Below are 57,671 nucleotides of genomic sequence, written 5' to 3' on the forward strand. Positions count from 1 at the left end.
AGTATCTACTGAGATTTTAGTTTGTGGAAATTGTTTTAAAATTTCAGTCAAAACAGGAAGCATTCGATCAATTTCCTCTTGTTCTGAAATATGATTTGCCCCAGGTCTGGATGAATATGCTCCCAGATCAATTATATCTGCCCCGGATTCTAGCATTTTTTTAACATTTTCAATTGCAGCTGATAGACTATTGTGTTTTCCCCCATCGTAGAAGGAGTCTGGGGTAGCGTTTAAAATTCCCATGATTTGAGGCCGGTTAATATCTTCCAAATTTCCTCTAAAATTTAACGAAGTTTTTTTGCTGATTAACTTATCTTGCATGCTGATTTGAAAATAAAAATTAGACTATTTTATCGACATAAATGATGGAAAAAACCCTCAAACAATACGATTCAATAATTACACAGTGCAAAGATATTTTTTCTAAAAAGATGAAAGATTATGGAACGGCATGGCGTGTATTAAGACCAAGTTCAATTACCGATCAATTATACATCAAAGCGAAGCGAATTAGTACTATTGAAGAGGCAGGAGTATCTCGTGTAAATGAGGGAGTTGTACCAGAGTATATTGCAATTGTAAACTACTGTGTAATGGGATTGGTACAATTAGAAATTGGTCCATCGGATTCTAATGAGGATTCTGAAGAGCAGGTTTTGAATTGGTATCAGCATCATATTGATACGGCAAGGACATTAATGATCGATAAAAATTCTGATTATGGTGAAGCATGGAGAGAGATGCGAGTTAGTTCAATAACTGATCTGATTTTGATGAAGATTCACCGCACTAAGCAAATTGAAGACAACAAAGGAGCTACATTGATTTCAGAGGGTATCGATGCAAACTATCATGACATGATTAATTATGCCATTTTTGCGATGATCCAGTTGGAAGAAATAAGCGAAACATCTAAATAAAATCGATATGCAATTTAATAAAGTTACAATTTCCCGGTTGCTGGTAGGTTCGTTATTTATTATTTCTGGATTAATCAAAGCTAACGACCCACTTGGATTCTCATATAAATTAGAAGAATACTTCGCTTTTGACGTGTTAAACTGGACATGGTTTCAAGGAACTGAGGTGTTTCTGGCTGCATTTATTTCTATTGGAGAAATTGTTTTGGGAGCAGCTTTAATTGCAGGTGAGAAAATCAAGTTATCGGCCTGGTTATTGTTGATCATGATGATATTCTTCACTTTCTTAACAGGTTATACCGCAATAGGTAATTGGTTCTTTGAACACCCTGAAAGAGATTTTACCATTTTTATGGAAGGATTATTTGGCTTTACAGCAAGAGAAATCCATTATTTTAAAGATTGTGGATGTTTTGGTGATGCGATTCCATTTACGCCATGGGATTCTTTTGTGAAGGATTTGGTTCTATTTGTATTTACCATTATCATTTTTAGAGGAAAAGATGCTGTTGTACCCAATACGCAAAAAGAAGATACATTCTATTATGCCATTTCTTTCATCTTGATTTCAGGATTTGCTCTTATGGTGACTCATTGGGTTTTCCCTGTGGTATTTGTGGCGATTCTATTTGGAGGCATGTTAGCCGTTAAATATATGGGTAAAGATTATTCAGGTTGGCTAATGGGAGGAGTTGCATTTGTGATTACTGCTTTATTCCCTGTATATACTTTGGCATATTTACCGATTAAAGACTTCAGACCATTTGCAATCGGGGAGAATATTCAAAGAAATATGGAACTCCAGGAAGGAGAAGAGCCGCCATTGTATACTGTGGACTATACAATGAAAAGTATTTCTACTGGTGAGGAGTCAGTAGTTTCAGCTATCCAATACATGGAACAGGAGGTATGGAAAAATACAGACTTAGAGATTGTGGCTACAGGTGAACAGTATCTGTTTAAAGATGGAGTTGTACCTCCAATTCATGACTTTGTATTAGAATCAATGACAGATGGTGAGGATTACACGTACTCCATTTTGTCAGAGCAAAATGCATTATTATGGATCATGTATGATTTGAGTCAGGCAAATGCGGACGCTCAAAAAATGGTCAAAGAAATTACAGATGCAGCTGTTGAAAATGGAGTACCGGTTTTTGTTTTAACCGCAAGCAACTTCGAGGAAGCAGAGAACTTTAAGCAAATGCATGATTTAAATATCGGGATGTATACATGTGATGCAACCACTTTAAAAACAGTGATTAGATCTAACCCCGGGTTAGTGATTATAAATGAAGGAACAGTAACGAATAAATATCCATTTAGAAGTTTGAATGGATTTAATGATATTAAAAAAGATTTAAAATAGTTAGGAAATGCGAAACAAGATTGTTGCGGGAAACTGGAAAATGAATACGACCCTTGAGGAAGGGAAAACTTTAGTTGCCGAGGTTTTAGAGAAGATTGAAAATGTTGATTTGACCAATAAAAAAGTGGTTTTTGGGATCCCCTTTGTAAGTATTCATTCTGTTGCACAAATTGTGAATGGCAAAGAAAGAGTTTATACCGCAGCTCAAAATATTTCATCTTACGACTCTGGTGCATATACCGGAGAGGTAAGTGCGAAAATGTTGACAGCATGTGGCGCGGAGATGGTGATTATTGGACATTCTGAAAGAAGAGCTTATTTCGGAGAGACCAATCAGATTTTAGTAGAAAAAATTGATCAGGCGTTAAATAATAATTTGGTGCCAATTTATTGTTGCGGTGAAGTTTTAGAAGATCGTAAAAATGCATCTTACAAAGATGTGATTCATGCACAGATTGAAGAGGCATTATTTCACTTGTCTAATGACCAAATTAAAAATGTTGTAGTAGCATATGAACCTGTTTGGGCGATTGGAACAGGAGAAACTGCATCTCCGGAGCAAGCGCAAGAAGTACATAATTTTATACGAGGACTTATCGCAAATAAGTATGGTGCTGAGATCGCGGATAATATGAGTATTTTATACGGAGGATCAATGAAGCCAGGAAATGCCAAAGATTTAATGTCTATGGAGGATATTGATGGTGGTTTGATTGGAGGAGCTTCATTGAAATCTGATGATTTTGTGGAGATTATTTTAGCAATGTAATCATATCTGATGCAGTATACAGAGGTTAAGTTTTCGATTGAACCATATGAGCCCTGGGCAGATGTTTTATCTGCCGAGTTAGGGGAGATTGGTTTTGAGTCTTTTATTGAAGAAGATGGTTTTTTGCTTGCTTATGTTGATGAATCATTATTTTCAGAAGATGCCCTGAAAAATGTGGATACAATGAAGATGGATGATGTGGAAGTATCCTATTCCACAAAAGTTTTAGAGCAACAAAATTGGAATAAAGAGTGGGAATCAAATTTTGACCCCGTATATGTAGATGATCAAATATGTGTCAGAGCGACCTTTCATCAACCCGAACCGCAATATCCTTATGAAATTATTATAGATCCTAAAATGTCTTTTGGAACGGGGCACCATGCAACGACTCATTTGATGTTGTCACAAATGCAATCTGTTGATTTTAAGGGGGAGTCTGTTTTGGATATGGGATCAGGGACAGGAGTTTTGGCCATCTTTGCAGCGATGAGGGGGGCAAACCCGGTCTATGCTATAGATATTGATGAATGGTGTAGTATTAATGCGCGTGAAAATGCAGAAAGAAATGGAGTAGAGTTCATTGAGATTATGCATGGAGGAAAGGAAAAAATTCCGGGAATGAAAGTAGATGTGATTTTAGCCAATATAAATCGAAATATTCTGTTAGATCAGCTGGAATTATATGCGACAGCATTAAATGATCATGGAATTTTACATATGAGTGGATTTTATCAGGAAGATGTGGAATCTTTGCTAAATGAAGCAATTAAGTACGGTTTAAAATTTATAAGTCAAAAATCCAGAGGATATTGGACCACAATAAACCTGGTTAAAGAATAAAAATGAAAAAAATATTACTACTCTTAAGCGTCTTGTTGCATCTGACCGCTTTTTCTCAAAAAAAGTCGGGGCAAACGTTTTCATTGGACTTTGAGAAATTTCCAAAGAATGTTGAGAGCTTTTTACAGAGATCTAATAAAACGCAAAGTGTAGAAATAAGTAAAGCATTTACTAAAGTTTGGGAGTCTGGATTTTATTCTCCGGACGAACAAAAGCGAATTATTGATGAAGCCAATAATTTGGCGGATATTAAGGTTAGAACATTTCCTGATTTTGCTTCATATATTCAGATGGTAATAGGATATCCTGAATCAGGTATGGATAAAGTCCTCTTTGATGAATGGTTTGATATTCTGGAAGGATATAGTAAGAGCCCTTCTCAAAAGAAGAAAGTTGGACGTTTGTTGAACTTTTCTAAGGGTTTTTTTGATACAAAATCGTTATTCAAAACACAATCTAAATCTGTTGATTGGCAGGTAGACAATTATGGTTTCGTATTTGAAGCAACCAAGAAATCCATTAAGTTGGTATTTAATCAGGTGAATTTAAAATGTCAGGCAAAAGGTTCTGAAATTGTCCTTGAAAATACCAGAGGCGTTTATGATGTATTTCAGAATTACTGGACTGGAGAAGGTGGTAAAGTAACCTTTGAAAGAGCAGGAGCAGACCCTAGTAATGTTTGGGTGGATGTGATCAAGTATAACATCAAGATGAAGTACTCAAATTATCAGGCGGATTCTGTGATATACCACAATAAAACCTTCTTAAAAGAGCCGTTATCCGGAGTGTTAATTGACAAGGTTTTAGCGAAACAGTCTAGTGGACGAACTAGTTACCCTCGATTCCAATCATATAATGTACATATTCCGATTAAGAATCTGGTAAAAGAGGTAGATTATATGGGTGGGTTTGCGCAACAGGGTGCAAGAATTATTGGTACAGGTACGGATGAAACGCCTGCGGTTTTAAATTTCGAAAGAGAGGGGAAACCTTTTATGAAGGTTACATCGAAACGATTTTTAATGAATGTAAATGTAGCAGCTCAGGATAGTATCGAAGAAGATAGTAAGGACCAGAGAAAGAAACGTTCAGCCCGTAATAGTGTAGTGTCTTCAGATGCGCGTGTGGTAATTTATTTGGATGGAGATTCTATTTTGCATCCGGGATTAAAGTTGAATTTTTATACGGATGAGCGCCTTGTAAACTTAATCCGTGTGCGTGGTGAAATGTCTGAAACCCCATATTTTAATTCATACCATAAAGTGGAGATGAGGTTTGAGCTGTTAAACTGGGATATGGATTATCCGTTAATGGATTTTACTTCATTTGATATGAATTCAGAAAAGACCGCAACTTTTGAGTCAGAAGGATTCTTTAGAAAGAAAAAATATGAGAATCTAATGATGACCAGTGACTGGCATCCTTTAGGACGTATGCGTAATTGTGCGCAGCGGTATGATACCAATGTGCTAAGCCTCCAGGAAATCACAGGGTGTTTACAAATTCCGGTTACAGGAGTGGAGCCAATGTTACTAAGATATACCGTTATGGGGTATTTGTCTTATGATGCAGATGTAAAGGAAGTAACGCTATACCCTAAATTATTTCATCAGGTAAATTCATATGGTGGTAAAGAAGATTACGATGTGTTATTGGTTTATTCTAATGGTAATGCTTCACCCTCAAGAAAGAATGCAACATTGAATTTGATGAACAACGATTTAACCATTAAAGGAGTGAATAGCGTTGTTTTGAGTTCAAACCATAATGTGAAAGTATTACCGGACAGTGGGACGATTGTCATGAAAAGAAATCGAGATTTTGATTTTAATGGGATTATTAGTTCAGGTAAGGTAGATTTTTATGGGCATGGCTTTTCGTTTAATTACGATGACTTTAAACTAGATATGCCAGTTCTGGATTCCATGCAGATATGGGCGACAACCAAAGAGGTAGATAAACAAGGATATGCATTAGAAGCGAGAGTAAGAACGGTGGTAGAGCAGTTGACCGGGGACTTAAAAATTGATCATCCTGATAATAAATCAGGTAAGGAAGATTTACCTGAATATCCAATTTTTAGATCCAAAGAAAAGTCATATGCATATTATGACAAGAAATCTATTTTTAATAAAGTGTATAACAGGAATGATTTCTATTTTGAGTTAGAACCATTTGAAATTGATTCATTGGATAAGTTTAAAAATGAGGGGATTGCTTTTGATGGGACATTATACTCAGCAGGTATTTTCCCGGATATTGAAGAGTCATTAACGCTTCAAGAAGATTATTCGCTAGGATTTAAGCGAATTGCACCACCAGGTGGATATCCTTTATATGGAAATAAAGGTAAATTTAAAAATGAAGTACATCTGTCTAATCAGGGTTTAAAAGGAGATGGATTTATTACGTATTTAACTTCCACTGCGGCTTCAGAAGATTTTTATTTCTTTCCGAAAGAAGTGCAGGGGGTAACCAAAATGGTAGAAATTGAGGAACAGATGGCTGCTGTAGAGTATCCAAATGTAACTGCAGATACGACAAAGCTAAGGTGGATTCCATATCAGGATGAGTACTTTTTATCTACAATGCCTAAAAAATCACCAATTAATATGTTTGGTGGAAAAGTGAAACATACCGGAAGATTAAAGTATACTCCTTCTAATATGACGGGTAGAGGAGTGAGTGCTTTTGAAGGGGCAAAACTGTATTCAGATTCAATGTTGTATTCTTTCTATAAAATCCACGCAGATACATCCAATTTTGAGTTAGGGTTAAAGTCTTTACAGACATTGGATTTCTCCTCGGAAAACGTAAAAGCCGATGTAGACTTTAATGAGCGTAAAGGTGAGTTTGTATCTAACACTGGGGCTAGTTTGACCAAGTTTGATAAAGTAATGTATCAGGCATATTTGGATAGATTTACCTGGTTTATGGATCAGGAGGAGTTAGAATTATCAGCAGCTGGTGGTAAGGTCAATCGAGGTGCCAATGAAGTCCAGGTAGAAGGAGCGGAATTTATATCGATTAATCCGAAACAGGATTCGTTACGATTCTATGCGAAGACGGCACGGTATAGTTTAAGGAATATTAAACTGGAAGCTAGAGAAGTAGATTTGATTAATGTAGCAGATGCAGAGGTTGTTCCAAATAAAGGTTTAGTAACCATTTTCGAAAATGCAAAAATGCAAAGGCTTGATTCGTCTATAATCATTGCGAATACGGAGTTAAGATATCATAAGATTTATGATGCAAGTACGCAAATTACAGGACGCTGGAAGTTTAAATCATTCGGAAAATATGATTATGTCGATGAGAACGGGTTAAAGCAGGTACTGGAATTTACTGATGTTGGAGTGGATACAACGCGACAGACCTATGCGAAAGGTATTATTCTAGGCGAAGACGATTTTACATTGAGTCCAATGTATTCCTATAAAGGAGATGTGAGATTACAAGCTAACAGAAAGAATTTGACATTTGATGGTTATGGTCGTATGGTGCATGATTGTAAAGAAATTCCAGCTATCTGGTTCTCTTTTGAAGGAGAGGTAGATCCAAATGAAATTGTAATTCAGATCGATGAAAATGTCGTGAATCAAGATAACAATGCATTGTTTGCTTCTTTGATTATGCCAAGAGATTCTAATATTATGTATGGAGCTTTTGTAAATCAGAAGCATCATTACAGAGATGTTCCTGTGAGTTTGGCTACCGGGTATTTGGAATTTGATCCATCTGGAAGGAAATATCGAATTTCTAATCTTCAGAAGTTAAATGAGTCTTCTTTCCCTGGGAATTATGTAGCATTAGATATCAAGAATTGTACTTTGGAAGGTGAAGGTAAGTTGCAGTTAACACAAAAAACCGGACGTGTTGAGGTAGCAGCCGTTGGTAATTACGATTTTAATAGTATTAATCATAAAGCCACATTTGATGCGACAATGACTATAGACTTCTTGTTTGATGATGGTTTGTTAAACTTAATTGTGGAAGATGCTAAAAAGTCAGAGTTAGAACCAACAGAAGAAAATCCAAATTATGAGTTGACATTGAGAGAGCTTTTGAAGAAAGAAGATGCGGATGAAATGATTAGTAAGATTGGAATGGCAAAAAATGTCAAAATTCCTGAGGAACTAAGAAAGACCATCTTTTTCTCTAAGTTGAACTTGATTTGGAATGAGGAAACGTCATCTTATATTTCAAAAGGTCAAATAGGTATTGGTAATATGGGTAAGATACCTGTCAACATGATGTTTGATGGGGGAGTGGAGTTAGTTCAAAAAAGAGGAGGAACAGATATTACGATCTATTTGGAAATCTCGCCTAGTAAGTGGTATATATTTAGTTACAGATCATCAACAGGTATAATGTCGGTATTCACTTCGAATAAGGAGTTTATTGAGAAAATGCGTGAGATTAAGCCCGATAAGAAAAGGATTAAACGTGAAGGTGAGTTAAAACAGTATCAATATATGCCTGGCTCTAAACGTTTAAGATCACAATTCTTATTGAGATTAGAAGATGCCAATAGCAAATAAAATTAACACTTGTAAGTGTCAGTTTCTGAGTGAAATATAAATGTAATAAACATTTTTTTGTTTATATCCTGTTTATAACTTGTTCATAACTTATCATTTTACCTATATTTGGCCTCTCATGAACGTAACTGAACTCATACTTGTTGCTTTTTTGGTGTGGCAAATTAGTGCGATGCCAATTCCTTCCTGGATTGCATCTGCATTCTTTGGAGTGGATAGCGAGGAATTCAATTCTGCTGTGGATTGGTCTGAAAATAAGTTCTCTAAGGTGAGTGGGTATTGGAGTTATTTGGTATTTACGTTAGAATTTCTAAAAGGTTTCTTAGCCATTTCGTTGCTGGGCTTTGTGAATCAAGAACCAATATTCATTATGGGAATTCCATATGAATATCTATTAGGTTTAGTAATCATTCTAGGTCATACATTTCCTATTTATAATGAGTTCAATCGTACCAGAAGTCTGGGTGCGTATTTTGGCGTGTTTGCAGGTCTATGGTTGGTTCCAGCGATAATAGCAACAGCGCTATTTGTTTTACTTTGGATATTCATCAAAAAAGTAAAGCTAAGCTCATTGTTTATTTCGTTAGGTATTTTGTTAATTATTACCTTTATGCAATTGGATGTGAGCACATTTGCAATTGCAGCGATCTTATCACTTTCTTTAGTGGTCAGTAATTTTCAATACAAAGTTGAGGCTGTTAAGGCTTAAGTGCTTTTCTTTGTAGCATTAACATTGACCGATTTCCGTATGTCTCAAGTTTACCGAGAATATCATCACAAACTATTGATTATAATATTTTTATTGTTGTCCATTCCAGTAATTGGACAAGATAAAGATGTGGAGGATGTGAAGAAAAGAGCGAGTGAATTTTTTGAGCAGGAAGATTATTCTCAGGCAAAAGAATTATACTCACAATTAGTTTCATTATACCCTAAAGATGAAAACTTCAATTACCGATTTGGTGCTTGTTTGTTATTTGTAGATGAGGACAAAACCTACCCACTTAAGTTTTTGGAATATGCAGTAAGTCGCCCGAATGTAGATGACGAAGCTTTTTATTTTTTAGGTAAAGGATATCATTACAACTACAGGTTTGATGAGGCCATTCGATATTTTGAAAAATATAAAAGCAAAACAGCAGACCTAAAGGAAAAAAAATATGATGTAGATAGTCAAATTCGTTTTTGTCAGAATGGAAAAAAACTCATGCGTGATGTGAACAGCCCCAGAGTAATTTCAAAAAAGAGAGTGGGGAGGAATGAGTTCTTTACATCTTTTAAAATGTCCGAGATTGGAGGACGTACGCTATTTGCGCCTAAAGAGCTGCAGTCATCTGTAGATAAGAAAAAGGGCTATACACCGGTCATGTACCGAAACAGTAATAGTGATATCATTTTTTTTACCAGTTATGGGCCGAATGAAAAGAATGGGATTGATATTTATAGTGTTACGGTACAGGTAACAGGTGAATTATCTAAACCGGTTAGATTACCTGAAACGATTAATACTGAATATGATGAAGGGTTTCCGTTTTTTACAGAAGAACAGGATGTGTTCTACTTTTCATCAAAAGGACATAATAGTATGGGAGGGTATGATTTGTTTAAAGCGGATTACAATGCATCCTCTCAGTATTTTGGAAATGTGGTAAATCTGGATTATGCGATTAACACACCAGATGATGATTTGATGTATGCAGATTTAGGAGGTGAAGGGATTGCATATTTTGCGTCTAACCGAAATTGTGGAAAAGGAGAAGTATATGTGTATCAGATTAATTCAAGTTTGGAAAGATTTGAAATTGCTGCGTTATCAGGTATTTTCTCATCTCCGTCTACAAAATCATGTAAGATCACCGTAGAAGATCTGGATGATCATATGATTATTGGAGCATTCAATACGGATAAGAATTCAGGGGAATATCTTATGCGTTTAAAAAATGGCGGACGTTATAAGTTTTTAGTGGAACCATATGGTAGTAATGTGGCATATCAGGGAAGAGTAGAATTACCTGATTTGGCAGAAATGAAACTATTGAAGCAAGAGATTGAGATTGTTGTAGATGGTGAAAATGAAAAATTGATCATTCGTAATTTATTTGAAGAAAGCCCTACCGAGGAAGATGCCAAGTTATTAGCACAGGTTTTAATTGAGGAAGCGGATATTGAAGAAGAAAAAGCTCCTGAAATCACGATTTCTGGAGCGGAAATGTCTGATATTGTAAAGACGGATAAAGAAAAATTAGAATCTTATTTAGGAGATCTTAGAGCCAAAAGTCAGGTAAGTTATCACCTGGCCAATCAAAAAAGAGAGTTGGCGCAAAAAGATCTGGAGATGGCGGAGCAGCTAGAATCTCAAGTGAGCTTGAACGATAACTCAGAAGAAAATCTTCAGAAGCAGGAAGAGTTAACTCAGCTTATGAAAGACGCAAAGACACATTCGTTGGAAGCGGAAGCTGCGTTTAACATTGGAAAGAATTTAGAAGCGCAGGCAGGTGATGTTGAGAAGCAATTAAATAAGTATGATGGTTACATTGTACGTATCGATAATGCCAATGATGAAGGATTGAGTGATAAAGTAGAAGAATTGTTTCAGCAATATAAGGTGGATGAAGAGATGCAAATTCCGGATGGACCTGATGCAGAACTCAGGGAGTCGCTGGAAAATGAAAGAGAGCAGGTAAGTTCATACATTAAAAAAGCAGAGAATATTACCGTTCAACAAAATGATATTCGAGAGGATATATCTTTCGCTAAGGCAGAATTGAAAGCCACTAAGAAGAAAAAGGAAAAGGAAATCATCCAACAAAAAATAGATGGATTATACGAAGAGTTAGCCCCTTTGGAAAATCAAAAGGAAGAATTATATGAGAAGTCCAGAGCACATGAAATGTTGGCTTTGAAATATGAAAATGAATTGGATGCGATGTCTGAAGTGGCTAAAAGTCATGAAATGAACCCTGAAGTAGATAAAGCCTCGGAGGAGCAAAAGGATGCGCTGATTAATTCAATTGTAGCAACTAATGAAGAAATTATTGCTTTAGAAAGTAGTACCTCTGATAAGATTAAAAATGAAGGGGGGATAACTCCTGATACAGATAGTGAAGAGGGTGAATCGACCGCTGAAAATAATGAAAGTGAGACAGCTGAAGGGAATACCGGAGAAACGGAAGTCGGATTAACAGCAGAGAATAATGAAGGAGAGAATTCAACAGAAAGTGAAGAAGTGAATGTTGAAGGAACTGCGTCATCGGAAGTGGCTGCCGTGGATGGGCAGGATTTGATTGATGAATTACCAGAGGATTCAGCTTCGGTTGAAGAAAACGCAATTGCAAATGAAGAGCATACGGAATTAGCGGAAAACAACTCTGAATCTAACGTTGAAGAAGCAAATTCTGAAAATACAAGTGAAGAATCGGGTTCAGCAAATTCAGAATCCGAATCGTCTCCTTTAAGCGATAATGATGTTTTTGAATATACAGCAGAATATGAATCGCCTAGTGATAATGTTGTTGAAGTAGGTGGTACAGTTATTCCGCTAGATATTACTTCGAATACTGGGAAACGAGAGTATAAAGTCGAAGAGTTAAAAGATGCAGAAGTTGTTCTGGATGAGTCATCATATAACGAAGATTTTAAGAATGACTATGAAGAAGTGAAGCAAATTGAAGATTCTTATGAAAAAGCAAAACAAACCCAGAGTATCAATTATGATTGGGTTGTTGCAATTGAGAAGGAAGTTGCGGAGTTAAGTTATGCAAAAACTCAAACCGATAACGAAATTTATAAATCCAGAATTAATGATAAAATCCAGGATTTAAACAGTCAAGCTGCACAGAAACGTAATTTCATGGCATTGAATGCACGTATTATTAAGCAGCTTGAAAGTCAAAGTCAGGAAACTGCTGAGAATGCGAATGAAGATAATCAGGGAGGGGAGTCAGAGAATACTGCGGGAAATACAGAAGTAGTTGAAGAAACTGAAACCGAAAATGGTAATGTTGGAACGGAAGAGATTGTAGAAAATTCTGGTGGAGTAAATGTTGGCGTTGTAGTACCTGTAGGAGGTGCAGGTGAATCTGAAGGTGGATCAACTACTAATACCATTGAAGAAGGAGAAAAATCAAATTCAGAAAATATTGCAGAAAATAATCTAGAGACGGAAAATTCTGAAGTTGGGGGAAATAATTCAGAAGAAAATGAATTAGCTGAAAACAATGAGAATACTGAAACGGAGGAATCTGCTTCTACGGAAAACAATACTGAAAGTAATAGTGGCGCAGTGGAATCCGAAAACTCTGAAAATGTAGAAGGGTCATCTGAAAATATCACTGAAAATCAAGAAACGAGTGCATCAGAGGAATCTGAGTTAGCTGGTGAGGAATCCACTGAAGAGGAGAATATTGTTGAAAATACTGAAGAGGGAAGAGTTGAAACCACTAATGAGGAGAGTAGTGCAGAAACATCACCTGCGGTATCTATTTCAAACGAAGAAATAGTTCCGATTACAATTGCGAGTATTGATGAAAGAAACTCAAACATTGAAGAGGAGGAAGCAAGTGTTGAAGTCATAGAGAAGGTAGAAGCTGAAAAAGTGGATCAAACGAATGTGGTTGCGGAAAAGGAATCCACTGTGGATAATTTGAATACCGAATTAGAATTAACCAAAAAGAAGAAAGACAGGAGAGCTCTTGAACAAAGACTGTTAGTTGCGCAAGCGGAAGTGGAATATGAGCAGAAGAAAATGCAAATGATAGAAATGAAAACTTCTGAAATTCAAACAGCAGAAGAATCTATCAAAGCAAACCCACTAAGCGAACGACCTTCAGAGGCAAAATATCAGGAAGCAAGATCATACGAATTAAAAGCAGATAATCTTCAAATGGAGTTGGATGAACTGGAAGAAAAGTTGAATCAAACGAAAAAGAAGAAGCATAGAAGAGTTATTGAAGCGGAAATTCAAGATGTAAGAAAAGAATTGAAGTTAAGTCAAATCAGTGCTGAAGTGGCGAAAGAAACCGCTATGGAAATGGAAGAGGTGGAGATTTTGACACTGAAGAAACATACGGCTTATGGTAAAGAGGAGATGGTGAAGCTACCTGAAATAGAAAGAGAGCTAACCGAAGAAGAGGAAGAAAGTGTAAAACAAATGGATGCCTATGTAACCTACAAAGAAGCCAAAGACGATTTCGATAAGCAAATCGCTGAAGCGGATGTTTTATATCAATCTGGGGTAAAGAAGAATGAGGAAGCTATTGCTTTAAACAATGAGATTAAATTGTTGAATGAAGGGTTGGATTTATTGCCTAGAGAAGAGCAGGATTCTTTAAGAATGCTGATTGTAGATAAAAAACAAACTCAGAAAAAGTTGATTGCAGAGGCGGATGTATTCTATCAACAATCTAAGAAAATTAAAAATGAAGCATATTTTAATTTGAATGAAGCCAATTCGGAGTTATTGACCATAGATGATAATCAGGAAAAAACTCAAATTTTAGCACTACTTTCAGGTAAAGTAAAAGAAGAAGTACCAACATATGATTCAACGGATATTGATGCAATACCAACGAATTTGGTACAAGATATTTTTGTGGATTCAGATACTACATTCTATAGCGAGACGAAACCAATTCCTGTGGATGTACAATTGCCTAAAGGAGTTATTTTAAAAGTACAAATAGGAGCATTTAGAAATCCAATTAGACAAGAAACCTTTAAAGGCTTTGCTCCTATTGTTGGAGAAAGAACGTCATCTGGCTTGACCAGATATACAGCGGGTTTATTTAAGGATTTCGAATCTGTAAATGCAGCTAAAGACGGAATTCGCGCAAAAGGCTATAGTGATGCATTTGTGGTGGCTTATTTAAATGGACAGCGTATTTCGATCGCAGAGGCTAGAAGACTATTGGCAGGTGAGATTTCAGAAGATCAGGTAGCAACAACGCAAACTGTTCCGGTACAACAAGTGCCTCAATCGGATGTAAGTGTTCCTGTACAAACTGTTCAAAGTACTTTTATCAATGTTGAAGAACAAGATGTTCAAGTATCTGATGTCAACGAAAGAGGAGAGTTGTATTTCACTGTTCAGGTAGGGGTGTATTCTGTGAATGTTTCGCCAAGAACGGTTTTAAGTCTGTCCCCTTTAAATCAGGAAAGAATCCCGAACAATTTGGTGAGATATTCCAGTGGAGTATATGGTAGTTTATCTCAGGCTATAGTTGCAAGGAATCTAATCGTTCAAAATGGCATTAGTGATGCATTCGTTACCGCATACTACCAGGGGGAAAGAATTACAATTACCAGGGCGAAAGAATTAGCAGGTTCAGGTGTGACGTCAACACCATCGAACAATACAAATTCAAGTACTCCAATAACGCAGCCGCAACCAACGCAAACACAATCTCAAAATACAAATACAACATCAGATGTATCTTATTTTGTTCAGGTAGGTCCATATACGGGGTCAATTCCTGTGGATCAGGCTAGAATAATTTTAGGATTAAGCTCATATGGGGTGATTGTTGAAAAAAATAATGATGCTACTTTATATAAAATTGGTAATTTTACGAGCCGCAGTGAAGCAGATGCTTTACGTGAGGATTTAGTTTCTAAAGGGTTAGTTGATCCAATTGTAGTAGAAAGTGAATAGGAGTAAGTATATAATTAGAGATGTTTTTGTGAATGAAAATTCACCCTTAGAGTTACCAGAAGTAGAATCAGATATATTAGTCGATGACGGGAAAATTCTGATTTTACATAATGATGACTACAATACATTTGACCATGTGATTAAGTGTTTGGTTGAGATTTGTGACCATTCTGGAATTCAGGCAGAACAATGTGCCTATATTGTACATTACAATGGGAAATGTGATGTAATGCATGGAGAAATGTCCAAGTTAGAAATGTGTTGTAGATTGTTGAGATTAAAAGGACTTAGCGCAACAGTAGAATGAGAAAGTACTTCAAATATTTTACGCTCTTAATCCTTACCAGTTGTGCAGCAGTTCCTGTAACCCATAGAAAGCAATTGAGTCTGGTTCCAGAATCAGAATTGATTAAGTCGAGTGAAGTAGCTTATCAGACCTTTTTAGATGAGAATACGGTGCTTTCTAACAATAATCCCAATACTATAATGGTAAAACGTGTAGGGGAAAAACTTTCCCAGGCGTGTGAAGCATTTTTAAGAGATCATAGTGATATTTCAAGAATAGAAGGATTTAATTGGGAATTTAATTTGGTTCAGGATCCTCAAAAGAACGCCTGGTGTATGCCTGGAGGTAAAGTGGTCGTGTATGATGGGATATTGTCAACCACGCAAGATGAAACTGGTTTAGCGGTAGTTTTGAGCCATGAAATAGCGCATGCCATTGCCAGACATGGTAATGAACGGGTAAGTCAACAGATGTTGTCACAATATGGTGCAGCTGCAGTACAATTGTTCATGGGATCATCAGAAGCTGGAGGTGTGGATTTATCAGGATTGTTGTTAGATGCTTATGCCACAGGGGCGCAATTGGGAATGTTGAAATTTTCAAGAGATCAGGAAACTGAAGCAGATAAAATGGGATTGGTATTTATGGAATATGCAGGGTATGATTCACAACAGGCAATAGAGTTCTGGAAAAGAATGTCGGCAGGTGGTGGAGCTGATATACCAGCTTTAATGAGTACACATCCAACTGACGAAAAACGAATAGCGGATATAGAGGCTTATATTCCGGTAGCTAAATCATATGTAAAATAATGGATATTTGGATTGCAGTAGTCTTGGTGGTATTTGGAATAATATTCCTATTACTTGAAATTTTTGTTTTTCCTGGAATTGGAGTTACAGGTATCGTTGGGACTATATCTCTGATTGCCGGAGTAGTTATCGCATTTAATCAGGGAACAGAAATGGGGATGTATACCCTGGGAGGTGTGATGTTGAGTGTTGGAGTGCTCATTTATATATCCGTTAAAACCGATACAATGTCCAAAATGGCCTTATTGAAGAATATAGATTCGAAAGTAGAGATGAATGAAATGAACAAACTCAAAGTGGGTGAAGAAGGTATTACGGTTTCCAGATTGGCTCCAATGGGTAAAGCCAGATTTGGTAATGTTTATACTGAAGTTTCATCCTGGGAAGGGTTTGTAGATGAAAACACTCCCATTCGAATAGAGAAGTTTATTGATAATACTATTTTTGTTTCACCCATAATTTAAACGACTATGCAATTTTCACTCTTATTATTAGATATTAATGCAGCAATGATCATCACCCTGGTATTTGGTTTATTAGGATTGATCATGTTTCTGTACTATGTGCCACTAGGTTTGTGGTTCCAGGCTTATGTAACCAATGTAAAAATATCCATTATCCAGTTATTCTTTATGAGAATTCGAAAAGTTCCCCCGGGAACGATTATCGCAGGAATGATTGAAGGGACAAAAGCTGGTGTACCATTAAATGCTGGCGCATTAGAAGCACATTATTTGGCTGGAGGAGATGTGATTCGTGTGGTGCATGCTTTGGTTTCGGCATCTAAAGCGAATATTGAATTACCTTTTGAAAGAGCTGCGGCTATTGATTTAGCAGGTAGAGATGTTTTTGCAGCGGTCCAAATGTCGGTGAATCCAAAAGTGATTGAAACTCCTAGAGTAGCTGCGGTTGCGAAAGATGGAATTCAGCTGATTGCGATTGCTCGTGTTACTGTAAGAGCTAACATCAAACAATTGGTTGGTGGAGCCGGAGAAGATACGATCCTGGCACGTGTAGGTGAAGGTGTGGTTTCTTCCATTGGTTCTTCAGGATCACATAAGGAAGTATTAGAAAATCCGGATGTAATATCAAAAACGGTATTATCAAAAGGACTAGATAGTGGTACAGCATTTACCATATTATCCATTGATATTGCAGATGTGGATATAGGTAAAAATATTGGTGCGGTATTACAAACTGATCAGGCAGAAGCTGATAAGAATATTGCGCAGGCAAAAGCAGAGGAAAGAAGAGCCATGGCGATTGCAGTTGAACAAGAAATGAAAGCGAAAGCGCAAGAGGCAAAAGCAAAAGTAATTGAAGCGGAAGCAGAGGTTCCGTTGGCTATGGCTGAAGCATTCAGAACCGGAAATTTAGGTATCATGGATTATTACAAAATGGAAAACATTAAATCTGATACCGAAATGAGAGGTAGTATTGCAAAACCTAAAGGAGATAAGCCTAAGGAATAAAATTGGCTTTCAAAATATTTATAAATAAAAAAGCTTCTGGTGGTGATCAGAAGCTTTTTTATTTGCTATGAGAAAAAATGGTGGTGTGGTGAAAACAAAACCGGCACCGAGGTGGTCGCCACCGGTTTTGTTATAATATCTTACCCTTGCGGATAAGGAGGTAGTTAGTGTTTACTAGCAGGTGATTAGCTAGTTCTTAGTAGGTGTTGTCTTTCGACATAGCAAAGATGTAACCTCCTAATCGTTTATTTTTAAGTTATTTGGTCAATCATTATCATATTTTGATAATAATGTTTTGTAATGTTCAAATTGTTTAAATATTACGTAATATAATACTGTGTATTTGAATTATTGACCGAATAAAATCTAGTTTATTGTGTGATAATCCCAGGAAGTGCCTGATCAAATGGAATGAATTTGATAGAAACGGAGTTGACACAATGACGTGTGTTTTTATCTGTAAACTGCTCACCAATAAAAACATGGCCCAGATGACCGTGACAATTATGACAGGTGATTTCAGTTCTTCTACCATCAGCATCAACTGTTCTATCTACTGATCCGGGAATTTCATCATCAAAACTTGGCCATCCACAATGAGATTCAAATTTTGAGTTAGATCGGTATAATGGAGCATTACACTGACGACAAACGTAAGTGCCGTTTTCAAAATGGTTCCAAAACTCTCCGGTAAAGGCACGTTCTGTTCCTTTATTGACAATTACATATTCTTCAAATGAATTGAGTTCGTTGTATTTTGTTTTTGTGCTATCTGATTCTTGTGCCATGGTACATGATATATTTGTGAAAATTACGAAGGTAAATGCTCCAAGTATTTTCAACCAGTTAATATTTGTTTTCATAACGTTTATTTTTGATCACTACAAAACTCCAATAAAGTTATCACGAAAATGTGTCATTTGTGTAAAATTAATATCTATTGGTGTGTAGTAAGGTTGTCAAGGAGGGCTATGGAGTAAAAACCTAAAAGTGAAATTGAAATGAAGAAGAGTTACATTATATGGATTGGCATATGGTTATTCAGTTTGGGGCTTAATGCTCAAAACAAAATGAGCGCCCAGCTGTTAAACGATTTACAGAATTCGCCAAAACAATGGCAACAAGTATTGGTGGTGGGGTCAGAGCGTGTGGATGGATTTGCTTATTCTCAAACTGAAAGAGCAAAATATACAAGTAATGATGAATTTGTAAAATCGTTTTTAAAGGAGTTAAGAGATGTAGCTGATAAAAATCAAAACTGGTTAGAAGAAGTTCCTGCAAAAGAATTTAAAGTGATTTATAAATTTTGGAGTGTGAATATGGTGGCATTAGAAGCATCACCCAAAGCGCTACAATATTTAAATCATCATCCGGATATTTATTGGATGGAAGAATTATCAGAAAGACCTGTGATATGGGATAAACCGGTGGAGATGAATCCTGCAACGCAAAGATCAATAGGAGGGATAGAAAATGGAATTTCTGTGGTAAAAGCAGATCAAATGTGGAGTATGGGATACACGGGATTAGGAAGTAAGCTGCTTACATTTGATACAGGAGTATGGCCGGATCATCCAACTTTTAGAGATCAGTTCTTAGGATATCATGTTCCGTTAAAAGAAGCCTGGTTTGGTTACGATACCTATTTCCCTGGAGATAAGCCTGGATCTCATGGAACACATGTTACTGGAACTTGCTTGGGGTTAGCTCCGCAAAATGATGATACGATTGGAGTGGCTTACAATGCCTATTTTATGGCTACTGATCCGATTGTTGAAGATTTAGCAGATATTAAAACAGCATTTGAGTTAATGCGTGCATATGAATGGGCTTTAAATCCGGATGGAGATTTAAATACCGTTGAGGATATGCCAGATGTCATTAACAATTCCTGGGGACGTCCGTATACTCCAGATGATTCAGCAGTATGCGATGGATGGGTAAATGATTTATTTGTGAATATGGAAGTAGCTAATATCATTTCTATTCATAGTGCCGGGAATTCTGGACCAAATATGCAAACTATTGGATATCCGGCAGTATCAAATGCATCCGTAGTAAATAACTTCTCCGTAGGTGCGGTTAACGGACATATATCCTCATATCCGATAGCTGGTTTTTCATCTCGAGGACCATCGGTATGTGGAGATACCGGATCATTGTTAATCAAACCGGAAGTTGTAGGTCCAGGAGTAAATGTAAGATCTGGGGTTCGAAACACTAATGGAACCTACGACTATTCTAATTTTCAGGGAACCTCTATGTCAGCGCCACATGTATCTGGAGTCTCCTTGTTACTGAGAGAGGCCTTTCCAAATGCCAATGCAACTGAAATCAAGGAAGCTTTATACTATACAGCGATTGATTTAGGAGTTGTTGGAGAAGATAATACCTATGGAAATGGACTTATCGATGCAGTTGCCGCATTTAATTATTTATCTAATATCCATACTCCCGCTGTTCCCGTATTTACCAACCTGGATATTCATTTGACTGATTTTAGTGTTAAAGAACAAAATCGATATTGTAATCCAGGCGAAATAAAAGCGTATTTCAATAATACGGTTGATGTACCATATGGTACCGTTCAATTTCAATATGGAGTTGTAGGACAGAGCAGTCAATTTAAAAATATAACCTCGGGAACATTTAAAACTGATGATAGCGTAACCTTTGATGTTTCTATGATGCTTCAACCTGGGTGGAATGAGTTTTTTGTTAGAACGAGTTATTTTGGACAATTATCAGAGACAGATACCATTAATAACACCAGATATGTAAGGTTTTGGAACGCTGGACAGATGGAGCTGCCATATCAGGAGAAATTTGATTCGAACCATGTTTTTGAAAGTTCGATGTTTGTTCAAAACCCTGATGAAAGATTAACGTGGGATACCGCTTTGGTGCAGGGAAAGTCTCAATTATCTCATGCAGCTTTGATGAAGTTATCAGATTATGACCCACGATTGTATCAACATGATTATTTAGAAACGCCATTAATTAAAACACCAGTTTCTTCTTCATTGACTATGACATTTGATTTAAGTTATCAGCTTAGGTTTAATGGGTTTAAAGATTCCGTATTTGTAGATGTTTCTACAGATTGCGGACAATCCTGGGTGAATAGTGGATATGTAAAAGGACCTGATAGTTTGAATACCACCACAAAACCGGTTACCGGAGATTGGGTACCTCAAGATGATACAGATTGGAGAACGGAAACAGTGGATTTGAGTTCGTTTTTAAACACTTCAAGTTTTATGGTACGTATTGGAGTATCAAATGGAAAAGGGAATTATTTGTATATCGATAATGTAAATGTTTTTGATGATCAGGGACCTCTTTCGGTCAAGAATCCGGAACAGGAAAACTGGATGATGTATCCTAACCCGAATCAACTGAAAACATTACATTTTAATGCTGAATTTTCGGGTGAAATCTATACCATTACTGGCGTAAAGATTCATACATTCGTAAACAGAAATCAATTAGATATTTCGAATTTAAATTCTGGAATATACATTGTATATAACAGGGATTTGGAGGCGTATAAAAAACTAATTGTACGATAACCATAACCAGAAATAAACGCGTTCTGTTTTATGAATAAGATTAGAAAAGAATTACACACCATAGTATTTGGAACAGAAACCCGTTTAGGTCGTCTATTTGATCTGGTTTTGTTATGGGTGATTTTATTCAGTATTCTGGTGGTGATGTTGGAGAGTGTCCCACAGTTGAACCAAGAATACAAAGAGATATTTTTCTGGATTGAGTGGATTCTAACCGTAGTATTTACGCTGGAATACATTCTTCGGATATGGATTTCCGAAAGGAAAACTAAGTACATTTTTAGTTTCTGGGGGATTATTGACCTGCTTTCGATTTTACCAACCTATTTAAGTATTCTTTTAACCGGATATCACTATTTGATTATTGTACGAATATTTAGATTGCTCAGAGTATTCAGGATCTTGAAATTGGTGAGATTTAACAATGAAGCGCAATCGCTTATCAATGCATTGAAATCCAGTATGTATAAGATTGGTGTATTTCTCGTAGCGGTTCTGGCTATTGTTACTTTTATGGGGGCTTTGATGTACGTGGTAGAGAGTAATGATGAAGGATTTACCAGTATCCCACAAAGTATTTACTGGGCTATTGTTACAGTTACGACTGTAGGGTATGGAGATATGGTGCCTGAATCTGTTTTGGGAAAAATTATTTCATCCTTTGCGATGATTATTGGTTATGCCATCATTGCGGTTCCCACAGGGATTGTAACTGTTGGAATTTCAAAAGCTTCCAATGTAACCAAAACATGCCCGAATTGTGAGCATTCTAATCCGGAAGAAGCAAAATTTTGTAATGAGTGTGGGCAGTCTTTATTGGAATCCCAGCAAGTGTAAATATCCCTTTTTTACGTGGATTAGATTTGATTCGTAAATAGATGTTCTAAACGTCCTGATTCCCCTTATAAATTTGTACTTTTGCGCCCTTGAAAAAACGCAATAAGTATGACTAAAACAGAGGTGTATAAGCCAGAAAATAAGGTGAGAATTGTAACTGCCGCGTCATTGTTTGATGGACACGATGCTGCAATCAATGTAATGCGTAGAATTATTCAATCTACAGGTTGTGAGGTTATTCACCTTGGTCACGACAGAAGTGTAGAGGATGTTGTGAATTGTGCCATACAGGAAGACGTTCAGGCTATCGCAATGACATCTTATCAGGGAGGACATACAGAGTATTTGAAATATATGTATGATCTACTAAAAGAAAATGGTGCAGGTCATATTAAAATATTTGCTGGTGGTGGTGGAACAATTTTACCATCAGAGATCAAAGAATTAGAAGCTTACGGAATAGAGAGAATCTATCATCCCGATGATGGTCGTGAAATGGGACTACAAGGGATGATTAATGATTTGGTTCAACGTTCTGATTTCCCAGTAGGAAAAGGGCTGACCAATGAATTATCAAAAATCAAATCTAAAGATAAAGTAGCCATTGCAAAGCTGATTAGTGGAGCGGAGAATTATTCTGAGGAGTATACAGAAATCTGGAAAGAATTAGCGCCTTTAACTGAGGCTTCCAAAACTCCGGTATTAGGAATTACAGGAACAGGTGGAGCAGGAAAGTCATCTTTAGTAGATGAGTTGGTAAGAAGATTCTTAATTGATTTTGAGTATAAAAATATAGCGATTGTATCTGTAGATCCATCAAAGAGAAAAACGGGAGGTGCGTTATTAGGTGATAGAATTCGTATGAATGCGATCAATAATAATCGTGTATATATGCGTTCGTTAGCGACTCGTCAAAGTAACCTCGCATTATCTAAACATGTTGCAAAATCTTTAGAGATTTTAAAAGCAGCAGAGTTTGATTTGATCATACTGGAAACATCAGGAATTGGTCAGTCGGATACCGAGATTATGGATCACTCAGATGTTTCGTTATACGTAATGACCCCTGAGTTTGGTGCAGCTACACAATTGGAAAAAATCGATATGTTAGATTTCGCAGATTTAGTGGCAATCAACAAATTCGATAAAAGAGGAGCTTTAGATGCTATCCGTGATGTGAAAAAGCAATATATGCGTAACCATAATCTTTGGGATGCAGATATGGATAGTTTACCCGTATTTGGAACAATTGCTTCGCAGTTCAATGACCCGGGAATGAATTCATTGTACAAAAGTATAATGGATAAAATTCATGAAACCTCTGGTGTTGATATGAAATCGGGATTTGAAATTACAAAAGAGATGTCTGAAAAGGTATTTGTAATACCTCCATCAAGAGTTAGATATTTATCTGAGATTTCAGAAAATAACAGAGCATACGATAAAGATGTTACCAAGCAAGCGGATATTGCGCAGAAGCTTTATGGCATTTATAAGACGATGCAAACCGTTTCCGGAGCAGATTTAATTCTGGATAAATCTGGAGTAAGTATCGAAGAAGGTGTTTTATCGGAAGACAATAAAATACTTTTTGAACTTTTACAAAAAGAGTTTGATCGCGTAAAAATGGATTTAAACCCACATCATTGGGAAACGATTATTTCCTGGAATGATAAGGTGAAAAAATACAAAGACCCTGTATTTAAGTTTAAAGTAAGAGATAAAGAATTATCAATTAAAACACATACAGAGTCATTATCTCATAGCCAAATCCCAAAGATTTCTTTACCAAAGTATACTGCGTGGGGAGATTTATTAAAATGGAGTTTACAAGAGAACGTTCCCGGAGAATATCCATATACCGCAGGTTTGTTCCCATTCAAACGTGAAGGGGAAGACCCGACAAGAATGTTTGCCGGAGAAGGTGGTCCTGAAAGAACCAACAGAAGATTCCATTATGTAAGTCAGGGAATGCCGGCAAAGCGTTTATCTACGGCATTTGATTCTGTAACACTTTATGGTAATGATCCAGATACACGTCCGGATATTTATGGTAAGATTGGTAATTCTGGTGTGTCTATTTGCTGTTTGGATGATGCCAAGAAGTTGTATTCCGGTTTTGATTTATCACATCCATTAACGTCAGTTTCAATGACCATTAATGGACCTGCGCCAATGTTATTAGGGTTCTTTATGAATGCGGCTATTGATCAAAACTGTGAGAAGTACATTGTTGAAAATGGACTAGAGAAAGAAGTAGAGGCTAAAATCAAAGCTATTTACGATAAAAAAGGAGTGATACGTCCAAGCTATCAGGGTGATTTGCCTAATGGAAACGATGGTCTGGGATTGATGTTATTAGGTGTAACCGGTGATCAGGTGCTTCCGGCTGATGTTTATGCAAAGATTAAAGCAGAGACGTTAACCAAAGTAAGAGGTACTGTACAAGCGGATATCTTAAAAGAAGATCAAGCACAGAATACATGTATTTTCTCTACTGAGTTTGCGTTGAAATTGATGGGTGATGTACAAGAATATTTCATCAACAATGGGGTGCGTAATTTCTATTCCGTATCGATTTCGGGGTATCATATTGCCGAAGCAGGGGCAAATCCAATTACGCAATTGGCTTTAACCTTGGCAAATGGATTTACTTATGTAGAATATTACATGAGTAGAGGAATGGATATCAATAAATTCGGACCGAACTTATCATTCTTCTTTTCAAACGGAATTGATCCTGAATATGCGGTAATTGGTAGAGTGGCACGTAGAATTTGGAGTAAAGCATTAAAACATAAATATGGTGCGAATGCACGTGCGCAAATGTTGAAATATCATATTCAAACAAGTGGTCGTTCGTTACACGCTCAGGAGATTGACTTCAATGATATTCGCACTACGTTGCAGGCACTTTATGCGATAAATGATAACTGTAACTCTTTGCATACCAATGCATATGATGAGGCAATTACAACTCCAACGGAGGAATCTGTTAGAAGAGCAATGGCTATTCAGTTGATCATTAACCGCGAGTTGGGATTATCTAAAAACGAAAACCCAATTCAAGGTGCATTTATCATTGAAGAGCTAACTGATTTAGTGGAAGAAGCGGTATTGAGAGAATTCGATAGAATTACCGAGAGAGGTGGGGTGCTTGGAGCAATGGAGACCATGTATCAAAGAAGTAAGATCCAGGAGGAATCTTTACATTATGAAACGTTAAAACATACCGGAGAATTCCCTATTATTGGTGTGAATACTTATTTGAGTTCTGAAGGGTCTCCAACAGTTCAGCCGAAAGAAGTGATTCGAGCAACTGAAGAGGAGAAGCAATATCAAATTGAAATGTTATCTGAATTGCATAAAGGAAATGAGGAGAGAGTGAATGAGGAATTGGAGAAAGTGAGAAACGCAGCTATTCAGAATGAAAATATTTTTGATCAATTAATGGAAGCTTCTAAGTATTGTTCTTTGGGACAAATTACGAATTCTTTATTTTTGGTTGGAGGACAGTATAGAAGAAATATGTAATATAAGATACTAAACACGTTATGTGTAAGGTGAGAAGCAAAAAGAGGGTGATAATTTGTCATCCTCTTTTTGTTTTTAAACATTTGGAGTTTGTGTTACATCCTTGACCGGTAAGACTTAACAACACATTGGGTACAACTTCTATATTTGTATGTGATAAACTAAATGTGAAAACATAAGTTTGTTCATAGGAAATTATAAATCTCAACATGTGAAGAATATTATTTACACCTTATGTATTGCAGTCTTTGCCCTCTCATGTTCAAAATCACCTGGAGTTGGAGGAAAAGCGACTATTAAAGGAAAAGTAGAAGCGGTATATGTGAAAGAAGGGAGTTTTGATACTCTTGAAATAAGTGCGGTTCCAGATCATAGAGTGTATATTGTATATGGTGGAGGAGCTTCTCAGGACGATGATTATCGAACAAGTCCGGATGGGAGCTATAAATTTGAGTTTTTGAACCCGGGAGATTACAAAATCTACACGTATTCTGATAGTAAATTAAATGTTTCTGGACTACAGGAAGTAGCGCGAAGCATTCAGGTTGGGAAAAAAGAAACGGAGGTAGTAGTACCTACGATTCAAATTATTCAATACGTGAAATGATTCGGGAAATTACCCATATCCTATCTGAGATTCCAACTGTATCATTATTGGATTTGGAACAAGTTGAATTTGAATCTAGAATTGATACCAAGTATGTCTTTCATCAGGATTTGCTCGTCTCTTTTTTGGATGACATCAAAGATGAACTGCAAGTTCTGGAAATATCCGGAGAAAGAATTTTTGGATATGAAAATGTATATTTTGATGATCCAAATTATACATTTTTCAAAAAACACCATTCCGGATTTGCGAATCGAAGCAAAGTGAGAATCCGTAAATATTCAGATAAGGGGCCATTCTTTTTTGAGATAAAATCTAAGACGAATAAAGGGAAAACCGAGAAATACAGGGTGCCATTGCAGTATTTTGGTTTAGATAATGATGTCGAGATTTCTAATTATTTGAGAAGTCGAATTGGTTATAAGATGAATGAGTTGAATAGAAAAACAAATATCAACTATCAACGTATTACCTTTACCAATAAAGATTTATCTGAAAAATATACCATAGATTTTCACATGAATACCTCCAATAAGAATGGTTCATACGATTTTAAGAATTTAACGATTGTAGAGGTGAAGCAGAAGAAGTTCTCCGGTTTAAGCCCGTTTTTGAGAGCTCTTAGAAAGATAAACGTAGCACCGACACGATTTTCTAAATATTGTACCTCTGTGATACGGTTAGACCATTCCGTAAAACATAATAGGTTTAAACCCATTTTGCGAAAAGTGGATAAAATAATTAGCGCATAACTTTCGAATATGATACTAGAAATAAATCCAACACATTTTTTTGAATCTAACCTTACCGAAGTAGCAACTTTGGAGTTCGGAGTGAGATTCTTGATGAATACCATAGCGTTGGCAATTATAATCTTAAAAATTTATCAGCCTACTCGAAGAGATCAGGAGTACATGTTTACTTATTTGATCTTTGGGCCGATTGTATTTTTCATGGTGAGCTTGTTTGCGCAAACGCAATTGGGTGTTGGATTTGCCTTTGGACTATTTGCGGTGTTTTCTATTTTAAGGTATAGAACCACTACGATTCCTGTAAAGGAAATGACCTATATGTTTACGGTAATCTCTATATCCGTAATCAATGCCATTACGACTGAAATGATGGTATGGAGCAATTTGTTGATCATTAACCTGATTATTGTATTGATCGTTTATTTAACAGAGAAAGCATTCTATAAAAAGGGAATTGAAACTCAGATTATTCTATACGAGAAAATCGAGAATATCCATCCCGATCGTTCTGCTGAGTTGATCAAAGATTTGGAAGAACGTACTGGAAATCAAGTGGAGAAATTTGATGTTTTGGAATCTGATTATTTAAGAGATTCTGTAAGACTTAGAATCTATTATCGTCCAGCGAATTAATGTATCTAAAAAGATCCATATTAGTTTTTATATGTATGCTCGCGATGCATGGTACCTATGCACAGAATCAAGATTTTGGAATTTGGGCTGGAGTTAAAGTGAGTAAAAAATGGAACAAGAAGTGGAGTGCTTTCGGAGAAGTGCAAACGCGATTGTTTCAAAATGTCACTTCCATCCGATCAGCTTATTTTCAGGGAGGAGTCAATTATAAGTTTGCCAAATGGTATAAACTGGGAGTGGTGTACCGATATACAGATTTTGGCGAGATAGAAACCAATAGGTTTGATATTGATAATGAATTTAGGCACAAGGTAAAGAAAAATACTTTTGAGATCAGATTGAAGTATCAAAAGACCATTGTAGCTAACGATTTAAGAGGAAATAGATATAGAATTCGATTTAAGTATAGCTACAAAATCAATAAAAAGTTGAAACCATATGTAAAAGCACAGTATTTTTACACACAAGCCTACGATTTTAATGGATGGCATCAACAACGCTATACTTTAGGTACGTTGATTCGAATTCGTAAAAGAAATTACATTGACCTCTTTTACAATTACGATTTTGAATTTAATGTGAGACGTCCTGATGAGCGATTTATTGTTGGGATAAAATATAAACTGGAACTGAAATAATGCAGAATCTGAAGTATTACATAATTACCGTTTTACTGAGCATATCTTCAATTTTGAATTCTCAAGACTTAAGAATTAATGAATTGATGCCCAATAACGGAATCACTGTATTTGATAGTTTTGATGAAAATTCAGATTGGATTGAAATTTATAACAATACCAATAACCCGATTCAGATTTCAGATTATTATATCTCCAATGATTTTAATGATAAGCTTAAGTGGCAATTACCTAATAAGAATCTTCAACCGCATAAATGGGTGATCATTTTTTGTTCAGACCTGGATCTATATACCCCGGATTATCATGCCAATTTTAAATTAAAAAACGAATCGGATACGGTAGGAATATTTTTTAAAGATGGTTCTACTATCGATGTATTCGCATATGATTCTTTGCCAGTAGATGTATCTTTTGGCAGAGAAACGGATGGAAGTAATACCCTGGTATATTTTGATAATCCAACGCCTAAAAAAACAAATAATACTTCTACCGGGTTTAACTGTATTTTAGAGATACCTAATGTTAACTTTAACTCGGGTTTTTATCCAAGTCCATTAAATGTTTTGGTAAATCATCCTACTAACGGTGTTGAATTAAGGTATTCAGTAGATGGAGATGATCCCACATCTTCTGATCCATTATATAGCGGAAGTTTGCAGTTATCTACAGATTATTCTCCAAATAAGTTTTGTGAAATACCTACAAACCCTGCTTTAAATGCTCCTGTCGCTACTTATTCAGTGATACGTTCTAATAATAGAGGTTGGTTGGCTCCAAATGGAGATCAACAAAATGTGAATGTTTTGAAAGTTAAAGCGTTTAAGTCGGGATGTATCAGCAGTGATATTGTATCCAGAACCTATTTTTTGGATGATGGAAATGTAACTTTCCCTGATTTGCCAATCATTTCAATACAAGCCGATAGTACTGGTTTTTTTAGTGATGAAACAGGAATTTATGTGTACGGTAATGCGTATAATGGAAATTACAATAAGAGAGGAAATGATTGGGAAAGACCAATTTATTTAGAGTATTTCGATGAAAATGGGATTCAATTAATAGGACAAAAAATTGGGGGAGAGCTTCATGGTAATGGATCTCGTCATTCTACACAAAAGAATATTCGTGTTTCTGCAAAAAGTATGTATGGTAAAAAACGAATAGAGGCACCTTTATTCGATGATTATGACATTGAAGAATTTAAGTATTTAATTGTGCGTTCTCCCGGACATAGACCTGATTGTATGCCAAGAGATGAGTTGGCAACTTCGATTGTAGCAAAATTAGGTTTTGATATCCAACAGTATAAAACCGGAGTAATGTATTTGAATGGTGAGTTTTGGGGAATACATACGATTAAGGAAAGATTTAATGAAGATTATATCTCCATAAAATATGATATGGATGATGATCATATCGTGTTAATAGAATCAGATGGAGAAGTAGAACATGGTTACCCAGAAGATACTGTGCACTATTTTAATATGCTGGATTTTGTGGCGAATAATAGTTTGGATATTCCGGAAAATATGGAATACTTAAATACGCAAATGGATATTCAAAACTATCTGGATTTTATGGCATCGGAGATTTACATCGGAAATGGGGATTGGCCAACCAACAATATGCGTTATTGGAGAAAAAGAGTAGACTATAATGATTATGCCAGCCTGGGGCATGATGGTAGATGGAGATGGATGTTTTTTGATTTAGATGGCGGATTTGGAGGAACCTGTGAAGATGTATTTTATACAATTAACACCTTAGAACGTGCATTAACTGATACCGGACATTTCATAGAATATACGCAGTTTTTTAGAGATTTAACGCAATATCAAAGTTTTAGAGAATTATATATTAATAATTCATGTGATAAGTTAAACTCTTCATTTTTAAGTCAGGTCGCTCAGCCCAAATTAAATACCATTGTAAACGATTTAAATCTGGTGATGACTGATCATGTCAACAGATGGGGGTACCCTTCAGTTAGTACAACTTTGGCAGACCGGATGAATGAAACACCAAGCCTTACCAAGTGGAATTATCTGGTAACCAGATTTGATACTTTTATTACCAAAAGGGCCTTTTATGTGAGAAGGCATATGCAGGAAAAATGGAGTTTATCCGACACTTCGGTAGTTACTATTGATGTCAATAATCCAACGATGGGGTATGTGCAACTGAATACTCTACATATCAATTCTGATTTGGAAGGTGTTAGTCCGTCAGTATACCCATGGAATGGTCAATACTTCAATAATATTGATATCCCTATTCATGCACATGCGTATCCTGGGTATCGATTTGTAGAGTGGTTAGGTACCCCAATGACATCAGCAGATACCTCCATTAATATAACAGGAGATTCAACTTTTACAGCGATTTTTGAAGTCGATCCGAATTATGTGCCACCATTACCAATTACGATTAATGAGATTCAGGCCTGGAATACTGCCACCGTTTTTGATGAAGATTTTAAATATGCAGATTGGATAGAGTTGTATAATCCAAATGATGAAGATATTGATATCACCAATTATTATTTAACAGATAATAAAGATAAGCTAAGAAAATATTGGATTGGTCCGAATAAAACTGTGATCAAAGCCAAAGAATTTATGGTGTTCTGGGCGGATGGAAATACTGGTAAAGGACAAAACCATACTAATTTTAAATTGAGTAAAGATGGTGAAATGGTAGCCCTGGTTGCTCCGAACGGAGTTACTGTAGTTGACTCTATCAGCTTTGGAGTACAAAAGGAAAACTATTCGTTCGGTAGGTTATCAGATGGCAACGATCCGTGGGTGGAGTTTGAATATCCAACACCGTTTTATAGTAACTTAAAAACAGACGTATCTGATTTTCCTCAACCTGTGGAATGGAAGGTATACCCAAATCCGGTAAATGGATCAACTGTATATTTCAATTCACGTACATCCGGTGAATTGTACAATATATCTGGAGTTCTGATTAGACATTTTGAAAATAGTAATTCTTTAAATCTTGATTACATTATTCCAGGAGTCTATATTCTTAGAAATTCTGTTACCGGAGAAAGTATAAAGTTGATTGTGCAGTAAGTCAGTTACAGTATTTGTCCTAAACCAAATGTTATGGCATAAAGCAATGTACTTAACGCTTGAATTTTAAGTAAAGGATCCAACTCTTTAGGTTCTTGAGCTTTATATGTTTTTATAACAACAATGGATAATGGGAGAACACTAATCCAAAACAATTGTTGCCACATTCCTGTTCCAAAAGCCAGTGTGTACCAAAGAGAAGTAAATAAAGTCAATAGAAATAGTACCATTTGATATTTACGTGCATTTTGATACCCCAATTTTACAGCAAGAGTATATTTCCCCGAGTTTTTATCATTTACAATATCTCGGGTATTGTTGAGGTTAAGTACACCAGCACTTAAAATTCCTAATGCACTGGCAGGTAAAAATACTGGAAGATCAATACTTTGAACTTGCAGAAAATAAACTCCTATAACAGAAACCCAGCCGAAGAATAGAAAAACAAAAACATCACCCAGTCCTTGATAACCGTAAGCTGACTTTCCAACGGTATATTTAATGGCTGCCCAAATGGCACTTAATCCAATCAGTAAAAACAACATAGCATATCCTAGTTTATGCGTACCGAAGCTCAACCACAATAGGATGATTCCTGAAATCAGGGATAGTATGCTAAATAAGATCAAAGCTGATTTCATCTGCGATTTAGAGATTTTTCCACTTTGTAATGCGCGTTCCGGGCCAACTCTTTCATCATTATCCGTTCCTTTGGAAAAGTCACCATAATCATTCGCCAGATTAGATAGAATCTGCAACAAGATTGCTGTAAGGATCGCAAATAATGTAATATTTAAATTGAAGGAGTCGTTACTTTTAGCAAGTAATGAACCAAGTATAATACCAGCAACAGCAAGTGGTAATGTTCTTAGGCGAAATGCTCCAATCCAGGCTTTAAAATTTGACATCTGGCAAAAGTAAACTTATACCAAAAAGCGTTTCCATTAATAGTTAAATTTTATTAGACTTGTATATCAAACTATTCCTATGATAAAATCATCAGTATTCACCATCCTATTTTTTACCAGTCTTATTTCGTTTTCTCAGATTCTGCCAAGTGGTGTAGAGCTAAAGAAAGGAACCCCACAATCCCTTAGGACGGGAAATCAAATTGATAGATTTGTTTACAGTGACGAGAATGTTTCCATTGCTCTGGATCGTACCGGGAGTAAATTGGCTTTTTATTCTTTTGATGACAATTTGAACAGTAAGTCTACTCGTGAAGAATGGTTGAGGTTAGATAATAAGGAGCTTAGATATGAGAAGTTAATTGTGATGGATGAGAATATCTATGTGTTTAGTAGTCTGTATGATGAAGAGAATTTTATCACAACATTATATAAGCAAGAGCTCGATAAAGAGATGCTGAAGTTATCCGAACCTGAAGTTTTTTATAAGAATGAAACAGATGAAGAAATAGGAAAAACAAATTATCACATAGCTACATCTGAGAATGCGCAGTGGTTTTTGTTAGATGTTGCAGTAAAGATTGAGCAAGAGAAGGGAGAAAAGGAGTTTGAAGTTTTTGATATTATCGTATATGATCATGAGTTTGAAGAAAGCTGGAAACTGGAAGAAATGCAGATTTCAGATGAAGAAACGAAGATGAGGAGATATAATTACCAAATTTCAGATAATGGTACAGTAGCGATGTTGGCTTCTGCAAGTAGCTTTGGTGATGTGGATATTTCAGCAACTACGATTACAGTAAATAATATCACTGAATTGATGAGTATGTTGGATGCAGCTCAAAGATTTATAGTTACAATCTCAAAAGATAAAGAGCCTGTATTGTATGAGTTGAAATTAGAAGAGTATAAATTACTTTCGGTAAAATATGCATTTACTCAGGAAGATAAGATTAGTTTGATTGGAGTATATAAAGCAAAAGAAGGAAAGGAAAGAGGTTTTTATTACGCACAGGTGAACTTGAGTGATGGAGATTTTGATTTTGAAAATATGATGGTCTTTGGAGATATGAATGGCGTGATTACTCCAAATAGTCATGCAATGGATCCTCAGGTTGCTGAAGCGTTAAGATTAACAAGAACTGTGAGACCAGGCTTTAGAATGTATGGTTTAATTCCAGATGAAAATGGAGTTACCATGGTTGGGGAATCAACTTTTTCTGACTTCTCAAATTCAACAACTTATTTTTATGGGATTGCATTGGTTAGATTCAACTATGAAGGAGAAATAGAGTGGAGACAGGGGGTGCCAAAAATCCAATATGGTGCTTATAAGATGAGCAGATATAATTCATTTGGAATGGTGAAATCCGGAAGTAAATTTTCATTCATATTTAACTTTCTTCCTTATGATAAATCAGGAGGAAATGTTGAAGGTAAATCGTGGTTAGCTAAAAAATCCAGTGATGTTTATTTAGCGCAAGTGGACGATGGAGGAGAAGTGACTATTGATCTATTAATGGAAGGGACCAAAAAACCATATTGGCTTCCAAGAAGATTTTATCAAACGGCAGACGGGGAAGTGATATTTATTGGAGGTGACGGAAAATCAACCTCCCTGACAAAAGTTAAAGTTTCTGGTGAATAGTAAAAGGGTCTATTCCAATCTATGTACGGAACTTACTCCTTTAATCGCTTTGATTTTCTCTTTAACCGATTTTAGATGAGAGGTATCATTTACAAAAACTGTAATGGTACCTTCGAAAAGACCATTTTCAGTAGAGAAACTAATAGATTGAATGTTCACCAACATGTCATTTGAAATAATCTTGGTGATCTCGTTTACAATTCCTTTTCTATCAAAACCCATCAACTTCATTCCGGTTAAGAACGAAATTGTTTCGTTGGTATCCCATTTGGCTTTTACTACTCGATAACTATAGTTAGAGAGCATTTTTACGGTATTATTACAACTTACACGGTGAATTTCCATATCACCTTTTTTAGTAATAAACCCTACGACATCATCACCAGGAATAGGGTGACAGCATGTTGCCAATCCATAGTTAAATGAAGTTTGCTTACCCAGGACCAGTTCTGATTTCTTACCTCTGGTTTCAGATACAATTTTATCCAAACTGTTTATTTTCTTTAACCTTGGTTTAGAAGTAATCGTTCCGTCTTCGACTTTGAGTCGACTCAATCTATTGAGGTGAATGCTCTCCACACCAATTTTGTAGAACATATCTTCTACATGTATCACTCCATAAAAAGTAGATAGAATCTGGAAGTTCTTTTTACTACGGGTAATACCATATTTTTTCATAGCTTTACCCAAAGTAGTTCTACCTTTAGATTCGATCTTTTTTCTTTCTTCTTTTAAATACGCTTTAACCGCAGCTTTGGCTTTAGAAGTTGATAAAAATTCAAGCCATTCTGCTTTTGGTCTTTGGGCCTTGGATGTAATGATCTCTACCTGATCTCCACTGGATAGTACATGTCCTAATGAAACCATTTTTTGGCTCACTTTAGCGCCAATACAGGAATTCCCAATTTCCGAATGAATTTCGTAGGCAAAATCCAATACTGTAGAATCATGCGGCATAGAACGAATATCTCCCTTTGGAGTAAACACAAAAATCTCTTTAGCAAATAGGTTAAGCTTAAAATCATCGACAAATTCAATTGGGTTAGATGATGAATTTTCTAGTACATCACGAACTCTTTGCATCCATGTATCGAATGCATCACTTTTCTTGTCCTTGTATTTCCAGTGAGCGGCTAAACCTCGTTCTGCAACTGCATCCATTCTCTCTGTACGAATTTGGACTTCAACCCATTTCCCTCCTGGGCTCATTACGGTTGTATGTAACGATTCATATCCGTTTGCTCTAGGAGTTGAGATCCAATCTCGAAGTCTGTCCGGGTTTGGTTTATAGAAATCAGTTACCATAGAGTAGACCTTCCAGCATTCTGCTTTTTCGTCAACTTCATTTTCTACATTAAGAATAATTCTTACTGCAAAAATGTCGTAGATCTGTTCAAAAGCTACTTTCTGCTCTCTCATTTTAGTATAGATCGAGAAAATAGACTTAGGTCTACCCTGGATTCTAAACTTAATATTGGCTTTCTTTAAACTGGTACGAATAGGGAGTGTGACCTGTTTGATAAATCTATCCCTAACGTCTTTTGTTTTTTGAAGCTTTTGTGTGATTTCATTATAAACCTGAGGTGCTTTATATTTTAAAGCAAGATCCTCTAGTTCTGATTTTAGCGCATGTAGACCAAGTCTGTGTGCTAATGGAGCATAAATATAAAGCGTTTCCGAAGCAATTTTTAATTGCTTGTCTTTACGCATAGAATCCAGGGTACGCATATTATGCAAGCGATCAGCTAACTTAATAAGCACCACCCGGATATCATCTGCTAATGTGAGAATGATTTTTCTAAAATTAACGGCTTGAATAGAGTGTTCTCTTTCAAATACTTGTTCAATTTTAGTTAAACCATCAATAATTCTGGCTTCAGTTGGTCCAAAATAACTTTCGATATCATCAATAGTTAGATTAGTATCTTCAACGACATCATGCAATAAGGCACACACAATTGTTGTAGTACCTAAACCTATTTCTTCAGCAACAATTTGAGCTACTTCCAGTGGATGGAAAATATATGCTTCACCCGATTTTCTTCGAACCCCTTTATGTGATTCGTTTGCGATATCAAAAGCCTTACGAATTTTACGGACATCATCCTCAGTTTGAGAAAATCGTGCGCTCTTTAAGAGGTTTTGATATACTCTGGTGATTTCTTGTTCTTCCTCAGAAATTTTAGCAGATGTTTTTTTTGCCATGAATTATCTATTCATTTAAACTGTTAAAAGCTTTATTTAATTGGATCAGCTGGAAGTAATTTAGCAGCTACTTCTCCAAAACCAATTCTAATATTTCCGTTATCACAGTGTCCACGCATGATTACAGTATCCATATCCTGGATGAATTTACGTTCAGAACCATCATTAAGTGTAACTGGTTTTGTTCCTTTCCATGCAATTTCCAACATCGAACCGTATGAATCAGGAGTAGGTCCGGAAATTGTTCCAGATCCCATCATATCACCTGCTTTAATATTACATCCGTTGATGGTATGATGCGCGAGTTGTTGACTCATATTCCAGTACATATACTTGAAATTAGATTTACTCACTCTGGTTTCCTCTCCATTTTCTGGTTGAATAAACACATCTAAATGGATATCATAGTTCTTTTGACCTTCGTATTTTAAGTAATCAAAAACTTCTGGATCTTGAACCGGACCTTCCATTTTGTATGGTTGTAAGGCATCTAATGTTACGATCCATGGAGAAATGTGTGAAGCAAAGTTTTTAGCTAAGAAAGGTCCAAGAGGAACATACTCCCATTTTTGAATATCTCTTGCTGACCAGTCGTTGAATAAACACATTCCGAATATGTAATCTTCAGCTTCATCAGTAGAAATTCGATCTCCAAGTTTATTTCCATCGAAAGTGATGAACCCCATTTCCAATTCGAAATCAACAAGCTTTGAAGCTCCGAAAACTGGAGGTTCATTTTCATTCGGTCTGGTCTGCCCATAAGGTCTTTTAATATCTGTACCGGATACTACAATAGAGGAGGAGCGACCATGATATCCAACAGGAATATGCAGCCAGTTGGGTAACAATGCATTATTTGGATCTCTAAACATGGTACCCACGTTAGTTGCGTGTTCTCTACTGGAATAAAAATCAGTATAATCACCAATTTCTACAGGTAGATGCATGGTCACAGAATCTTTGTTTATCAGAATTTCATTTTTATGTGCATCATTATCTCTCAATTCAGGATTGTCATCTCTGAAAATTTCTGAGATACGATTTCTCAGTGAACGAATCCCCTCTTTATGAGAATCCATCAACACATTAAGAGAATCGGACTCATAAGACCAGGTATCAATATCAAGACCTTTCAAATAACCTAATTCCTCTAAGGCTGCAACATCAATAATTGTGTTCCCAATAATGCTTCCAACTCTTTGTGCTTTTTCTTTTGTAGAAAAAATACCAAAAGGAATGTTTTGAATAGGAAAATCACTGTTTTTATCAACAGATATCCAAGATTTTAACTCTGGATTATTTGCAGGAATATTCATAACTTTTATTTATGTAATGGGCGGTGGCCCATTAATGCATTTACTTTAGATTTTACTTCAGATTTATTATCTGCGTTTTCAGGATCCATCATCACACGATCCATCAAGTCCACGATTTCAGGAATTTCATTTTCTGTAATTCCTCTACTTGTAATAGCCGCTGTACCTACTCGAATACCCGATGTCACGAATGGAGATTTATCATCAAACGGAACCATATTTTTATTTACGGTAATATCCGCTTCAACCAGAGAGTTTTCAGCCAATTTACCAGTAATATCTTTTGATCTTAAGTCAATTAACATACTGTGGTTGTCTGTTCCACCTGAAATAACCTGGTACCCACGATCTACAAATTCTGATGCCATTACCTTCGCGTTTTTAGTTACCTGAACCATGTAGTGTAAGTAATCATCAGATAAAGCTTCTTCGAATGCGACAGCTTTAGCGGCAATCACATGTTCTAAAGGACCACCTTGAGATCCCGGGAACACTGCAGAATCAAATAATGCGCTCATCGGTTTGATTACACCTTTTGGAGTTTTTACACCTAGCGGATTTTCAAAATCTTTCCCCATCATGATGATACCACCACGAGGTCCTCTAAGTGTTTTATGTGTGGTACTGGTCACTACATGTACATGAGGTAGTGGATCATTTAATAATCCTTTGGCAATAAGTCCGGCAGGATGCGCAATGTCAGCCATCACAAAAGCTCCAACTTCATCAGCAATAGCTCTGATTCTTTCGTAATCCCAATCTCTGGAATATGCGGAAGCACCACAAATGATTACTTTTGGTTTTTCTTTGCGCGCTTGACTTTCTAACATGTCATAATCTACACGTCCTGTGTCTTTATGAACACCATAAAAAACAGGTTTGTACATTTTTCCCGAAAAATTTACATGAGAACCATGAGTTAAATGTCCTCCATGGGATAAATCAAACCCCAATACTGTATCTCCTGGTTGAATCATGGCCATTAAAGCTGCGTAATTAGCTTGCGAACCACTATGCGGTTGAACGTTTGCCCATTCCGCATTAAATAGTGTCTTTAATCTATCAATGGCTAGTTCTTCAATTTGATCTACAATTTGACATCCACCATAATACCTTTTATGCGGGTAGCCTTCTGCGTATTTGTTTGTTAAAATAGAGCCCATTGCATCTAAAACTTCTTGACTTACAAAGTTTTCGGAAGCAATAAGTTCAATACCTTCAAGTTGACGTTTTTTTTCTTGATCGATTAAATCAAAAACCAATTGATCTTTATGCATGACGTAAAAATTTTATCAGAATAATAAGCTCACGAATGTAAGAAATTACCCCTGTTGGATTGATACTTCTTTACATTAAAATTGAATAGGGTTATGAACAAAAATTACTTTATTTATTACGTCTTGACCTTCTAGTTTTTCCGTAGAATTCTTGACGTCTAGGAAGTTTATGTCTTTTCCTGCCAGAACGAATACGCTTACTATAGTAGATCATCGTGGTAAAATATCCATCGTTTGAATTTGGATTTCCACGTACTTTCCCTTCTGGATAATAATTAGGATCGCTTGGATTATCCAAACCTCGATATGAAGCGTCAATGGCTTGTTGATCTCCATCAAAAACGGAAAGCTCTGGATAGACCGTGCTTACATCATCAAGATAATCTGTAAATGTTAGTCTGTAGGTGAAATTAATGCCTACTCTATGAACTCTATATCCTGAATATTTACCCTTAAAGGATACAAAAAAACCAGTTGAGAGAGGAATAACCGCTTGTAATGGAGAATACGTGTTTGAAGGACCTTCGGTCTTAAGTGGACGAAGTTTAACATTAGTTGATCCAAATTTACCAGACGGGTCATGATACAAAATACCTAGTCCTGTTGCTAAAACCACGTGTAAATCAGCAACATACCTTCTTTTTCCTCCAAGGTCGTTTAATACGAAAGGATGATATTCTGCCATGGCCAAACCTTCAAACAAATTGTTTGTGAAGTTTAAATTTCTTGTCGTTCTACTTGTATTAGGAGATAACTGATCATCTCCTGCAATGTGGATGTAACTAATTGAGAAGTTTAAGAAAAAACGATAGTCCATCATTCTTCTTGCAAATGCTGAAATATTAAATCGTGTTGATGCAAAAACAATATCAGATGGGCCTTTTTTCGAAGCATAGCTTAAACCGCCAATATCACCAAAATAATTTGATGTACCCAAACCGCCACCAACTTCCCAAGTGTAATTTTGTGCGGTAGTACTATATGAAACGAATAAAAATACTAATACGTAAAATAGTTTCATAGGATTAACTCATTCCTATATTATATAAATGCTTGAAGCATTTATAGTTAATAAAATCCCCAAAAAGTAACGCAAGTTTCTCAGGCTTACGTTTGCAAACGTGGCTCATAAATGAGTTACATTTGCGAGACGAAAGTAATGACAATGAATAGAATTACAAAACTATTTGCAATTGAAAAACCAATTATTCAGGCAGGAATGATTTGGTGTTCACCTTGGCAGTTAGCAGCTGCTGTCAGTAACCACGGGGGACTGGGAGTGATTGGTGCAGGGTCAATGTATCCTCATATTTTAGAAGAACATGTTGTGAAATGTAAAAATGCAACAGACAGGCCTTTTGCGGTAAATTTACCATTACTTTATCCTGATATTGAGTCGCATATAGAAACAATTATTAAATATAAAGTTCCTGTTGTGATTACTTCTGCAGGGAATCCAAAGACCTGGACGTCCAAATTAAAAGCTGAAGGAATTAAAGTGATCCATGTTGTATCTAGTGCGAAGTTTGCTATGAAATCGGAACAAGCGGGAGTAGATGCAATTGTTGCAGAGGGTTTCGAGGCTGGAGGACATAATGGTAGAGAAGAAACAACCACATTAACGCTGATCCAAAAAGTAGTTGATTCCGTAAGTATTCCTGTCATTGCTGCAGGAGGAATAGGTACGGGTAAGTCTATGTTGGCTGCAATGGTTTTAGGTGCTGATGCGGTTCAAATTGGATCAAGGTTCGTTGCTGCAGAGGAGTCTTCAGCGCATCCAAATTTTAAGAAGCAGGTTGTTGAGGCAGGTGAAGGCGATACCAAATTAACATTAAAGGAGTTAACACCTGTTCGATTGATCAAGAATAAATTTTTTGATCAAATTGAAGAAGCATATGAAAAAAATGCATCTTCTGATGAATTAAGAGAATTACTTGGTAGAGGCAGAGCAAAAAAAGGAATGTTTGAAGGTGATTTAGAAGATGGTGAACTGGAAATTGGTCAGGTCGCAACATATATAGACCGTATTCAACCGGCATCAGAAATCATGGATGAAATTCTTAAAGATTTTTTTGAAGCCAAGCAACAACTTCAGGGAGATAAGTTCGTCTTCTAAAGTGAAATATCCACACAAAAAAAACGTTATTCGGTACAAATGAATCGAAATACTCTAAAACACCAATTATTCATTGGTTTGATTTTACAGTTTCTACTGCTGTTAAATATCAACACGCTAATAGGTGCGGTAAATGCACCTGAGTTGAAGTGTGTGGCTGTTAATCAAAATGGAGAAGCAACTTTAACCTGGGTACCCCCATCAGATCCAAATAATGAATTTCAATTTTACAATGTGTATGTGGCCACGAATATAAATGGCCCATATACTGCGAATGTTGTAAATACTTTAGCTGCAACGCAATTCCAGGATTTGATTAACAATGCGAATTTGGGTTCAGTTTATTTTTACGTAGAAACGATTTATGATGATGGTTCTGGCCAAACACCTTCTGGTCCTTCTGATACAGCACAATCGATTTTACCTTTTTTTACGTCTGTTACCGATTCTACCAATGTGATGCAATGGAATCCGGTTTTTTCCCCGAATATTCCTTCAAGTTCTGGTGTCTATAATATTTTTAGAAAAATTGGAGTGGGTGGAATTTATACGCAGATTGGAACAACGAATTATGGAACGGAGTTATTTAATGATAGTTTCAAAGTTTGCTCAGATTCTATTTATTACAGAATAGAAATTGCAGATCAAACAGGATGTACATCTGTATCTGCTGTTTTGAAGGATTTGTTTCAGGATAATACCCCTCCGGCAACACCAATATATGATTCAATTACTGTAGATGGAGCAGGGCAACAGGTAAGTATGGGATGGGAACCATCTTCATCTCCCGATACGGATGGATATATTATTTTGTATTATCAAACAACACCACCAGTAGGTTACATTACTTTGGATACGGTTTGGGGACGTTTTAATACAACATATCTGGAGACTTTACCAACAATTGATCCTAAGATTAAATTTCAGCAGTATACTATTGCTGCATTCGATAGCTGTTATAAACCTAATGCCAATACATCAGCAGCAGCCATTGATCAAAGAACGATTCATTTAAAAGTTGTTCCGAATAATTGTGAAAATACCGTATCCTTAATTTGGAACTCCTATATTGGATGGACTGATTTGGATAGTTATGAAATTTTAGTTTCGGTAAATAATGGACCGTATCAATTGGCCGTTACCGTTCCAGGAACAGATACCTCTTACACACATCAAAAATCAAATGATTTGGATTTGTATTGCTATAAAGTTCGAGCAGTTAGTACCAATAGAACAAGGACCAGTACCTCAAATATAAAATGTGCTTTGGCTAATTCTTTGGTGATACCGTCTCAACAGTATTTTAAGAAAATTACCGTTGAAAATAATAGTTCAATTCATATTGAATCTTTAACAGATACTTCATTACCTGCAACTGCCTATGTGCTTTATAGAAGTTTAGAACGACATAATAACTTTTTTGAAGTTACGAGAATACCTTCTCAAAATACGCCTGTTTTTTCTATGGATGATTATGAATCAAGTGTAGATGAAACTTCATATTTTTTTAGAATTGGCATTGTGGATACTTGTGGAAGTATAATGTTTATTTCCAGACCTGGGAATTCAATGTATCTGGAAGGAGATATGGATAATGATTCGTTAGATATAACCTTACAATGGAACGATTATATTGGATGGGATTCTGTAGGGTCCGGAGTTAAGGATTATGGAATATACAGGATTATCGATAATCAGAGAGATTTGGTAGGAACGGTCGATGTGGGGACTACGAGATTTAATTATCCGTTAAAAGATGATATAGAATTAGGTGCGAATTTCTGTTTTGAAATTGAAGCGCGCGAAGATTTGGGGAATGCTTTTGGGATGCAAGACTCGGCATTATCCAATCGCATATGTTTTACAAGAAATTTAAATGTTTTTGTACCCAATGCATTTAGACCTGGGGGTGCCAACCCTATATTTAAACCAGTGGTGAGCTTTGGAGAGTTGGCTTCATTTCAAATGATCGTTTATGACAGATGGGGAAAGACGGTATACGAAACCAACGATATTAATCAAGGATGGAATGGTGAAATCAATGGAAAACTGGCAGAATTAGGGGCTTACGTATATTGGATTCAAGTTTCAAATTTTACTGGTGCTTCCTACCAAAAAAGAGGTTCATTTGTATTGTTGAGATAAGTTGAAAAATGCCTTAAAATCATAACCTGTGTGAACTCAAAACTTACTACTTTTGTGAAATTTTATTTTCGACAATTAGCATAGTTATGGATACATTATCAGCACGCGTTATAGGAGAAGGTCTTACTTACGATGACGTATTATTAATTCCTGCATATTCAGAGGTATTACCAAGGGATGTAAATATATCTTCGAAGTTCTCTAGAAATATTGATATCAATATTCCAATTGTATCTGCCGCTATGGATACAGTAACCGAATCTAAGTTAGCGATCGCTATTGCACAAGAGGGAGGAATTGGTGTGTTACATAAAAACATGACCATTGAAGAGCAGGCTTATGAAGTAAGAAAAGTAAAGCGATATGAAAGTGGGATGATTCTGGATCCAATTACTATTTTGGTAAGTAATACTGTTGGTGATGCATTGGCTTTAATGCAAGAACATTCTATTGGTGGTATTCCTGTCGTTGATGATGATATGACGCTTATCGGGATTGTAACAAATCGTGATTTACGATTTGAGAAAAACTTATCCAGACCAATTACCGAAGTGATGACATCAGAAAACCTGATCACTATCAAATCAGGTTCGGATATCAGTGCTGCGGAAAGTGTATTGCAAAGACATAAAATTGAAAAGTTACCGGTAGTTGATGAAGAGAATAAACTAACCGGACTTTTAACTTTTAAGGATATCGTTAAAGCGAGATTAAAACCAAATGCATGTAAAGATTCGTTTGGTAGGTTAAGAGTTGCTGGTGCGGTTGGTGTAACTCCGGATACTTTAGATAGAGTGGATGCATTAGTGAAAGCAGGCGTGGATGCTGTGGTTGTTGATACAGCTCACGGACATTCTCGTGGGGTGATCGAAATGGTAAAAACGGTAAAAGAAAATTATAAAAGTATTGATGTTGTAGCAGGTAATATTGCAACGGTATCTGCGGCCAAAGCTTTAATTGAAGCAGGTGTGGATGCAGTGAAAGTTGGTATTGGTCCGGGTTCTATCTGTACAACACGTGTAATCGCTGGTGTTGGGGTTCCTCAATTTACTGCGGTAATGATGGTTGCAGAAGCATTAAAAGGTACTGGTGTTCCGGTGATTGCTGATGGTGGAATTCGTTATACTGGTGATATTGTTAAAGCATTAGCAGCTGGTGCCGCTTCTATTATGGCAGGGTCTATGTTTGCTGGAGTGGAGGAATCACCAGGTGAAACTATCCTGTATCAAGGAAGAAAGTTCAAATCATACCGTGGAATGGGATCTATTGAAGCGATGCAAAAAGGATCGAAAGATAGATACTTTCAAGATGCTGAAGATGATATTAGTAAACTAGTACCAGAAGGAATTTCTGGTCGAGTGGCTTACAAAGGTGGTATTGCAGAGGTATTGTACCAACAAATTGGAGGTATTCGTTCTGGTATGGGCTATTGTGGTGCAGCAACATTAAAAGAGTTAGCAGAAGCTGAATTTGTGAAGATTACATCGGCAGGGGTAGTAGAAAGTCACCCTCATGATGTATCTATTACAAGAGAGGCTCCAAATTACTCAAGAAAAGGATAACCTTATTTTATTATAATCTTATGAATTTAAAACATGTATTAACTGGAGTGGCATTGATCGCTTCAAGTTTTGTGGTAGCACAAAACGAAGATGATGTGCTTTTGACAATCGAAGGAAATGATATCACCGTTTCTGAATTCATGGCTATTTACAACAAAAACAATGTTGAAATAGAATCAGCGGACAAAAAGAGTGTAGAAGACTATTTAGATCTATACTTAAATTTTAAGCTGAAAGTTCATGAAGCAGAAGTTCAAGGATATGATACCGTACCCGCTTTCCAAAATGAACTGGGCGGATATGTAAATCAATTGGCAGCTCCATATTTGGTAGATAATCAATTTACCGAGGATTTAATTAAAGAGGCTTATGAGCGTTCCAAATGGGAAATCAAGGCAAGCCATATCATGATTAAAATTCCGGAAAACCCGACACCAAAAGATACCGCTAATGCATGGATTAAAATTAATCAGATTTATAAGGAAGCATTGACAGATTCTAATTTTGCTGATTTAGCTGTAAAATATTCTGATGATCCATCAGTGACAAAAAATGGAGGTGATCTAGGTTATTTCTCTGCTTTTAGAATGGTTTATCCGTTTGAATCTGCTGCGTATAAAACTGAAGTAGGAAGTGTTTCTAAACCGATTCGTACTTCATATGGGTACCATGTAATTAAAGTAGAAGATAAACGTCCGGCAAGTGGTGAAATCAAGGCGGCTCACATCATGGTGATTTCTAATGATAAATCTACACCGGAAGAGGCAGCTAAGGCTAAGAAAAAGATTACGGAAATCTATCAAAAACTTCAGGCTGGAGAACCGTTTACCAGATTAGCGAATACTTATTCTGATGATAGAGGGTCTGCGCAGAAAGGTGGTGATTTGGGTTGGTTTGGTGCCGGTAGAATGGTTCCTGATTTTGAAGCTCAAGCATTTGCTTTAAAAAATAATGGTGATTACTCTGAGCCTTTTTTAACTCAGTTTGGATGGCATATTGTGATGCGTGAAGACAAAAGAAATATTGGATCGTATGAAGAAGAATATGATGAGCTGGAAAAAAAGGTAAAGAAAGATAGAAGAAGTCTGGGGTCAGAACATGCTTTGGTAACGAAGTTGATGAAAGAATACAAAGTCAAAATCAAAACCAAATCTAAAGATGCATTTTATACCGTTATAGATTCATCATATTTTGAAGGAAAATGGGAATTGGCAAAAGCGGAAGGGCTGGATGCCGCTATGATGACGATTAATGATAAGAAGTATGGTAAGAAAAAGGTAACTTATACTCAAGCTGATTTTGCTAAATATTTATCTGATAAAATGAGAAACCGTAAAGCTGAGTCGGTACCATTATTTATTGATAAAGAATTTGACAAATTTGTTGATCTTAAGATGATTGCTTATGAAAAATCAATTTTAAGCTATAAGTATCCAGAGTATAAAGCACTTTTAACTGAGTATCATGATGGTATATTGTTGTTTGAAATCATGGAGAAAGAAGTGTGGAAAAAAGCGATGCAAGATTCTACTGGACTGGAAGCTTATTACGACAAACATAAGTCGGAATACATGTGGAATGAGCGTTTAAATGCGAAACAGTATATCTGTGATAATAAAGAAATCGCTGATATGGTAGCGTTAATGATTAAGGAGAATAAATCGGATTCTACCATTATGGCGATGATGAACAAAAATTCAGAATTGGCTGTAAATATTCGTGAAGGCAAATACGAAATTGATGAGGAACCATACTTTGCTGAAGTAGAGCGTAAACCAGGAGTGAGTATTGTTGACAATAAAGACAATGTTATCGTAGTAGAAGTTATGGAAGTTCTTCCTTCTCAGGAAAAGCAATTGGATGAGGTGCGTGGATTGATCACATCGGCTTATCAGGATCAACTGGATAAAGAATGGATCGAAGCATTACGCGTAAAGTACTCTTATACGATCAATAAAGAAGTTCTTAGTACATTAAACTAATGATTCGGAAACTTGGCTATATAATCTTATTCAGCACTCTTTTTATAGCATGTGTACAGAAAGAGAACGATAATGATGATAAAGTTCCTGTAGCTAAGGTGTATGATAAATACTTATACGAGGATGAAGTACTCAAACAGATTCCTTTCGAAGCATCTATTGAGGATAGCGTAAGTATAAGGAACAGTTATGTGAATTCCTGGATTGATCGTCAATTAATGGTGCATCAGGCAGAGTTAAACCTATCTGAAGAGGATCAGGATGTAACGCAAAAGCTTGAGAAATATCGAACTGACCTGTTGATATACTCATATCAAAATCAATTACTTCTAGAAAAACTGGATACCAATGTTTCAATGGAAGAAATTGAAGCGTATTATAAAGATCATGAAGAGATGTTTGGTTTAGCAGATTATATTGTTAAGGCCAGATATGTGATGTTGGATTCAGGGAGCTTAAAGAATAAGCAGGTTAAGAAATGGTTGATGTCGTCTGATGATGAAGATTTTAAAAAACTGGAGGAGTTCTGTTATATGCACGCTGCGAAGTTTTATTTAGATGATAATTGGCAGTATTTATATGAGTTATTAAACGAGGTTCCGATTGTATCTTATAACAAGGAAAAACTGTTAAAAAACAAGAAACTGATTGAGCTATACGATAACGGATATCTATATTTGGTCAGATTAGTCGATTACAAGTTGAAAGACGGTGTTTCACCTCTTTCAATGGAGGAAGAGAATATAAAAAGGATTATCCTGAATAACAGGAAGCTAGAGTTACTCGAAAGTTTGAGGACTGATATATATCAAAAAGCAAAAAACATACAAGAAATTGAGATCTTCGTACCTTAAGAATACGATCATAACTGGATTATTGAGTTTGGTCACATTTGGGTTGTTAGCCCAATCGGAAACAAAAAATCAACCGGTTGTTGATAAAGTAATTGCGGTTATAGCTGATCAAATTGTATTACAATCCGAATTAGAAGGTTCGATTATTCAATATGCAAGATCAGGTCAACCTATTGAAGAAAACACCAGATGTGTCATATTTGAAGATTTAATGTTCAAAAAACTCTTATTGAATCAGGCCGCTATTGATAGTTTGGAAGTTTCAGAAGATCAGATTAATGGAGAAATTTCTAGAAGAATTCAGTATTTTGTTCAACAAATTGGATCTGAAGAGAAATTGGAAGAGTTTTATGGTAAATCCATTCCGGAGATTAAAGACGAATTCCACGACCTTATTAAGGAGCAAATGTTGACCCAACAAATGCAAGGTTCGATTACAGGTAATGTAGATATCTCTCCAAAAGAAGTCAAAGCGTTCTTTAATAAAATCCCTGAAGATAGTTTACCATTTGTAAACTCTGAGGTAGTGGTAGAACATATTGTGATTGATCCCGTGATTAGTGATGCTGAAAAAGAAGCCACACGTCAAAAACTAGAAGGAATTAGAAATAGAATTTTAAAAGGTGAAGATTTTGGGACATTGGCTTTTTTGTATTCTCAAGACCCAGGATCGGCTAAGAAAAATGGTGAATTAGGTTTTATGGAAAGAGGCCAGTTGGTTAAGGAGTTTGCGGCTGTGGCATTTACAATTCAACCAGGACAGGTCTCTGAGATTTTTGAAACGGAATATGGTTTTCATATTGTTCAATTGATCGAAAGAAGAGGACAACAAGCGAATGTGAGACATATTCTTTTAAAACCTCAATTTGCGCAGGCGGATTTATTTACAGCAAAGAGCAAGCTTGATTCTTTAAGAAAACAAATTCTTGAAGTAGATTCTATTAAGTTTGAAACTGAAGCAGCTAGATTTTCAGATGATAAATCGACCAGAATGAATGGAGGTAAATTGATTAATCCACAGACCGGAAGTACGACTTTTGAAATCGATGAAGTGAGTAAAGTAGATCCGAGTTTGTTTTTTATTCTAGATAAAATGAAACCTGGAGAGATTTCGCAACCGGTAATTTACCAGAAATATGATGGATCGCAATCGTATAGAATCGTAAAACTGGTTTCTGTAACTGAACCACACCGTGCGAACTTGGAAGATGATTACCTGAAGATTCAAACTGCTGCCAAAGCAGAAAAAGAAAAAGAAGCTCTAGATAAATGGATCCAGGGGAAAATTAAATTGAATTATATTCGAATTGATGAATCGTTACAAGATTGTCAATTTCAACATAGCTGGTTTTAATATATGGCAGGAACACAATTTAAATCCGATGTAGAAGCTGTAGAAGCTTTTAGAAATAAATATACCCAATTAACTCAGGAAGTTCAAAAAGTAATTATTGGACAAGAAGACGTTTTAAAAGAAGTTTTAATTGCTATTTTCAGTGGCGGACACGTACTTTTGGTAGGTGTGCCCGGATTGGCGAAAACGCTTTTAGTGAACAGTATTTCTAACGCGTTGGGATTGAATCATAACCGTATTCAGTTTACTCCTGACTTAATGCCATCGGATATTATTGGTTCGGAAATTCTAAATGAATCGAGACAATTTCAGTTTGTTAAAGGGCCGATTTTTGCAAATGTCATCCTGGCTGATGAGATTAACCGTACCCCTCCTAAAACACAATCTGCATTATTAGAAGCAATGCAGGAAAAATCCGTGACAGCGGCAGGTCAAACTTTTAAATTAGATCAGCCATTTTTTGTTTTAGCTACGCAAAATCCAATTGAGCAGGAAGGAACGTATCCGTTGCCTGAAGCGCAGTTGGATAGATTTATGTTTAATATCTGGGTGGATTATCCATCGTTTGAAGAAGAGCTGGAAGTTGTGAAAACAACGACAAATGATGAAACACCAACCATTGATTCGGTTTTAAGTGCTGAGGAAATCACGTATTTCCAACATTTGGTAAAAAGAGTACCTGTAGCGGATAATGTTTTAAGATATGCAGTGACGCTTACAGCGAAGACCAGACCTCAAGGAGAGCATGCAACTGATGTGGTAAACCAATATGTTTCCTGGGGAGCAGGACCGAGAGCATCACAATATTTAATTTTAGGTGCAAAAACACATGCTTTGATTAACGGTAAATTTGCTCCGGATATTGAAGATGTACAAGCTGTTGCATTACCAATTCTAAGACATAGAATCGTACCAAACTATAAAGCGGAGGCTGAAGGTTACAACGTGACCAGGATTATCAAATCGTTATTATAATTTAACGAAAATACCCTATAAAGTCATTTTCTATATGACTTATAAGGTATAATTTTAGGGACAAATAATACCATTAAACTTATTTGTTATGAAACGTATTTTGTTCCCTACCGATTTTTCTGATGCAGCAAATAATGCTCTAAATATTGCGATGAAGTTGTCTAAGACACTTCAGGCAGAACTTCATGTATTACATTCATTAAACAGCGTTCAACAATACGTTGATATTAGCTTAACCACTGCTGGAGATATTACCATGCCAGGTATGCAACCCGAAGTGGTTTTAGAAGCTATCCAACAAGAAACAGATAGAGTGAACGCCAAGATGGATGAGCTTGAAAAAGAAATTAAAGCTGTAGGAATTAATGTAGAAACCAAAGTCATTCAACAAGCTCTGGATTTTGAGATCAATGATATTATTCAGGAAAATAATATCGATTTTGTTGTTATGGGAACACATGGATCTTCAGGAATAAAAGAAGCGTTTATTGGTTCTACAGCACAAAAAATTGTTAGAATCGCAACGGTGCCAGTATTGACTGTGAATACGGCTTCCGATGAATTCAATATTCGTAGAATTGTGTGTTGTTCTGATTTTACGGAAGAGAAAATTAATGAGCAATTGCCTAGAGTAAAAAGATTTGCAGACATATTCGAAGCGGAATTGGATTTGGTATATGTAAATACACCAACGTATTTTGAGGAAACTAAAACTGTTTTAGATCGTATGGAGCAGGTGAAGTTTGATTACGGTTTGAAAAATTGTGATTCTCATATATATAATGCATTTGATATTGATGAAGGAGTCATTAATTTCTCTGAACAACAAAATGCGGATGTAATTGCAATGATCACGCATGGATATCGAGGGGTTAAGAAGCTCTTTAACGATAATATCACTGAGTCCGTGGTGAATCATAGTGAGATACCTGTTTTAACGTTGCATATCCATTAGTTGGATTGTTTTAAAAGCGAAAACAAACAAAAGATTTAACCCGTTGTGATTTATTTAGAAAAATTGTGAAGTAAAAGAAAATATTTCTGTTGTTTTTCGTTTAAATGAATCGCAAATTCGCGTGCATTATTTCGGAGTTAAATGAGATACGTATCTATGAGATTTATAGTTTCATTATTGATCATGGTTCCTCTTTTAGGAACTTCCTTTTCAGTTTTAGCGCAAGACGATTGCCCATTATCGGAGAATAAGAAAGCGGTGAAAGCTTATGAAAAAGCTATCGACAAGAAAAAGTATAGTTATAAAGAAAGAATGATGTTCTTTAGAGAGGCTTTAACTCTGGATGAGGATTTTACAATGGCGATTTGGGAAAAGACTTTTGCACAGATTAAGCATGCCAGAAGTAAACAAAAACCATATCAAAAGACTGAAGAAGATCTTAAAAGAGTCGTAGAAGCTTGTCCGGAAATTCATTCTGCAGCATATTATTTTCTGGGAGAAATCAATATGAATAAAGATGATTATGAGGCTGCTGCAAAATACTATGATGCTTTTATAAGATTCTCGAGTGATGATGACTCTAAATATGAAAGAAGGTATGATGAGCAAATGGAAATGGCTAAAGAAAACTTAAAATTAGCCCAATTCTTGGCTTATCAATACGCCAATCCACATCCATTTAATGCGGAGAAGATTGTTCCATTGTCACAAGATGAAAGTGATGAGTATTTACCTGCGATTTCACCTGATAATGAAGTGATGCTGTTTACCAGAAGAGTAGAGGTAAAACAAAACATGAAAGAGAGCTACATTAAAAGCGATCGAATTGTTAAAGTGGAGAGGTTTTCGGTTTCAAATTATACCAACGGGGAATTTGTAAAAGGACAGGCATTTGGACCTCCTTTTAATATGAATACGGAAGCTAATTATGGAGGTTCTGCAATTTCTGCGAATAATCGAGAGATTTATTATACTGTTTGTGAGCCATATCAAGGAAAAATGAACTGCGATATCTATTATTCCAAGTATGAATTTTCACCTAAAACCGAAGGTGGTAATTCAGAATGGCATTGGACAAAACCTAAAAATTTAGGTCCAAATATTAATACGAATGAAGGATGGGAATCACAACCTACGATTTCAAAAGACGGAAAATGGATGATGTATGCCGTATATCGTGAGGGAACTCGTGGTATTGACATTTTCCAATCTAAGAGGCAAGCAGATGGAACCTGGGGAAAAGGTCAAAGTATGGGAGAGCCTATTAATACCGCGGGAAATGAGAAAAGTCCATTCTTTCATTCAGATGATAAAACCTTGTATTTCGCATCGAAAAACGGACATATGGGAATGGGAGGATATGATGTATTTGTGAGTCGATTCGAAGATGGAAAATGGACTGTTCCATTGAATTTAGGCTATCCTTTGAATACTCCGGAAGACGAGCATGGTTACGTGGTGAGTTTAGATGGCAAGACGGCATATTTTGGTTCTGCATCTCCATTTAACGGTGGCAAGGGAAAAAGTCTGGATATCTATAGCGTGGCATTACCTAAAAAGATTCGACCCGAAAAAGTGATGTTGGTGAAAGGAACAGTGAAAACGATTAAAGGAGAAGCCCCAAAAAATGCGAAGATAGAATTGAGAAACACAAAAACGCAAGAGGTAGAATCTGTTGAAGTAGATACGATTAGTGGTTCATTTACAGCTATTGTCAATGTCGAAGACTCTGCAGATTATGTGGTTACCGCTAAAGGAGAAGATTTAGCTTTTAACAATAAACTGATTAAAGCACCAAAAGAAGGAGAACCTATAAAAACTAAGGTGGATGTCAAAGTGGAGAAAAGTAGAATGGGACAACATATTACCATTGAAAATATCCATTTTGCTACAAACTCTGCAGATTTAAGTGCAGATTCCAGAGCGAGTTTAGATGCTTTAATTGCCTATATGAAAGAACATCCAACGTTTAAAGTATCCATTGAAGGACATACTGATAATGTGGGGGATGCACGTGCCAATCTGGCTTTATCAACGGATAGAGCCTACTCAGTAATGGCCTATTTACAAGAAAACGGTGTTTCTCATAAAAACTTAAAATTTAAGGGGTGGGGATCTGCAAAGCCAATTACTTCCAATAGCACTGCTCAAGGTAGAGCAAAAAACAGAAGGATTGAGATCGTAGTTTTATCTATGTAGTATTACCCCACTTTGAATTCACTGGTAGTATGGAATTCAATATCCGGGTAATCTGATTTTGCCATATTTAATAGGAATGGCGAATCAGCCATAAATACCCAGTTATCATCTTTATCCTGAACTACGTTTCTGGATTTAATTCTAACAAAATCGTCCAATTGTTTTTGATTGGTTGTGGTTAACCATGTTGCTTTATGATGAGGTAATCCTCTAAACGAACAGGAAGCGCCATATTCATGCTTTAAACGGTATTGGATAACTTCGAATTGTAGCTCACCAACAGTACCTAGAATTTTCTTATTACCAGGTTGCTGTGTAAACAACTGCGCGACACCTTCATCAGATAGCTGTTTCAATCCTTTTTCTAATTGTTTAGTTTTCATAGGGTCAGTATTAACTACCTCTCTAAACAACTCAGGAGAGAAACTCGGCATACCTTTAAACATGAATTTATCACCTTGTGTTAACGTGTCTCCGATTTTGAAATTCCCCGTATCATATAATCCAATTACATCACCAGGGAAAGCTTCATCTACAACTTCTTTACTTTGAGCCATAAACGAATATGGATTGGAGAATTTTAATTTTTTATTGAGTCTTACATGCTCAAAGAATTTATTACGCTCAAATTTTCCGGAACATACACGTAAGAAAGCAATTCTATCTCTATGTCTAGGATCTAAGTTAGCGTGAATTTTAAAAATAAAACCACTGAATTTAGAAGCTTCCGGATCGATTGGTCCTGCATCAGAAACGCGAGGTAGCGGATTTGGTGCAATTTCCACGAATGTGTTGAGCATTTCACGAATTCCGAAGTTATTTAGTGCAGACCCAAAGAATACCGGTGCAGTTTTAGCCGATAGATATTCGTTAATATCAAAAGCATCATAAACACCTTCAACCAATTCCAGATCATCTCTTAATTCTGCAGCCTGATCCCCCAGGTTTTCGTCTAATTTGGGATCATTTACGTCAGATATAGAAACGATGTCATCTTCAATACTGGTTTTGTTCGGATTGAATAAGTTGATTTCGTTTTCATAGATGTTATAAACACCTCTAAAGTCTTGCCCGATTCCAATTGGCCAGGTTAACGGACGCACTTTAATTCCTAATTCTTCTTCCAACTCATCCAATAAATCAAAAGCGTCCTTTCCTTCACGATCCATCTTATTGACAAATACAATAACCGGAGTATCTCGCATTCTACACACCTCCATGAGTCTTCTGGTTTGTGGCTCAACACCATTGGCCGCATCAATTACCAAAATAACGCTATCAACAGCAGTCAATGTACGATAAGTATCTTCGGCAAAATCTTTGTGACCAGGAGTATCCAGAATATTAATAAGCTTATCCTTATAGAAGAACGTCATCACGGAAGTCGCTACCGAAATCCCTCTTTGCTTTTCGATCTCCATAAAGTCTGAAGTCGCAGTCTTTTTAATCTTATTGTTCTTAACCGCTCCGGCAACTTGAATGGCACCTCCAAATAGCAATAACTTTTCAGTCAGTGTTGTTTTTCCCGCATCAGGATGCGAGATAATACCAAATGTTTTTCTTTTATCTATTTGCTCTTGAAGACTCATGCGCTTTGTTTTATCGGGCGGCAAAAATAAAGAAGAGCATGAGATTCTTATAGCATGAATTTAGAATTCTTAATTGGATTTGATTTTGAATCTGGTGCTTCGTTTATATTTGATCATTATTCGAGAATTTATGAAAAGAGAATTTAACCTCGGGATATTTGTTGGAGTCATTGTGATCATTGGATTAACCTCTAATGGATGGTCTCAGGAAGTGTTTAAGGATTTTACTTTAAATTATTCTATTTCAGAATTTAAATGGAATTCCGATAGGTATGTGCCTTCAAAAAAGAGATATAGAGTTGCAACGGAATCTATGGTAACCAATAGACCCGGAGTTTCTGAATCCTCTAAGGCGGTGTATAAAGGAGGTTTCCAAATTGAGACCGGGTTTCAATTTGCAGATGTAAATAGGAATCATAATTCTCAAGTTCCAAATTTAGGATTATTGTATGGTGTTTCAAATCGGGTAGAAGTGAGATTGTTTACAACACTAAACGTGAATCAGCTGAATCTTAATAATCTGGATACGTACATTGGTGTTAAGGTAAATGTGGTTGAACAAGGAGACTATATCCCCGAATTGGCATTGGTATTTAATCAGGAAGTTCCGAGAGTGTTTTTAAATAGCGGAAATAATATCAATCCAATTTGGAAGTCTAATTTTTTAGCGGCCTGGAGTTATGCATTTCCAAAGAAGTTTAGCATTGCAGGAAATTTGAAATATGCATTTAGAACTGAATCTAAAAATGAGGGTATTGATGTTCAAAATCAATTTGGATATACTTTAAATTGTGGGTATGAAATCCAGAAAAATATTGGTGTTTTTGCGGAAATCTATGGAGATAAGATTATCGTAAAAAACATTGGTTGGGTGCATAATATGGATGGAGGTGTATGGTATCGATTTAGTCCATTGTTTCAGGTTGATGCACAATTCGGATATGGATTAAATGAGGAATACAATTTCTTTATGCTTGGATTTAGTAAGCTAATTCTATAACATGGGATATTTAATTCTTGCAGTTTTAACTCTGGTATTAATTTTCGTTTTATACCGTTTATGGTTCAAACAGAAATGGAAAACTCCGTCCAAGCCTTTTCCTAAAGCATGGCAAAAAATCCTGTTAAGAGAGGTCGGTTTTTATGCAGGGTTATCTACTGAAGGAAAACGACATTTTGAATTTAAGATCCAGGAATTTCTTTTGAACATAAGAATCACTGGAATTGATACAGCTGTAGACATAGATGATGAATTATTAATCGCTGCCAGTGCGGTAATTCCCATTTTTGAATTCCCCAAATGGAAATACACGAATCTGTTTGAAGTGTTATTATATTCTTCATCATTTAACGAAAAGTTTCAAACCAAAGGTGCGGAACGAAATATTCTGGGGATGGTAGGAACAGGATATATGAATGGGAAAATGATTTTGTCCAAACAAGCACTGCATCATGGGTTTCAAAATGAAACGGATAAAAAGAATACGGCTATTCATGAATTTGTTCATTTGATTGATAAATCCGATGGGGTAATTGACGGAATTCCTGAAAGTTTATTGAACAAGCAATATGTGATTCCCTGGATAGATTTGATGAATCAGGAAATGAATGCTATTTATGATAAAAGCTCAGACATTAATCCGTACGGAGGAACGAATAAATCTGAGTTTTTTGCTGTGGCCAGTGAATACTTTTTTGAAAGACCTAAATTGATGGCTCAGAAACATCCGGAATTGTATCAAGTTTTAGAAGGAATGTTCAATAGTAACATGGACGAAAGAGAATTAAATAGAACTCAAAACAGTATTAGAAGAAATGACCCTTGTCCTTGCGGAAGTGGTGGAAAATTCAAAAACTGTTGTGGAAGATTTCATTATTAAAAAAACAAAATGGGAATTTTTTCAAGATTACTAGAACGCGATGCAGAAAACCTTTCAATTAATAAGATAAAAGGTTTTGAAAGGGAAATAATAGCTAGTAAAGAATCATCTAAACTAAGCATTGAGTACTCGGAATTAATGGGGTATCATTACTTAAGATTTTATCTAATAAGCCCTATTGATATTAATACTTTTAAGGGATGTCGAATAGGATTTAAAAATCAAGAACAAGAAATTATAGTTGATTCAGATAGTTCTGAAATCATTACTTTTTTTTCTAATAAATTGAATTTAGGACTTTCCGAGTTTGAAGTAGAAATTGAAGATTCTATTTGTACCATGATAAAAGAGAAGAAAATAGATCAAATAGTGGTTTTCTATAAAAACGATATATTAGAATTGGAGGTAATTGAAAAAGAGTATTTACGATCAATAATGTTTGATTAGTGTTGCTTACAACTTTTATTCTAGACTTTACGTCTACTATGTGAGAATGCGGGTATGTTTAATCTTTAATAAATACTCATGAATTATTTAAAAACCGTTTTGTTAACCTTAATTTGTCTGATTTTCATAAAATTAGTTTCAGCCCAAAAGTTTTATGTTGGTATATCTTCCGGCTATGCTATTGGTATTGCCAATCAAAGAGGTGATATGGTGAATTCCTATGTGGATTATTCTAAAGTCGTCACAGAATATAGGTTTGAGAATGTACCGTATTCTCTGGGGAGGGGATGGAATATTGGTGGTCAATTTGGATATAGGTTCCATAAAAATATTGCTTTTGAAACGCAAATAAACTATCATCAAAGTGCTGATGTTGATCAGAATGACATTGAAATAACATCTAATTTTGGAATAGGAAAATCTGAACTCCATGAGCGTAAAACTATAAGTGCCAAGATGTATCGAATTACCCCTTCTATAGTTCTTCATATGGGAAATGAAAAGATCAATCCTTATATGAAGCTCGGTGCTGTAATTGGTTTTGGTCGTATCATTACAGATGGAGCATCGGTATTCAATTCAGTTGGAAATACGAATAGTAGTTCCTATAAAAAAATAGATGAAGGAGGAGTCTCATTTGGAGCTAAAGGAGCTTTTGGATTGGATTATATACTATCATCCAAATGGTCGGTTTTTTCTGAATTAAGTTTTATCACCATGTCATATGCTCCTGAATATGGGAATCTTGAAACATCCGATGGGACGAAAAGAAATTATAACTACGATGATTCATTTTCAGAGAGTGAAAAATTCATAATTCTTTTTGATATGCCCGAGACGCTAAAAAGGTCTTACAATTTTAACAGTTGCGGTTTAGATTTAGGTGTGAGGTTTAGTTTTTAGTTAGAATTAGTATTGATTTAAACAACCCGTTTGGTGGAT

General features: G+C 36.1%; 41 protein-coding genes (1 of these 41 only partly in view). 33 read left to right on the top strand and 8 right to left on the bottom strand.

What is annotated here, in order from left to right; translation table 11 throughout:
- Positions 1–321, bottom strand: partial view of a dihydropteroate synthase gene (gene folP / locus KFE94_14940; protein UTW65935.1) — the beginning only. The gene continues 531 nt to the left of window position 1, outside the view; only the first 321 of its 852 coding nucleotides appear in the window; the start codon lies at positions 319–321; its stop codon lies off the left edge, out of view.
- Between the two features lie 44 nt (positions 322–365).
- On the opposite strand from folP, the gene KFE94_14945 reads away from it, so the two are divergent.
- From KFE94_14945 to floA, 11 genes are all read left to right on the top strand, one after another.
- Entirely contained in the window at positions 366–920 is a 555-nt protein-coding gene (locus tag KFE94_14945; protein ID UTW65936.1) for a DUF1599 domain-containing protein, read from the top strand.
- Positions 921–927: 7 nt separating this feature from the next.
- Positions 928–2,289 (top strand): DoxX family protein, encoded by a 1,362-nt coding sequence (locus KFE94_14950; GenBank protein UTW65937.1) that lies wholly within the window; start codon positions 928–930, stop codon positions 2,287–2,289.
- A gap of 7 nt (positions 2,290–2,296) precedes the next feature.
- Positions 2,297–3,058, top strand: coding sequence for a triose-phosphate isomerase (tpiA, locus tag KFE94_14955; protein ID UTW65938.1), 762 nt, complete (start codon positions 2,297–2,299; stop codon positions 3,056–3,058).
- A 9-nt stretch (positions 3,059–3,067) separates the two neighbouring features.
- Complete coding sequence (gene prmA / locus KFE94_14960; GenBank protein ID UTW65939.1) at positions 3,068–3,901, top strand: 50S ribosomal protein L11 methyltransferase; 834 nt, start codon at positions 3,068–3,070, stop codon at positions 3,899–3,901.
- A 2-nt stretch (positions 3,902–3,903) separates the two neighbouring features.
- Positions 3,904–8,442 (top strand): hypothetical protein, encoded by a 4,539-nt coding sequence (locus KFE94_14965; GenBank protein UTW65940.1) that lies wholly within the window; start codon positions 3,904–3,906, stop codon positions 8,440–8,442.
- A gap of 118 nt (positions 8,443–8,560) precedes the next feature.
- Positions 8,561–9,151 carry a glycerol-3-phosphate acyltransferase gene (locus tag KFE94_14970; protein ID UTW65941.1) on the top strand — a complete coding sequence of 197 codons (591 nt, stop codon included), beginning with the start codon at positions 8,561–8,563 and terminating at the stop codon, positions 9,149–9,151.
- Positions 9,152–9,190: 39 nt separating this feature from the next.
- Entirely contained in the window at positions 9,191–15,091 is a 5,901-nt protein-coding gene (locus tag KFE94_14975) for a hypothetical protein (GenBank protein UTW65942.1), read from the top strand.
- Positions 15,092–15,119: 28 nt separating this feature from the next.
- A complete protein-coding gene (locus KFE94_14980; GenBank protein UTW68291.1) occupies positions 15,120–15,398 on the top strand; it encodes an ATP-dependent Clp protease adaptor ClpS in 279 nt (92 codons plus the stop codon).
- Complete coding sequence (locus tag KFE94_14985; protein ID UTW65943.1) at positions 15,395–16,189, top strand: M48 family metallopeptidase; 795 nt, start codon at positions 15,395–15,397, stop codon at positions 16,187–16,189. The genes KFE94_14980 and KFE94_14985 overlap by 4 nt, the downstream gene beginning before the upstream one ends.
- Entirely contained in the window at positions 16,189–16,653 is a 465-nt protein-coding gene (locus KFE94_14990) for a nodulation efficiency protein D (NfeD) (GenBank protein ID UTW65944.1), read from the top strand. The genes KFE94_14985 and KFE94_14990 overlap by 1 nt, the downstream gene beginning before the upstream one ends.
- A gap of 45 nt (positions 16,654–16,698) precedes the next feature.
- Positions 16,699–17,661 (top strand): flotillin-like protein FloA, encoded by a 963-nt coding sequence (gene floA, locus KFE94_14995; GenBank protein ID UTW68292.1) that lies wholly within the window; start codon positions 16,699–16,701, stop codon positions 17,659–17,661.
- A gap of 371 nt (positions 17,662–18,032) precedes the next feature.
- On the opposite strand, the gene KFE94_15000 is transcribed toward floA, so the two are convergent.
- Complete coding sequence (locus KFE94_15000; GenBank protein UTW65945.1) at positions 18,033–18,524, bottom strand: methionine-R-sulfoxide reductase; 492 nt, start codon at positions 18,522–18,524, stop codon at positions 18,033–18,035.
- A 138-nt stretch (positions 18,525–18,662) separates the two neighbouring features.
- Here KFE94_15000 and KFE94_15005 point away from each other — a divergent pair, with 138 nt between their 5' ends.
- The 8 genes from KFE94_15005 (at position 18,663) to KFE94_15040 (ending at position 31,317) form a co-directional block, all read left to right on the top strand.
- Positions 18,663–21,233 carry a S8 family peptidase gene (locus KFE94_15005; GenBank protein UTW65946.1) on the top strand — a complete coding sequence of 857 codons (2,571 nt, stop codon included), beginning with the start codon at positions 18,663–18,665 and terminating at the stop codon, positions 21,231–21,233.
- 30 nt (positions 21,234–21,263) lie between these two features.
- A complete protein-coding gene (locus tag KFE94_15010; GenBank protein ID UTW65947.1) occupies positions 21,264–22,070 on the top strand; it encodes an ion transporter in 807 nt (268 codons plus the stop codon).
- A 108-nt stretch (positions 22,071–22,178) separates the two neighbouring features.
- A complete protein-coding gene (locus KFE94_15015) occupies positions 22,179–25,604 on the top strand; it encodes a methylmalonyl-CoA mutase family protein (GenBank protein UTW65948.1) in 3,426 nt (1,141 codons plus the stop codon).
- 211 nt (positions 25,605–25,815) lie between these two features.
- Complete coding sequence (locus tag KFE94_15020) at positions 25,816–26,211, top strand: hypothetical protein (protein ID UTW65949.1); 396 nt, start codon at positions 25,816–25,818, stop codon at positions 26,209–26,211.
- Positions 26,208–26,963: a polyphosphate polymerase domain-containing protein gene (locus KFE94_15025; GenBank protein ID UTW65950.1), complete on the top strand. Its 756-nt coding sequence runs from the start codon at positions 26,208–26,210 to the stop codon at positions 26,961–26,963. Before KFE94_15020 ends, KFE94_15025 begins: the two co-directional genes overlap by 4 nt.
- Before the next feature lie 9 nt (positions 26,964–26,972).
- Complete coding sequence (locus KFE94_15030) at positions 26,973–27,596, top strand: DUF4956 domain-containing protein (GenBank protein ID UTW65951.1); 624 nt, start codon at positions 26,973–26,975, stop codon at positions 27,594–27,596.
- A gap of 35 nt (positions 27,597–27,631) precedes the next feature.
- Positions 27,632–28,234, top strand: coding sequence for a DUF2490 domain-containing protein (locus KFE94_15035; GenBank protein ID UTW65952.1), 603 nt, complete (start codon positions 27,632–27,634; stop codon positions 28,232–28,234).
- Complete coding sequence (locus KFE94_15040; GenBank protein UTW65953.1) at positions 28,234–31,317, top strand: CotH kinase family protein; 3,084 nt, start codon at positions 28,234–28,236, stop codon at positions 31,315–31,317. The genes KFE94_15035 and KFE94_15040 overlap by 1 nt, the downstream gene beginning before the upstream one ends.
- A gap of 5 nt (positions 31,318–31,322) precedes the next feature.
- On the opposite strand, the gene menA is transcribed toward KFE94_15040, so the two are convergent.
- Complete coding sequence (menA, locus tag KFE94_15045; protein ID UTW65954.1) at positions 31,323–32,225, bottom strand: 1,4-dihydroxy-2-naphthoate octaprenyltransferase; 903 nt, start codon at positions 32,223–32,225, stop codon at positions 31,323–31,325.
- A gap of 79 nt (positions 32,226–32,304) precedes the next feature.
- On the opposite strand from menA, the gene KFE94_15050 reads away from it, so the two are divergent.
- A complete protein-coding gene (locus KFE94_15050) occupies positions 32,305–33,873 on the top strand; it encodes a hypothetical protein (GenBank protein ID UTW65955.1) in 1,569 nt (522 codons plus the stop codon).
- Positions 33,874–33,882: 9 nt separating this feature from the next.
- On the opposite strand, the gene KFE94_15055 is transcribed toward KFE94_15050, so the two are convergent.
- The 4 genes from KFE94_15055 to KFE94_15070 form a co-directional block, all read right to left on the bottom strand.
- A complete protein-coding gene (locus tag KFE94_15055; protein ID UTW65956.1) occupies positions 33,883–36,078 on the bottom strand; it encodes a bifunctional (p)ppGpp synthetase/guanosine-3',5'-bis(diphosphate) 3'-pyrophosphohydrolase in 2,196 nt (731 codons plus the stop codon).
- A gap of 32 nt (positions 36,079–36,110) precedes the next feature.
- Positions 36,111–37,394, bottom strand: a complete 1,284-nt coding sequence (fahA, locus tag KFE94_15060) for a fumarylacetoacetase (protein UTW65957.1) — start codon at positions 37,392–37,394, stop codon at positions 36,111–36,113.
- A gap of 5 nt (positions 37,395–37,399) precedes the next feature.
- Entirely contained in the window at positions 37,400–38,671 is a 1,272-nt protein-coding gene (locus KFE94_15065) for a serine hydroxymethyltransferase (GenBank protein ID UTW65958.1), read from the bottom strand.
- A 109-nt stretch (positions 38,672–38,780) separates the two neighbouring features.
- Complete coding sequence (locus KFE94_15070) at positions 38,781–39,692, bottom strand: hypothetical protein (protein ID UTW65959.1); 912 nt, start codon at positions 39,690–39,692, stop codon at positions 38,781–38,783.
- A gap of 111 nt (positions 39,693–39,803) precedes the next feature.
- On the opposite strand from KFE94_15070, the gene KFE94_15075 reads away from it, so the two are divergent.
- From KFE94_15075 to KFE94_15115, 9 genes are all read left to right on the top strand, one after another.
- Positions 39,804–40,787, top strand: a complete 984-nt coding sequence (locus KFE94_15075) for a nitronate monooxygenase (protein UTW65960.1) — start codon at positions 39,804–39,806, stop codon at positions 40,785–40,787.
- A gap of 39 nt (positions 40,788–40,826) precedes the next feature.
- Positions 40,827–42,932, top strand: coding sequence for a gliding motility-associated C-terminal domain-containing protein (locus KFE94_15080; GenBank protein UTW65961.1), 2,106 nt, complete (start codon positions 40,827–40,829; stop codon positions 42,930–42,932).
- Between the two features lie 86 nt (positions 42,933–43,018).
- The gene (gene guaB / locus KFE94_15085) at positions 43,019–44,494 is read left to right on the top strand and encodes an IMP dehydrogenase (GenBank protein ID UTW65962.1); all 1,476 of its coding nucleotides are present in this window, start codon (positions 43,019–43,021) and stop codon (positions 44,492–44,494) included.
- Between the two features lie 20 nt (positions 44,495–44,514).
- Positions 44,515–46,476 carry a peptidylprolyl isomerase gene (locus tag KFE94_15090; GenBank protein ID UTW65963.1) on the top strand — a complete coding sequence of 654 codons (1,962 nt, stop codon included), beginning with the start codon at positions 44,515–44,517 and terminating at the stop codon, positions 46,474–46,476.
- Positions 46,476–47,330, top strand: coding sequence for a hypothetical protein (locus KFE94_15095; protein UTW65964.1), 855 nt, complete (start codon positions 46,476–46,478; stop codon positions 47,328–47,330). The genes KFE94_15090 and KFE94_15095 overlap by 1 nt, the downstream gene beginning before the upstream one ends.
- Entirely contained in the window at positions 47,311–48,684 is a 1,374-nt protein-coding gene (locus KFE94_15100; protein ID UTW65965.1) for a peptidylprolyl isomerase, read from the top strand. The genes KFE94_15095 and KFE94_15100 overlap by 20 nt, the downstream gene beginning before the upstream one ends.
- Before the next feature lie 3 nt (positions 48,685–48,687).
- Positions 48,688–49,659: a MoxR family ATPase gene (locus tag KFE94_15105; GenBank protein ID UTW65966.1), complete on the top strand. Its 972-nt coding sequence runs from the start codon at positions 48,688–48,690 to the stop codon at positions 49,657–49,659.
- A gap of 88 nt (positions 49,660–49,747) precedes the next feature.
- Complete coding sequence (locus tag KFE94_15110) at positions 49,748–50,614, top strand: universal stress protein (GenBank protein UTW65967.1); 867 nt, start codon at positions 49,748–49,750, stop codon at positions 50,612–50,614.
- Between the two features lie 156 nt (positions 50,615–50,770).
- On the top strand, positions 50,771–52,813 hold the full coding sequence (locus KFE94_15115; GenBank protein ID UTW65968.1) for an OmpA family protein: 2,043 nt from the start codon (positions 50,771–50,773) through the stop codon (positions 52,811–52,813).
- A 2-nt stretch (positions 52,814–52,815) separates the two neighbouring features.
- Here KFE94_15115 and KFE94_15120 read toward each other — a convergent pair whose 3' ends face one another.
- Positions 52,816–54,402: a peptide chain release factor 3 gene (locus KFE94_15120; GenBank protein UTW65969.1), complete on the bottom strand. Its 1,587-nt coding sequence runs from the start codon at positions 54,400–54,402 to the stop codon at positions 52,816–52,818.
- A 130-nt stretch (positions 54,403–54,532) separates the two neighbouring features.
- On the opposite strand from KFE94_15120, the gene KFE94_15125 reads away from it, so the two are divergent.
- From KFE94_15125 to KFE94_15140, 4 genes are all read left to right on the top strand, one after another.
- A complete protein-coding gene (locus tag KFE94_15125; GenBank protein UTW65970.1) occupies positions 54,533–55,402 on the top strand; it encodes a transporter in 870 nt (289 codons plus the stop codon).
- Position 55,403: 1 nt separating this feature from the next.
- Positions 55,404–56,282 carry a zinc-dependent peptidase gene (locus KFE94_15130; protein UTW65971.1) on the top strand — a complete coding sequence of 293 codons (879 nt, stop codon included), beginning with the start codon at positions 55,404–55,406 and terminating at the stop codon, positions 56,280–56,282.
- 9 nt (positions 56,283–56,291) lie between these two features.
- On the top strand, positions 56,292–56,729 hold the full coding sequence (locus KFE94_15135; protein ID UTW65972.1) for a hypothetical protein: 438 nt from the start codon (positions 56,292–56,294) through the stop codon (positions 56,727–56,729).
- A 78-nt stretch (positions 56,730–56,807) separates the two neighbouring features.
- Entirely contained in the window at positions 56,808–57,632 is an 825-nt protein-coding gene (locus tag KFE94_15140) for an outer membrane beta-barrel protein (protein UTW65973.1), read from the top strand.
- Positions 57,633–57,671 lie beyond the last annotated feature (39 nt).

It is taken from the genome of bacterium SCSIO 12643 (assembly GCA_024398135.1).
In the GTDB taxonomy this organism is placed as follows: domain Bacteria; phylum Bacteroidota; class Bacteroidia; order Flavobacteriales_G; family Salibacteraceae; genus CAJXZP01.

What these genes read in the sequence shown, in the direction of transcription:
- KFE94_14945 (UTW65936.1), top strand. Translation starts at nt 366, where the DNA reads ATGGAAAAAACCCTCAAACAATACGATTCAATAATTACACAGTGCAAA.
- KFE94_14950 (UTW65937.1), top strand. Translation starts at nt 928, where the DNA reads ATGCAATTTAATAAAGTTACAATTTCCCGGTTGCTGGTAGGTTCGTTA.
- tpiA (UTW65938.1), top strand. Translation starts at nt 2,297, where the DNA reads ATGCGAAACAAGATTGTTGCGGGAAACTGGAAAATGAATACGACCCTT.
- prmA (UTW65939.1), top strand. Translation starts at nt 3,068, where the DNA reads ATGCAGTATACAGAGGTTAAGTTTTCGATTGAACCATATGAGCCCTGG.
- KFE94_14965 (UTW65940.1), top strand. Translation starts at nt 3,904, where the DNA reads ATGAAAAAAATATTACTACTCTTAAGCGTCTTGTTGCATCTGACCGCT.
- KFE94_14970 (UTW65941.1), top strand. Translation starts at nt 8,561, where the DNA reads ATGAACGTAACTGAACTCATACTTGTTGCTTTTTTGGTGTGGCAAATT.
- KFE94_14975 (UTW65942.1), top strand. Translation starts at nt 9,191, where the DNA reads ATGTCTCAAGTTTACCGAGAATATCATCACAAACTATTGATTATAATA.
- KFE94_14985 (UTW65943.1), top strand. Translation starts at nt 15,395, where the DNA reads ATGAGAAAGTACTTCAAATATTTTACGCTCTTAATCCTTACCAGTTGT.
- KFE94_14990 (UTW65944.1), top strand. Translation starts at nt 16,189, where the DNA reads ATGGATATTTGGATTGCAGTAGTCTTGGTGGTATTTGGAATAATATTC.
- floA (UTW68292.1), top strand. Translation starts at nt 16,699, where the DNA reads ATGATCATCACCCTGGTATTTGGTTTATTAGGATTGATCATGTTTCTG.
- KFE94_15000 (UTW65945.1), bottom strand. Translation starts at nt 18,524, where the DNA reads ATGAAAACAAATATTAACTGGTTGAAAATACTTGGAGCATTTACCTTC.
- KFE94_15005 (UTW65946.1), top strand. Translation starts at nt 18,663, where the DNA reads ATGAAGAAGAGTTACATTATATGGATTGGCATATGGTTATTCAGTTTG.
- KFE94_15010 (UTW65947.1), top strand. Translation starts at nt 21,264, where the DNA reads ATGAATAAGATTAGAAAAGAATTACACACCATAGTATTTGGAACAGAA.
- KFE94_15015 (UTW65948.1), top strand. Translation starts at nt 22,179, where the DNA reads ATGACTAAAACAGAGGTGTATAAGCCAGAAAATAAGGTGAGAATTGTA.
- KFE94_15025 (UTW65950.1), top strand. Translation starts at nt 26,208, where the DNA reads ATGATTCGGGAAATTACCCATATCCTATCTGAGATTCCAACTGTATCA.
- KFE94_15030 (UTW65951.1), top strand. Translation starts at nt 26,973, where the DNA reads ATGATACTAGAAATAAATCCAACACATTTTTTTGAATCTAACCTTACC.
- KFE94_15035 (UTW65952.1), top strand. Translation starts at nt 27,632, where the DNA reads ATGCTCGCGATGCATGGTACCTATGCACAGAATCAAGATTTTGGAATT.
- KFE94_15040 (UTW65953.1), top strand. Translation starts at nt 28,234, where the DNA reads ATGCAGAATCTGAAGTATTACATAATTACCGTTTTACTGAGCATATCT.
- menA (UTW65954.1), bottom strand. Translation starts at nt 32,225, where the DNA reads ATGTCAAATTTTAAAGCCTGGATTGGAGCATTTCGCCTAAGAACATTA.
- KFE94_15050 (UTW65955.1), top strand. Translation starts at nt 32,305, where the DNA reads ATGATAAAATCATCAGTATTCACCATCCTATTTTTTACCAGTCTTATT.
- KFE94_15055 (UTW65956.1), bottom strand. Translation starts at nt 36,078, where the DNA reads ATGGCAAAAAAAACATCTGCTAAAATTTCTGAGGAAGAACAAGAAATC.
- fahA (UTW65957.1), bottom strand. Translation starts at nt 37,394, where the DNA reads ATGAATATTCCTGCAAATAATCCAGAGTTAAAATCTTGGATATCTGTT.
- KFE94_15065 (UTW65958.1), bottom strand. Translation starts at nt 38,671, where the DNA reads ATGCATAAAGATCAATTGGTTTTTGATTTAATCGATCAAGAAAAAAAA.
- KFE94_15070 (UTW65959.1), bottom strand. Translation starts at nt 39,692, where the DNA reads ATGAAACTATTTTACGTATTAGTATTTTTATTCGTTTCATATAGTACT.
- KFE94_15075 (UTW65960.1), top strand. Translation starts at nt 39,804, where the DNA reads ATGAGTTACATTTGCGAGACGAAAGTAATGACAATGAATAGAATTACA.
- KFE94_15080 (UTW65961.1), top strand. Translation starts at nt 40,827, where the DNA reads ATGAATCGAAATACTCTAAAACACCAATTATTCATTGGTTTGATTTTA.
- guaB (UTW65962.1), top strand. Translation starts at nt 43,019, where the DNA reads ATGGATACATTATCAGCACGCGTTATAGGAGAAGGTCTTACTTACGAT.
- KFE94_15090 (UTW65963.1), top strand. Translation starts at nt 44,515, where the DNA reads ATGAATTTAAAACATGTATTAACTGGAGTGGCATTGATCGCTTCAAGT.
- KFE94_15095 (UTW65964.1), top strand. Translation starts at nt 46,476, where the DNA reads ATGATTCGGAAACTTGGCTATATAATCTTATTCAGCACTCTTTTTATA.
- KFE94_15105 (UTW65966.1), top strand. Translation starts at nt 48,688, where the DNA reads ATGGCAGGAACACAATTTAAATCCGATGTAGAAGCTGTAGAAGCTTTT.
- KFE94_15110 (UTW65967.1), top strand. Translation starts at nt 49,748, where the DNA reads ATGAAACGTATTTTGTTCCCTACCGATTTTTCTGATGCAGCAAATAAT.
- KFE94_15115 (UTW65968.1), top strand. Translation starts at nt 50,771, where the DNA reads ATGAGATTTATAGTTTCATTATTGATCATGGTTCCTCTTTTAGGAACT.
- KFE94_15120 (UTW65969.1), bottom strand. Translation starts at nt 54,402, where the DNA reads ATGAGTCTTCAAGAGCAAATAGATAAAAGAAAAACATTTGGTATTATC.
- KFE94_15125 (UTW65970.1), top strand. Translation starts at nt 54,533, where the DNA reads ATGAAAAGAGAATTTAACCTCGGGATATTTGTTGGAGTCATTGTGATC.
- KFE94_15130 (UTW65971.1), top strand. Translation starts at nt 55,404, where the DNA reads ATGGGATATTTAATTCTTGCAGTTTTAACTCTGGTATTAATTTTCGTT.
- KFE94_15135 (UTW65972.1), top strand. Translation starts at nt 56,292, where the DNA reads ATGGGAATTTTTTCAAGATTACTAGAACGCGATGCAGAAAACCTTTCA.
- KFE94_15140 (UTW65973.1), top strand. Translation starts at nt 56,808, where the DNA reads ATGAATTATTTAAAAACCGTTTTGTTAACCTTAATTTGTCTGATTTTC.